At 47.8% G+C, this 57,671-nt stretch carries 40 protein-coding genes and 1 tRNA gene (2 of these 41 running past the window's edge); 23 read left to right on the top strand and 18 right to left on the bottom strand.

What is annotated here, in order from left to right; translation table 11 throughout:
• The 8 genes from nuoL to asnS form a co-directional block, all read right to left on the bottom strand.
• On the bottom strand, positions 1–1,120 hold the 5' portion of the coding sequence (gene nuoL / locus LZG72_RS05770; RefSeq protein WP_233868697.1) for an NADH-quinone oxidoreductase subunit L. The gene continues 833 nt to the left of window position 1, outside the view; 1,120 of the gene's 1,953 nt are visible here — the first part of the coding sequence; its start codon is at positions 1,118–1,120; its stop codon lies beyond the left edge, outside the window.
• Between the two features lie 60 nt (positions 1,121–1,180).
• On the bottom strand, positions 1,181–2,392 hold the full coding sequence (locus LZG72_RS05765; protein WP_233868694.1) for a serine hydrolase: 1,212 nt from the start codon (positions 2,390–2,392) through the stop codon (positions 1,181–1,183).
• A gap of 267 nt (positions 2,393–2,659) precedes the next feature.
• Positions 2,660–3,625, bottom strand: a complete 966-nt coding sequence (locus tag LZG72_RS05760) for a hypothetical protein (RefSeq protein WP_233868691.1) — start codon at positions 3,623–3,625, stop codon at positions 2,660–2,662.
• A 107-nt stretch (positions 3,626–3,732) separates the two neighbouring features.
• Entirely contained in the window at positions 3,733–4,476 is a 744-nt protein-coding gene (locus LZG72_RS05755; protein WP_233868688.1) for a hypothetical protein, read from the bottom strand.
• 647 nt (positions 4,477–5,123) lie between these two features.
• Complete coding sequence (locus tag LZG72_RS05750) at positions 5,124–5,507, bottom strand: hypothetical protein (RefSeq protein ID WP_233868685.1); 384 nt, start codon at positions 5,505–5,507, stop codon at positions 5,124–5,126.
• 557 nt (positions 5,508–6,064) lie between these two features.
• A complete protein-coding gene (locus LZG72_RS05745; protein ID WP_233868682.1) occupies positions 6,065–9,331 on the bottom strand; it encodes a DUF6443 domain-containing protein in 3,267 nt (1,088 codons plus the stop codon).
• Between the two features lie 29 nt (positions 9,332–9,360).
• Positions 9,361–13,062, bottom strand: a complete 3,702-nt coding sequence (locus tag LZG72_RS05740) for a T9SS type A sorting domain-containing protein (RefSeq protein WP_233868679.1) — start codon at positions 13,060–13,062, stop codon at positions 9,361–9,363.
• Between the two features lie 550 nt (positions 13,063–13,612).
• On the bottom strand, positions 13,613–15,049 hold the full coding sequence (asnS, locus tag LZG72_RS05735) for an asparagine--tRNA ligase (RefSeq protein ID WP_233868678.1): 1,437 nt from the start codon (positions 15,047–15,049) through the stop codon (positions 13,613–13,615).
• Positions 15,050–15,234: 185 nt separating this feature from the next.
• Here asnS and LZG72_RS05730 point away from each other — a divergent pair, with 185 nt between their 5' ends.
• From LZG72_RS05730 to LZG72_RS05715, 4 genes are all read left to right on the top strand, one after another.
• Complete coding sequence (locus LZG72_RS05730) at positions 15,235–15,873, top strand: hypothetical protein (protein WP_233868676.1); 639 nt, start codon at positions 15,235–15,237, stop codon at positions 15,871–15,873.
• A 21-nt stretch (positions 15,874–15,894) separates the two neighbouring features.
• Positions 15,895–16,674 (top strand): enoyl-CoA hydratase/isomerase family protein, encoded by a 780-nt coding sequence (locus LZG72_RS05725; protein ID WP_233868674.1) that lies wholly within the window; start codon positions 15,895–15,897, stop codon positions 16,672–16,674.
• Positions 16,675–16,763: 89 nt separating this feature from the next.
• Positions 16,764–16,837: transfer RNA gene (locus tag LZG72_RS05720), tRNA-Arg, on the top strand.
• A 207-nt stretch (positions 16,838–17,044) separates the two neighbouring features.
• On the top strand, positions 17,045–17,641 hold the full coding sequence (locus tag LZG72_RS05715; protein ID WP_233868673.1) for a hypothetical protein: 597 nt from the start codon (positions 17,045–17,047) through the stop codon (positions 17,639–17,641).
• A gap of 46 nt (positions 17,642–17,687) precedes the next feature.
• Here LZG72_RS05715 and LZG72_RS05710 read toward each other — a convergent pair whose 3' ends face one another.
• From LZG72_RS05710 to LZG72_RS05690, 5 genes are all read right to left on the bottom strand, one after another.
• Complete coding sequence (locus tag LZG72_RS05710; protein WP_233868671.1) at positions 17,688–18,113, bottom strand: hypothetical protein; 426 nt, start codon at positions 18,111–18,113, stop codon at positions 17,688–17,690.
• Between the two features lie 8 nt (positions 18,114–18,121).
• Complete coding sequence (locus LZG72_RS05705; protein ID WP_233868670.1) at positions 18,122–18,697, bottom strand: Panacea domain-containing protein; 576 nt, start codon at positions 18,695–18,697, stop codon at positions 18,122–18,124.
• Positions 18,698–18,762: 65 nt separating this feature from the next.
• Positions 18,763–19,182, bottom strand: coding sequence for a helix-turn-helix transcriptional regulator (locus LZG72_RS05700; protein ID WP_233868668.1), 420 nt, complete (start codon positions 19,180–19,182; stop codon positions 18,763–18,765).
• A 124-nt stretch (positions 19,183–19,306) separates the two neighbouring features.
• Positions 19,307–20,422, bottom strand: coding sequence for an acyltransferase (locus LZG72_RS05695; RefSeq protein WP_233868667.1), 1,116 nt, complete (start codon positions 20,420–20,422; stop codon positions 19,307–19,309).
• Positions 20,423–20,477: 55 nt separating this feature from the next.
• On the bottom strand, positions 20,478–21,188 hold the full coding sequence (locus tag LZG72_RS05690) for a FadR/GntR family transcriptional regulator (protein ID WP_233868664.1): 711 nt from the start codon (positions 21,186–21,188) through the stop codon (positions 20,478–20,480).
• Positions 21,189–21,393: 205 nt separating this feature from the next.
• Between LZG72_RS05690 and LZG72_RS05685 the strand changes: the two genes are divergently transcribed.
• From LZG72_RS05685 to LZG72_RS05600, 18 genes are all read left to right on the top strand, one after another.
• A complete protein-coding gene (locus tag LZG72_RS05685) occupies positions 21,394–24,705 on the top strand; it encodes a TonB-dependent receptor (RefSeq protein ID WP_233868661.1) in 3,312 nt (1,103 codons plus the stop codon).
• 16 nt (positions 24,706–24,721) lie between these two features.
• Positions 24,722–26,242, top strand: coding sequence for a SusD family outer membrane lipoprotein NanU (gene nanU, locus LZG72_RS05680; RefSeq protein ID WP_233868658.1), 1,521 nt, complete (start codon positions 24,722–24,724; stop codon positions 26,240–26,242).
• Between the two features lie 87 nt (positions 26,243–26,329).
• Positions 26,330–27,520 carry a sialidase family protein gene (locus LZG72_RS05675; protein ID WP_233868656.1) on the top strand — a complete coding sequence of 397 codons (1,191 nt, stop codon included), beginning with the start codon at positions 26,330–26,332 and terminating at the stop codon, positions 27,518–27,520.
• Positions 27,498–29,723: a sialidase family protein gene (locus LZG72_RS05670; RefSeq protein WP_233868654.1), complete on the top strand. Its 2,226-nt coding sequence runs from the start codon at positions 27,498–27,500 to the stop codon at positions 29,721–29,723. Before LZG72_RS05675 ends, LZG72_RS05670 begins: the two co-directional genes overlap by 23 nt.
• Positions 29,720–30,529 carry an SGNH/GDSL hydrolase family protein gene (locus LZG72_RS05665; RefSeq protein ID WP_233868652.1) on the top strand — a complete coding sequence of 270 codons (810 nt, stop codon included), beginning with the start codon at positions 29,720–29,722 and terminating at the stop codon, positions 30,527–30,529. The genes LZG72_RS05670 and LZG72_RS05665 overlap by 4 nt, the downstream gene beginning before the upstream one ends.
• Before the next feature lie 44 nt (positions 30,530–30,573).
• Positions 30,574–31,485: a succinylglutamate desuccinylase/aspartoacylase family protein gene (locus LZG72_RS05660; RefSeq protein ID WP_233868650.1), complete on the top strand. Its 912-nt coding sequence runs from the start codon at positions 30,574–30,576 to the stop codon at positions 31,483–31,485.
• 46 nt (positions 31,486–31,531) lie between these two features.
• The gene (locus tag LZG72_RS05655; protein ID WP_233868647.1) at positions 31,532–32,347 is read left to right on the top strand and encodes an SDR family NAD(P)-dependent oxidoreductase; all 816 of its coding nucleotides are present in this window, start codon (positions 31,532–31,534) and stop codon (positions 32,345–32,347) included.
• Positions 32,344–33,420, top strand: a complete 1,077-nt coding sequence (locus tag LZG72_RS05650; RefSeq protein WP_233868644.1) for a PLP-dependent lyase/thiolase — start codon at positions 32,344–32,346, stop codon at positions 33,418–33,420. Before LZG72_RS05655 ends, LZG72_RS05650 begins: the two co-directional genes overlap by 4 nt.
• A gap of 25 nt (positions 33,421–33,445) precedes the next feature.
• Positions 33,446–34,339 (top strand): dihydrodipicolinate synthase family protein, encoded by an 894-nt coding sequence (locus LZG72_RS05645; protein WP_233868642.1) that lies wholly within the window; start codon positions 33,446–33,448, stop codon positions 34,337–34,339.
• Positions 34,340–34,362: 23 nt separating this feature from the next.
• Complete coding sequence (locus LZG72_RS05640; RefSeq protein ID WP_233868638.1) at positions 34,363–35,010, top strand: RraA family protein; 648 nt, start codon at positions 34,363–34,365, stop codon at positions 35,008–35,010.
• The gene (locus LZG72_RS05635) at positions 35,007–35,390 is read left to right on the top strand and encodes a RidA family protein (RefSeq protein ID WP_233868635.1); all 384 of its coding nucleotides are present in this window, start codon (positions 35,007–35,009) and stop codon (positions 35,388–35,390) included. Before LZG72_RS05640 ends, LZG72_RS05635 begins: the two co-directional genes overlap by 4 nt.
• Entirely contained in the window at positions 35,387–36,841 is a 1,455-nt protein-coding gene (locus LZG72_RS05630; RefSeq protein ID WP_233868632.1) for a M81 family metallopeptidase, read from the top strand. The genes LZG72_RS05635 and LZG72_RS05630 overlap by 4 nt, the downstream gene beginning before the upstream one ends.
• Positions 36,834–37,667, top strand: a complete 834-nt coding sequence (locus LZG72_RS05625) for an SMP-30/gluconolactonase/LRE family protein (protein WP_233868630.1) — start codon at positions 36,834–36,836, stop codon at positions 37,665–37,667. Before LZG72_RS05630 ends, LZG72_RS05625 begins: the two co-directional genes overlap by 8 nt.
• Before the next feature lie 34 nt (positions 37,668–37,701).
• A complete protein-coding gene (locus tag LZG72_RS05620; RefSeq protein WP_233868627.1) occupies positions 37,702–38,772 on the top strand; it encodes a hypothetical protein in 1,071 nt (356 codons plus the stop codon).
• Between the two features lie 20 nt (positions 38,773–38,792).
• Positions 38,793–39,728, top strand: coding sequence for an aldo/keto reductase (locus tag LZG72_RS05615; protein ID WP_233868625.1), 936 nt, complete (start codon positions 38,793–38,795; stop codon positions 39,726–39,728).
• Positions 39,729–39,789: 61 nt separating this feature from the next.
• On the top strand, positions 39,790–40,581 hold the full coding sequence (locus LZG72_RS05610) for an SDR family NAD(P)-dependent oxidoreductase (RefSeq protein WP_233868621.1): 792 nt from the start codon (positions 39,790–39,792) through the stop codon (positions 40,579–40,581).
• Positions 40,582–40,600: 19 nt separating this feature from the next.
• Complete coding sequence (locus LZG72_RS05605) at positions 40,601–41,389, top strand: HpcH/HpaI aldolase/citrate lyase family protein (protein WP_233868618.1); 789 nt, start codon at positions 40,601–40,603, stop codon at positions 41,387–41,389.
• Between the two features lie 16 nt (positions 41,390–41,405).
• Positions 41,406–42,659: an MFS transporter gene (locus LZG72_RS05600; protein ID WP_233868615.1), complete on the top strand. Its 1,254-nt coding sequence runs from the start codon at positions 41,406–41,408 to the stop codon at positions 42,657–42,659.
• A gap of 43 nt (positions 42,660–42,702) precedes the next feature.
• On the opposite strand, the gene LZG72_RS05595 is transcribed toward LZG72_RS05600, so the two are convergent.
• From LZG72_RS05595 to LZG72_RS05575, 5 genes are read right to left on the bottom strand one after another with little or no spacing between them, the layout of a single operon-like run.
• Positions 42,703–43,140, bottom strand: a complete 438-nt coding sequence (locus LZG72_RS05595; RefSeq protein WP_233868612.1) for a hypothetical protein — start codon at positions 43,138–43,140, stop codon at positions 42,703–42,705.
• Positions 43,141–43,157: 17 nt separating this feature from the next.
• Positions 43,158–45,452, bottom strand: coding sequence for a fibronectin type III domain-containing protein (locus tag LZG72_RS05590; protein WP_233868609.1), 2,295 nt, complete (start codon positions 45,450–45,452; stop codon positions 43,158–43,160).
• A 28-nt stretch (positions 45,453–45,480) separates the two neighbouring features.
• On the bottom strand, positions 45,481–47,478 hold the full coding sequence (locus tag LZG72_RS05585) for a hypothetical protein (protein WP_233868606.1): 1,998 nt from the start codon (positions 47,476–47,478) through the stop codon (positions 45,481–45,483).
• Between the two features lie 13 nt (positions 47,479–47,491).
• Positions 47,492–55,096, bottom strand: coding sequence for a hypothetical protein (locus LZG72_RS05580; RefSeq protein WP_233868603.1), 7,605 nt, complete (start codon positions 55,094–55,096; stop codon positions 47,492–47,494).
• Positions 55,056–56,750, bottom strand: coding sequence for a hypothetical protein (locus LZG72_RS05575; RefSeq protein ID WP_233868600.1), 1,695 nt, complete (start codon positions 56,748–56,750; stop codon positions 55,056–55,058). Before LZG72_RS05575 ends, LZG72_RS05580 begins: the two co-directional genes overlap by 41 nt.
• Before the next feature lie 332 nt (positions 56,751–57,082).
• Here LZG72_RS05575 and LZG72_RS05570 point away from each other — a divergent pair, with 332 nt between their 5' ends.
• On the top strand, positions 57,083–57,671 hold the 5' portion of the coding sequence (locus LZG72_RS05570) for an RNA polymerase sigma factor (protein ID WP_233868899.1). The gene runs 2 nt beyond the window's last position; 589 of the gene's 591 nt are visible here — the first part of the coding sequence; its start codon is at positions 57,083–57,085; only part of the stop codon is in view: it crosses the right edge, with 1 base visible at position 57,671.

Raw genomic sequence — 57,671 nt, 5'->3', positions numbered from 1 at the left:
ATGCTTTTCGCAAGCCACCCATAGTGCGCATATCCTGCGGATCGAACGATTCATCGGCATGTGACGGCATTACTGCGTGGATTACGGATCCTGCGGAAAGGAATAGTCCGGCTTTGAAAAAAGCATGTGTTACCAGATGGAATAATGCGGTTTGCCAGCTTCCAAAACCCACCGCGATCACCATTAATCCCAGTTGCGACATGGTAGAATAGGCGAGTACGCGTTTGATATCCCAGGCGGTCATGGCTTTGAATGCGCCGATCAGCATGGTGATGGTCCCGATGATCAAGATCACCAGTTGGGCGTCGATCGTCAGTAAAAAGGCGATTCTTGCCAATAAAAAAATCCCGGCAGCAACCATGGTAGCAGCGTGAATGAGTGCCGAAACCGGGGTAGGACCTTCCATGGCGTCGGGCAACCATCCCGAAAGTGGAAATTGTGCCGATTTCCCCATGCAGCCCCCAAAAAGGCAAAGTCCAATTGCCGTCAAAATGCCCGTGTCCAAGTGGTTGACTTCTAATGCAAGTACCTCAAAGTCGGTAGAACCTATATAGTAAAACAGCATTAAAATACCGGTTAAAAACGCGGCGTCACCGATTCTGTTGAGTACAAACGCTTTTTGCGCAGCCCAAACAGCCCTGGGTTTGAAGTACCAGAAGCCAATCAGCAGGTAAGAAGAAAGCCCGACGAGTTCCCAGAAAATGTACATCACCAGCAAGCTCCCGGAAAGCACTATGCCGATCATCGAAAAAAGGAATAGCTGTATGAATGCGAAATAGCGATGGAGATTTTTGTCTCCATGCATGTAAGCTGTGGAGTATATTTGGACAAGTAATGCAACAAAATGCACGACAATCAGCATGACGAAGCTGAGGGTATCGAATCGGAAAGGGAGGTCTATGGAGGTGCTGCCGATTGTCAGCCAGTTGAAATGAACGACATGCAGCATACCGGGATCGGCATATTTTATACTAACAAAAAGTCCGGTGGCGGTAATGAGTGCGCCGGCCCAGCCAGCTAGTTTATTGAGATTTTTCCCGGCAAGCCAGAGGATCAGAAAAGCAAAAAAAGGCAAGCCCAACAGCACATATGCAGGTAAAATGTATGTGGAATCGGGCATGAGGTGCTGGAATTCGTTTATTCGGCAAATATCCTGAATTCGCTGCCGAATTCAAACAAGCTAGATGTCTTTCTCGATGTCCTCGATTTTGTCCGTTCCGTGGATCGCGGCGAGCAATTCTTTGAGATCGTAAGTTGATCGATTATAGGAATTTCCTAAAACAATGATCACGGCCTCATCTTCGGGGCAAACCCACAGCATGGTATTGTAACCTTTCCACCAGCCGCCATGGTAAATAAAACGGGGCGTATTGTCTTCTTTTGTATGCATTCGGAAGCCGTAGCCGTAATTTCGAATGCCTGCGCGCTCGAAACTTCTGGGTTTGAAAGCCTCATCCAGCAGTTTTTTGTCGAGTAACAGACCCTGGGTGAGCCCATTATAAAACCGGTAAATGTCGCCAGTTGTGGAGTACAGGCCTTTGTCGCCGACCACATCGTCGTAGTAATCCTTTTCCAACCGGCGGCCATATTGATGCCCGACAGTCCGGTTTACGGTAGCGGCGGATGTGGTATCCGTCACCAGAAATGTATTGAGCATGCCGAGCGGCGCAAAGATCTGGTCATTGAGATACTGGCCAAATGGCGCGCCGGTGACCTTTTCAACAATCGCGGCGAGCACACAGTAATTGGTATTGCAGTAATTGAATGACCTTCCGGGCCTGTTATATGGGGTTGGAGTAGGCACTACCTTGGCGTACCAGTCCAGAATATCCATGTTATCCGGATACTTTTTGCCGTGGCGAACACTATCATCAAACGAATAAATGTAATTGGGAAGCCCGCTGCGGTGGCTCAGCAGCATATCCACCTTCACACCATGATACGGAAATTCAGGAAAAAATCGCTGCACCGAATCGTCTAATGCAACACGTCCCTCCTGGATCAGTTTCAGAATTGCAATAGCCGTGAAAGGCTTTGAAAGAGACGCCAGCTGAAACCGCGAGGCGCTGGTAAGTGTATCTTTTTCTTTGATATGGGCAAAACCGAACGAATTCTGATACAATATCTGGCCTTTCTGGACGATCAACACATTTCCATTAAAACCTGCCCGTTTCTTTTTTCTGAAAATCTCCTCGATCTTGGAAATTTTGAGTGCCGTAAGCGCATCCGGGTTCTTGATAGCTACGGGATCAAGCTTTGAAATTGCTTTGCCGCGAACCACCTCCATTTCGGTTTCTGACTTGCTTTTTCTCACTAAACCCCATGAGATCACCAGAATAACCAGGATAGCAGCTGCCATCCACCACACTTTCGGCTGCACTTTTTTCAACATAGGCTTTGTGCCTTAATTTATTCTGAACGTTGGTAAAATAACGACGGTTTGTCGCTCGTATTTAAACTTACTCTATACAAATTAAACGCAGAATCATTTATGGAACTAGTATTTTAACATGTTCTTTGCGCCCATATTTTTGATATGTTATAACGTACAGCCCTGCTTTCAGCCTTTGTCGTGGGTATACGTTGACCCGGTTTTTGTCAATCGATTCAGCATGAAAGGGAATGGGGCGACCTGCCTCGTCTGTTAACTTCAGTAAGTTTAAATCGATATTTTGCCCCGAAATTGTAATTTTTTCAGGAGATGAAGGATTGGCTGAACTTGTAAAAAGTCGGCGTCATCCTGCATATTGGCATCAATTACTTTTGATAATGCGAAGCTTCCGTCCCGGTCTGTCATGCGCAGCCGGTAATAACTGACTCCCGCAATGGGGTTTTGGTCATCATATTCGTACCACGTTCTGCCAGCTGTTTCGCCGGACGCGTCCACTGTTCCGATCGCATGAAATTGTTTCAAATCGGGACTTCTTTCGATGACAAATTCTTTACTATTCTTTTCCCAGATCGTCTCCCAAGAAAGCTGCATTGCTTTTTCATTTTGTTTTGCTTTGAAATAAGTTAGCTCGATGGGTAAAATGATTGCTAATACCTGGCCATTGATGATGATCTCGTCGAACCAGAGCGTTCCGTAAATGCTGTCCGGATTGGAGCCGAATATTCGCAGGGAAAACGTGTTGTCGGTAAGGTTCGCAAAGTTGACGGGAATCGTGTAAGAGTTAAATTGATTGGGAGCAACAATCGTAAATGAACCGAGGTCGGCAGCAAAATTGTCCATACCCGACCGAACCCTAATCTGCCTGGCCCCCTCGCCGGACCGCCGGAGCCGGAATGAAATGGAGGAAATGTTGTATTTGAATGAATTGGCGGTGAATGTAAATTCCATGCAGCGTGCCGGCGAAAAACTCGGGGGCCAAGGTCGGGTGAGGTATCCCGCGACTATGGCATCGCCCGGACTATAAACGTTGGGTAATGTATATGTATTTGCCCCGCCCATTAGGCTTGCATTGGCCGGGGTAAAATTGGCATGACTGGACACGCCGGCCTGGGTGTAATCCATCGACCATTTAACCTGGAAATTTTCCTGGGCGAAGGTTTTGAATGTAAAAAGCAGCGCGGCGATCAACATCAACAAGCTGCCTCTGTGCGAAAATAGGTATTTCCTTTTCATTGTGGTTTTGATTTACGGTATCTACTTTACTTGATACGGTAATCAGTTGAAAAGGTAACGCGGGGGCAAACTTTATAGGAGACGAATTTAAACTTAAAACCTACAATTTAATCGCAGGACCATTTCATTTCAGAGAAACGCATGCCGTCATTTTTCACCAGATCGCCATCATATGTAATTTCATAGGAAATTTCCCAAGAGGGCTTCCCTGGGCTTTCGTGGCGGGTAGACAGTAGATTATTTTTTGAAAACATATATGGAATGGATTGATCAATCAAAAAGTATATTTGTTTCAATTTTTTCAAATAGTTAGGCTTGTTATCGTAGGTATGATACCTGGAAGCGACAAGCACGTACCTTGTATTAACGTCCTCGATATATGTCTCTTGCTTGGTGAGGTTATCACCACCGTCGAAAAAAAATCTATCAAGACGTAAAGGCTCGGAATTATGTTCTTTTCCGGTCGAATCCAGCAGTGAGTTTATGACTTGCATTGAATCGGGCAGGTCACTTTGGTTATAATATAACTTGCAGTTCATGATAGATTTCTTGCTAGGACCTCCGTTTATATCATACTGACGCCCATATTGTTTAAGCGTTTTCAAACGATTTCCTTCATAAGTATATTCAGCTAAAAGAGTATCTCCCAAAACCAAATTGCCCACAACGACCACTTTACTTAGGCATCTCTGGCTATCGTGATCATATCTCACTTCAGTATTACCAGGGCTAAAATAGTTTCCGCTAGTAAGCGTTTTTTCATTATCATATATCATGTAAATCGGGATGCTGCTAGTCACAAAAGAAGTAAGTCTGCATTTCTCAATTTGTTTGCTCGGGTCTGCATCCATTTTACATCCGAAGACGATCAACGCTAAATAGATGCGATTAGTGAGTGGTGTTATAATTGATTTTTCATGTGTGACTATTTATTTGTTATTATTTAGATATGGGAAAATTTGATTATGAAATCGAATAATTGACGCTATTCATAAACCTTGCCTTTACATTCAAACGGGAATACCAGAACCTTATCCTTTTTGTGGATGTAACATTTAAGTTCACCTTTGTGTTTGACTACGGTATCGCCTATCGATATTTTTTTGATAATGTCTTGAGCCCAAGTAAAATTCTGCCTTATAAAAGCTATTCATCTACCTGATTTTGTATCACGACCATCAAGTCTCATGCTATAAGCGTTATTCGAATTTCTATCAACAATTATGTCGACAAATTGCCTCCGGTATGATTCGGCAGCCTCCTCACAAGATGCCTCCCTATTACATGACAGCGCAATTCCTGAGATAAACAAACCAAGTGCTAGTTTTTGATAGCTTTTCATTTGTCGGTGATTTTAAGTTGATATGACCTTGTGAATGAGTGTGTCATTTATAACCAAGCGCAGATCCAAGTCCTAATCCAACGCCGTAGGTTTTGTATCAATAGGGATTCAAAGAAAGCGAGTGGTTATTAATAGCTGTTTGCGCCTTACTAAAACTCAACCTGCTCCAATTGTTTCACCGATATCTGCTCCATTAACAAAACTCAAGTCGGTATGTTTTTTAAGCAGGTTCACTCGCTCACTCATTGTAAACTGAAGCGAAAAATCAATCCCAGGCGGCGCCACACCAACTACAGTTCCAGCTGAAATAAAAGGAGCAATACCGCAGCTGTCCATAGCCACTCCGGCGCTAAACCCAGCTTCTCCAAAAATACCGCTGGCGGAGGCATTGACCTGCATTTCGTATGCGTCGGGAAGCCATGGGCTGAATTTGTCATAGTCTTGAAATACATCTGATCCAGTTGTTTCTGATAGCCGGGCCTGACCACACTTACTTCGTTTAAATTCACATTGTCCTGTTTCGAGTTGAATTTCTCTCAATTCTTTGCCAAATCATTTACATTGAATGAAGTATCTCCGGAAGGATCAATATCAAAAGCGGGTTATTTAATCCATAACCGTATGGAGACATACTTTGAAACAGATTGCCGCTTCATCTACCGCGTTCATTCTATCAATTTCCGGCATGTACATCCTCACTCCGTACTCCAGATATCCGCTTCCTACTGCAATTCTTTACCGACGAAGTGATAACAATTATATTGTTTCTGACGGCCGCAGTGACATTTGCTGGATCACCATTTATCCTTAGCTAAAATTGGTTCGGCACTTAAATTAAAAAGGATTGAATCTACTAATGGTTGAGAATATCAGAATTAAAAAAAAGATAGACAAGAGAATTCCTAGCAGCTTTTGTCTTCCTGATTTTAAGAAAAATACCATGAACAAAATATGACCGAATATTATTAATTCTAAGACATATAGAATATCCAATACGGTTAAACTTTGAGGAACATTAAACAATCCTGTTTTTGCTCCATAAAGCAAAACTCCATACGCTACTATTCCAATGATATTGAAAAGAATATGTTTCATGTCTACTTGTTCCAATTTTGAAAGTTAAAGGCTTTATAGATAAGTCGCTCTCCTGAAGAAAAGTTGTTTCTTGTCGTGCCATTGGTAATATTTCTCCAAATATCTTTTTTTTGGTTGTATGTTCCAGTCTGGATACCCACCCCTAGATAACGCATAGAACTTGGGTCATCGGAACCTAAAACTCTACCTAAGCTATTAAAATTTCCCTGCTTAATTAACAAGCTATTCCCGTCATTACTTCTTCCCATAATCATTTGTACATGGTGAGCTCTGCCGGTACTTTGTTTCACATTCAGAAGTATTGAACCCGTATTTGCATCCTTGGGATTGAGGGAAACGGTATTTTCGCTATTCTGGAAATCAGGGGCTCCGGAGGTTGCTTTTACGTCATGAGAAAAAGTACTATAGTCGGAGTATTCGTCTGATGCAGCATCAAAACTCTTGGATTCAGTTTCCCACTGGAATGGCAATTGATTATCTTTTGCAAAATCCATTGCCACGGAAAGCCCTAAATCATCACAAGTGCACTTATCTTTTCTGGCTTCATATTTCTGGATATAAGACGGCAGCTCTTTCGCAAACTGCTTCATGAACGTAGAAGTCCATTGGTTCGTTATTTTCCAGGCACTATCGCCATTCATATCAATGTTAATGATAGGGTTATTTAACGCATATTGGAAACCAGAAACGTTGGTATACTTTTCCGCAAATCGATCAACCGAGCCAAACCTTGCTACTTCAGGCATATACATTCTCGCCCCGTAATCCAAATATCCGCTTCCTACCTGCAATTCTTTACCATTATACAGTTGTCGGTTATTATCATTTCTTATAGCTGGTGTGACACCAGCCGGATCGGTACTAACGGAAAGTCCAAATGGATAATAATCCGTCTGCTGCTTGATTGCACCCTTCTGATCAAAAACAACCCGGACATTACCTAGGTGATCTTTTAAATAATATTCGAATTTGGCGGTGCCATTTTTCACCTTGGCTTGTCCCTCGGACAATGAGACGCGGTACAAAATGTTGTTTGCGCCAACTTGTCTATACTCGAATGGACCCTCATATTTCAACGTCAGTGTGTCAGAAACATATTTATGCTTAACCCCTGCTGCATCATAGTCATAAACTTGCGTTTTGCCGTTCATTGTCACCGTTTTGGGCAGATTCAGGTAGTTATAAGTAATAGTTGCGCTTCGGTTGCCGTCTGTGGTCACGTTGCCATTGTCGTCATAACCATAACTGCTGGCCCCGTTCTTAACGCCAAGATTACTGCCACTGCCATCGGTTAATGAGGTTAATCTATTGTCATTGGCTGAATAAGCATAGGTAAGATTGTCGACCGCCGCCCCAGCCCGGACAAGGGTTTTTAAATTACCATTTTTATCATAAGTGATCCCGGATTCGGTATTCAAATATCCATTCAGGCCAGTTGAACCGATGAAGCGGCTTGTCCCATCGTAGCTGAAAGAAAGTCCTTTTGTGAATGCGACATCATCTTTCTTCATCCATTGCATTTGACTAATATTCCCATTCGTGTAATTGTTGCCATTAGCATAAGTTAACCCGAATCCAAAGAATGCTTTGTCAGGACTACCCGCGTCCTTTTTGTAAACTGTTTTCCCGTCAGTTAACCAACCCCGGATATTGTACGTGTAGTCGGTACGTAGCAAGTACTTGTTGGCAACTACGTTATAAAACCATTTACTCTGCAAACTTCCCAATGAATTGTATCGATAGGAGACAGACAGCGCATCGACAATATCTATGGATGCGCTAACCTGTTCATAAACATCCAATAGGCGATCAGCATGATCATATATGAATGACCGGAAAACGCCATAACCATCGCTACCAGAATGCCAATGAATAGTTTCTTCTACATCTATTACCGGGGCAAGGTCATATTTATACACCGTCGTACTTCGTTCATGCCGCTCTACTCCTAGGTCGTAAAGGTCGCGGGTAGACTGAACAGGCCGGTATTCTGCATCGTAGTAGACAACATTGGTAAGAAAACCGTCCTGGGCCGCGTTGCCAGGGAGCATACGTACGCGCCCACCAGTAACCTGACCTTTCACGTTTGCGTTGAAAGAAGGCACTATTAAGTTATCGAACGCGAAATAAGAGGCTTTGGAAAATGCGTAATCGTCATAGAAGGTGATTGTAAGAATGTTGCTTTCGGCGGCAGTTTTGGGTGCGGTTTTATCCAATGTGTAACCGACGACTGCGGCGTTATTACGATCTTCATGATGCTGGGTGAGCGCATCAACGATTACCGACCAGTCGGTCCTGGTGGCAGAGGATGTGATTTCGCCTGTGAGCACTGGCCGATCAAGCGCATCGAATTTGGTAAATGCCCAGACACCCAGTTTCAATTGGTTGGCATCGCGGGACAGGGCCAGCCTGTCGTATTGATCGTAAACGTATTCGGTTTTACCTGCTCCCGGGACATTTTTGGCGACTATCCGGCCACGGTCATCATAATCATAGGTAAATGCACTGTTGGTAATGGACGGGTTGTCCTGATAATTTGGCTGTAACACGGCCCTCAACAAGCCGAGATCGTCATAAACGTAATAAGTAGAAAGCGTTGCCAGGCCAGAGGCGATAGTCTGTCGGCAGATCATCTGGCCCAGCATGTCTGTATATTCATTGGTGACGTTGCCTTGTTCGTCGGTAAATTCCACGCGGGTTAACGTACCTGTGGCATAGTAACCAATGAATGCAATGGTGTTGCCTGCCGGGGTATAGTCATATCGCTTTACCTCTGAAGCAGTATTGACCTTGTATTTAACTGTGGAATTTGCACTCTTATTTCCTGGTGCCCGCTGGTTCGCTGCCCTGCTTAATGGTGAGAGTTCGTAAATGGTTTCATTATATGGTCTCCCGAGATCCGCTGCCTGAAGGCCTGCGCTATTAGCGGTATACCAACTCACAGCCGCGGAAAGTGCATTGGGCTGATACGCCCCGTTCCCACCAGCAACGTACGGCAAATATTTCTTCACTATCCTCCCCGCGGCGTCATATTCAACTGGCTCAACGAAATCCTGTCCGGATGGGCTTTGACCAACCGTTACAGTTTGCACTGGCCTTCCGAGGCCATCGAAGTATTGAACCTGCGTAATAACTTTGCTGATGTCGTCCGAATTGGCACCCGACTGTTTGTACGTTTTTTTGATAACGTAATTACGTGTATTGGTTTGCTGAGCGAATGTCCCCAGGTACAATGTGCACAGTAATATCGCAATGAAATATTTTTTCATCTTTCTAAAAATAAGTGTGGAGGAAGAATTTATTGCTTGACGATCCGGTGAGTGCTCATGGTCCCGTCCGTGTAGCTGATCTGCAACAGGTAAAGCCCGGAAGCTAAATTTTGAATATCAATGTCGGGTTTCCATTTCGTTTGCAAAACCTGTTTTCCAGTTAAATCATACACTGAAACGCCGACTATTTTCCCAGGAAAATCGGTGCCGATGCTCAGATTTGAACTTACTGTGAGTGGATTAGGATAGAGTTTGACTTTGTTACCCCCATCGAAAGTCACGCTTTGAATACGGCTAAATGCAAATGTGCTATCCTGATCGACCATTTTTAGTCGGTATAAGTTTTCACCACTCACAGGATTTTTGTCGACGAAAGAATAAGCCTGTTCTTCCGAGCTTTCTCGATGGGAAGGCACATGCCCTATTGATTGCCATTGTTTACCATCTGCACTGCGCTGGATATCAAAATGATCGCTGTTTGTTTCTGTGGAAGTTGTCCAGGACAGATGTGACTGTTTCTCTTTTCCGGCTGCAAGAAACTCAATGAGTGTTACCGGCAAAGCAGATTCGGCAATGAGTACGAGCTGCGGCGCCGTTACTGCACCTGTTGGAGAGATAGACGCACAGTCGACCACTTGGCCAGCATTGTTATAGCAATAAGATACCCTAACCGGGCCACCAGCATTAGAGGTGCGCTGGGTTTTTAGACGGTTAAAATTGTCGTATTCATAAAAAATTACTTTTCCATTCGCGTCCTGGATGGTTTCAACCCCAATTGCTGGCTTGTAATTAAATAAGGAAGATTGGCTTATGGCGATACCGTCGGCGATCGTACTCTTCTTGAGCATATCTGCTTTCCCTGCGTCTGCCGGGCCGAAATACTCAAGCTTATTTACGGGTCCATTCTGCTTTTTAAAAGTTAGCAAATTACCCCTGGCATCGTAGGAAAGGAATTCAAGATCCGTGTTGAAAGATGCGGCACCGGCCAGCTTGGTCATGACTTTCTGCGGCTGGTAAGCGCCAGAGAAAAGATCATATACAATAGAAGTGGTTTTGATGGGAGTTGGTGCGGCTTCTGTACCCATGAACCTGAAAATTTCACGTACAGGTCCAATGATATTTTTTGCTGCCATGCCCACGCTAATCGCATCCGCAAGATTTGAGGGATATTTGTACCAGGTTTTGATCGTCCTGTTTTTGCTGTCGCTCTGACCGGTAATGTAAAGCTGCCCATTGGGCCAGTAAGTGAAGCTTTGAACCGAAGATGCCAGTGCGGCAGGATTATCCTGATCGTAATAGTATGTGGCTATCTCGGTCGGCAGAAACTTTCTGCAATCGATAATGTATGCGGTTCCCTCGTAGACAATATTAGCTGTGTTACAAAGTTCTGTATACTGCGTTTTAACTGATCGGGCCGTATAATCATCGATAGATCCGACCAAATTATAAAGGTGGGTTGTTTTCGAACCCATGTTACCATTTTGAAAGAAATGCTCTTCCGAAAGCGGCTTGCCACGCGTAAAGGCTTTATTGTTATACGGCTGATAGGGAGTTGTGCTCGGTTGCAGAAATCCGGAAGGGGCTTCGTCCCGATAACCATTGTCAAAATTGGAGAACTTATGGATGATCCAGCCCTCCGTGGAAGATCGCTCGATCACCTGCGAGTAACCTACGTGCGAGCCCATTGAGTTTTCGGAAGCTGGCAGGACCGATTGGGTTGAAAATATTTCTTCCTCCACAGTAACGCCTGCGGCCGCAGGAAGCGGCTTGTAATCCGGCCAATAATACTGGGCCTTTCCCCCAAGTACACCGCTGGACAATGCAGTGGCTGATGTATCGGGGTTTGCGGGATTAAAAGTGGCTAAATAGAAATATTTTTTTATGACGGTCGGGATCGATAACCCGGGATCAAATGAATGCACTTCCTTGATGCGGAGACCACCCGCTATTTGGTTGCTACCAAAAGAATCTTCCCCTTCCCAGCGCTTCAACTTTACTTCCTTTGAATATTTGTGCGGTTCGAAACGAAATTTGGTAACGCCACCCGTAGGATATTTGATCTGTATCAATGAACCTACACGCAAATGCCCTTCAATTTGGGCTGGGCTGCGTTGCGTGGTGCCGTAACTGGCAACATTCCCGAAATCGGCTGCGACGTTGATGAGCTTGCCATTATTGTAACCCCAGTGATCAGTATGGGATTTTCCATATCCCGGCAGTGTAAAGCCGTTTGAAAAATATGCAAATTCATAAGGCGGCAGCGTTGAGGCGTTGTAGCCGCTTTTTTCTTGCACTTTTAACAACATTAGCCTTTCTGTTCCTACATTGTTGTAAGTAAACTCAAACTCCTTAATGGTGCTACCAGAGCCATTTTGGACCTGTATCTTATCGAGCCTACGCCACTTTAATTTTCCTAGCAACTGCATGAGTGTAGGGTTTCCGCAGCCATTTGGGTAGTTGGCTGGACTAGGATAGTAACAGTCGTAGAGGAATGTTAAATAATCGAGTTTGGAATAGCCGTCAAGAATTTTCTTGCTTTCGTAGGTGGTGAAAATGTCGTTTGTATACCGAAGTTCACTGCTTTCAGACGATGTAAATGTTAATTTAAAATTATCAGCAGAGATTTCCTTTAAATAAATGGGTGAAATAAGTTTGCCAGTATATGGGCCGTATTGATTGAAGAGCGACGACCAGTTTTCACAACTAAACCAGTTTCCACCATTGACCCTTGACATTTTATTATAGACCGAGAAGTACATCTGGTTCACGAAATCACCTCGTTCGTATGTGAAATTGATCACTTGCCCGGTATGCCGAATGATGGATTTCAGATACCAGGCATTACATAGCCAATTATCTTTTCCCTGGTCGAAAAAATCAATACTATACTCCATATACGCCATATCACTTCCTCCGAAAATATATTGTGTGCCATATTCATCGGTCACTTTGAAACCTTGGAAGTGTTCCATGTATCGTCCCTGGTTCAAATTGGACCACACATTACCATCTTTAATACCGGAAGGTGCCGTAAATGGTGTGTATAAATGAACATTGGGTGTAGTAATATGCTCCACAATTACAGGCCGGTCGCATTGGATTTTCCAGGTACCATCGCTACCTCGATAGAATTTCCCTGACATACCGGGCGCGTTGAAAGTATATTCATCGGGTTCTGTGTCAATGACTGTCTGGTTTAATTGTGAGTAAGTGCTCGCGGCAATTTTAATTTCGGCAGGAGTAGCCCAATTGTTACCGTTGATGAACCAGCCAACATTCATGAAACCGATCTGCTCCTGAATCGCAGAGGCAGGAACAAATTCATCATATCCGTCTTTCACAATTCTGGTCACCGAATAATTGGTTGACATTCCAAAATTGAGACCGGTCCATCCAGGATGAACATCGGGCCGGACGCCAGTAGCATCATATTGAAGAGTTATGGGTATCTGAATATTTCCATCGCTGACAGAATGCAAGTCAATAGAGATATTTGCTTTGCCGGTGTAGGGTGACACTGCGATCTCAGTGTAGGAGCCCAATGTGGCAGCGTTAGGACTTTGAACTGTTTTTGGAGGTTGCGGAATGTGTTCTTGGGCAGATAATGAAAACATTGGCTGGCCAATTGATTTGACGCTGTCGACAGGGATCGTGATAATTTGTGCTGTACTGCTAGTTGCATAAGAGATAATCGAAAAAATAATGCAAGCTGAAAAAATTTTCGTTTTCATGAAAGGTATTGATTAAGACATAGTGATAGCTGCCAGCATGAAAATGCCGGAGGTGTATAATCATGAAATTGTGAATGTTAACCCGAACGCCTATTGATCGTGTACATGTTGGGCAGCGAAGGATCAATTTTGTAAAGTTCTTTTTTCATAGCATTATGGTTTACAGCCAGAGAACATGCCTGGCTGAGGTATAAAAAATTGGCGATGTGAACGCCGATCCCAACGGTACTTCTGGAACCGTTAGAAAAGCTATGAAGAACGTAGTAGTTTGAGTAAGTCCGTTTGACTGGACGGTGGCTGCCAAATGCGGCAAGCTCAAATTTTTATGAGATGGGAGCAGGTCCCTGCTGAACTAATTGATGGCAAGTTATAACTAAATGCATTGCCTGCAAATTTTTGTGCTATTTTTTAGAAAATCCCAAGCTTGTAGGTCGATAATCTAGTAAAAAAAGCTAAGTCTAAATGAAAAATATTTCTATCTCTCGTTTAGACTTAGCTTCTAAAAAAGTAATTGTTCTCAAACTGTTTTCCGCCGAAGAATTTTTTACCGTCAGAACTCCGCACTCTTCGGATACCTCGGAAAGGGGATCACGTCGCGGATGTTACTCATGCCCGTAACGAACAGCACCAAACGTTCAAATCCAAGTCCAAATCCGGAGTGTGGCGCGGTTCCGAATTTACGGGTTTCCAGATACCACCAAAGGTTTTGCGGATCAATGCCCACTTCGTGCACGCGGCCCAAAAGTTTTTCATAATCCTCCTCGCGCTGACTTCCGCCAATGATTTCGCCAATGCCCGGGAAAAGTACGTCCATAGCGCGGACCGTTTTTCCATCGTCATCCAGCTTCATATAAAACGATTTGATCTCTTTTGGATAGTTCGTCAGGATTACCGGCTTTTTGAAATGCTTTTCAACCAGATATCTTTCGTGTTCGCTCGAAAGATCGATTCCCCAGCCAACCGGATATTGGAATTTCTTCTCTTTATGTGGTTTTGATTTTAACAAAATATCAATGGCCTCGGTATAAGTCAGACGTTCGAATGGATTGTCTACCACAAAACTCAATTTTTCCAGCAATGGGATCTGACGTTCGTTTTGCGGCTTGTTTTTTTCTTCTTCGGCCAACCTGTTTTGCAGAAAATTCAGATCGTCTTTGCAGTTATCTAATGCATACGTAATGACATTTTTTACAAAATCCTCAGCCAGGTCCATGTTGTCTTCCAGCTCATAAAAAGCCATTTCCGGCTCAATCATCCAGAATTCTGCCAAATGGCGGGTTGTATTCGAATTCTCCGCCCGGAACGTTGGCCCGAATGTATAGATTTTCGAAAGTGCCATCGCACCTAGCTCGCCTTCCAGCTGGCCGGAAACCGTAAGGTTAGCTTCGCGACCAAAAAAGTCTTCTTTGAAATTAATTGCGCCTTCTTCTGTTCTTGGTAATTTGTTCAGATCCAGCGTAGTTACCCGGAACATTTCGCCCGCACCTTCCGCATCCGACGCAGTAATTACCGGAGTATGCAGGTAGAAAAATCCATTGTCATTATAATACTTGTGAACCGCGAAAGCCAATGCGTGGCGAATGCGCAGAATGGCGCTGAATGTATTGGTACGCGGACGCAAATGCGCGATTTCACGCAGAAATTCGAGCGAGTGTTTTTTAGGCTGCAAGGGATAAACGTCCGGATCGGCTGTTCCATAAACCTGAATGTCGCTGATTTTCACTTCAACAGCTTGTCCCGATCCTAATGATTCGATCAGCTGGCCTTCTATTTTAAGGCATGAGCCTGTAGTTACCTGACCCAAAAGTTCATCTGAAAACTGTCCCGGTTCCGCGACTGCCTGTATATTATGGATGGTAGAACCGTCGTTTAGCGCAATGAAAATTGCATTTTTGCTTTCCCTTTTGGTCCTCACCCAGCCTTTTAAGGTTACGGATTGGCTTTCAGGAGAAGTTTGTAGAATGTCTTTGATTTGCAACGGTCCCATTTTTCAATTCAGTATTTTAATGTCAGCAAGGAGTTTCATCCGATTTTTCGAACGAGGCGCAAAATTACAAATTACCTCTGAAAACATACCCGGAAACGGCAACTTACTTTTCGACAGTCAACGGGCTTTGAGCACGCATGTTTTCCATTAAATTTGTTCCCATTATCTGTTAAAAGCCATTGATTTTGAATAACCGACTTGCTTTCATACTGTCCGTAGTTTTTCACCCGCTGATCATCACTACTTACCTTTTTGCATTACTATTCGGGTTATCGCCGGACCTGGTCGGGGTTAGTGCGTTTGAATTGCCTGCGCTGGGGAGCCTGTTGCTGCTATTGTTCCTGAACACATTCATTGCCCCGGCGATCATCATTTATTATTTCCGGAAAATGGGCGTCATCAGCAGCCTCCATGCCGATAGTGCCGACGAACGCCGGTTACCATATCTGGCCTGCATCGTTGTATATGCACTCGCCACGTATCTGTTTGGCTGGCAATTGCAGCCGATCGGCGAACTTGCCCCTCAGATTTCTGTTATCCTGGGAAGCGTTACCGTGTCACAGGTACTGGTGGCGATGATCAGCTATTTCTGGAAAATCAGCGCGCACGCAACCGGCATCGGAGGCGCTCTGGGCATCCTTTCGGGCTTGTTAATGCGATTTGACGAAACCGTTTTGCTATTTCCGATCGTGATCACCATTTTGGTTGCGGGCTGGGTAATGAGTGCCAGACTCCAGATGAATGCGCATAACCCGGCACAAATCCTGGGCGGGTTGTTTTGTGGGGTGCTGGTAAGTAGTATGACCATTTATTTCTTCTTTTGATGCAACAAACACGTCGGCATCATGTATCAAAACCTCATTTACGAAACTACCCGGGGAGTGGCCCGCATCACGCTCAACCGTCCGCAGGTTTACCATGCATTAAACCCGGAACTGATCGTCGAGATCACGCAGGCTGTACTGGTCGCGCATGCCGATGATACCGTTCGTGTGGTTGTAATTACAGGATCTGGCGACAAAGCATTCTGCTCGGGCGCCGATTTGAAGGAAGCACTTGAAAGCAAAAAAACGGCAGCTGAGACCCTGGAAGAATATTATGAGCCGATGATCAACGCGATCCGTGAGATTCCAAAACCTGTTATTTGCCGATTAAATGGACTTGCTGTCGGTGCAGGTTGCTCGCTGGCGCTGGCTTGTGATATGATCATTGCCAGCGAAGATGCGTACCTGAGTTTACTTTTTGTACAAATAGGCTTAATGCCCGATGCCGGAGCAACCTTTTTTCTGCCGAGAAGAGTCGGAATGGCCCTGGCATTTGAGCTCGCCTCCACCGGCCGGAAAGTTTTCGCTGCAGAAGCAATGCAAATGGGCTTGATAAACAAATCAGTCCCGGCCACGGAACTGGATAACGAGATAGACAAATTGGTTAACTACTACCAATCCGCCCCGACGTTGGCCATTGGTACGATGAAGAAGGTATTGAACCAATCTTTCCAGTCAGATCTGGCGAGAATGCAGGAATTTGAGCGTATCAATCAGGATATTTTGTTTGAAAGCGACGATGCGCGGGAAGGAATTTCATCTTTTTTACAAAAGAAAAAGCCTGATTTTCAGGGGAAATGAGGCAATTAGGCACATTTTATTAATTTTTTGCCAATTCAGTCTTGTGCCAACAAAGCTCTTTACCTATCTTTGCACTCCGATTACGGAAAGGTTGCGTAGCTCAATTGGATAGAGCACCTGACTACGGATCAGGAGGTTTGGGGTTCGAATCCCTACGTGACCACAACTAAGGCGCCTTTCGCAAGATTGGCGCTTTTTTTGTTCAATTTCAATACATATCTACTCACTTTAACTGAAGCAGCCTGGAACTTAGTGGAAGTAATAAGACGCTCAGGCTTTATCTTCGCAACTTTTTTGGGGTAATGTTTTACAACAAACATTATAATTATCTTCATTGTTAGTATTATTCAATACCCTAACATTTGAATGTATGAAATTAATTTTATGGCTGTCGATCATATGTGCAGCGGTGCTAATTACCTATCCCATTTATCATTATGCTCAAACTTATGGCCTTTCTTTGCCCACCGACAGAGGTCATCTTGGAACGTTAGGCGATTTCATGAATGTTTGGGTAAGCGCAGCTAATCTACTGATATTGACCGCAGTGACGCTTTACATTTGGAAGCAGGGAGCAAAAGAAGACTTAGCTCGTGAGAGACCATTATTGATTCTTAAAGAAGGTTCCCTTAACAACGCTTGGGCTATACAAAACGTCGGTAAGGGAGCGGCGATCAATATTATAATGTCGTACAAAAAACCGGGCTCTCAAAAGTGGGAAATTCCTTTCATCAAACTTTTTTCATTAGCTGCGGGAGAGTCTTACGAGATTAAGAGCTTCTTCGAAGCTTCAAAAATAGGCCTTAAGTACACCGATATCTCGAAAAATGTTATTTCATCACTTACTGAATCCCACGACACTGAATTCCAAATAGGTACAAACATTTTTGGATCAGGAGTAAATCAATATGTCACAATGAGGGAGTGGGATAATGAGCCTCCAATACCTCCTTTTCGTGCTAGCTAGTAGACTCATACGGTAGATTTCAAATCGCCAATCAAATAACTCCTTGTTACAGAAACAGCTTCTTAATCCTCCGTTCCACCAATCGACTCTTCAAAATCCCATTAATAATCTGGTCGAAATGCCGGTCGCCCAATTGATCCTTGTACTTTATTTTCCCTTCCTCAAACATTTTCTTAAACTTGCTGAAGGGAATTGAAACTGGACTATTGCAATTAATGTAGGTATTCTTGCTAAATGGATTATCCGGCTCATTCTCGATAAAGACAATCGTGTCATAATCGAGGTTACGCTTTTTGACAAAATTCAATATTGTATCAAGCTTGGAAGTGCATACCGAAAACAACAGGATTTCTGTACCCTTGTCAAGCAATATATAATAATGCGGATCGGGATTGCCTTTGTAGTTAAGCGAAAAATAGAGGATACTTTTTTCCTTAAGTACCTGATAGAAGGCCTCAAAACTGACTTCCATCGGGGCAATTAAGCAGAGTATTCCAGGAAAATTTCTCTGGATTCATTTAGGAATTCTTCGCTGTCGTTGAACAGGCCAATCTTATCACTGACATTCACGAAGAAATCATCCATGATGATTTCATACCTGCCTTTTTCAGCATTTTCAAAATTTGCTTTGTAGCGAATCCATTCAGGAAAGTTGTGGGACAGTTCTGATAGAGCGAAATGATCGAAATGATTATACTTTTCCCAAATCAGAGCCATCACTTCTATATCTGTTTCAGAAAAAACATCCAAGTCGGCTTCCCCCGTAACTGAATAATTATATTGGCTGGATGTTAAATATTTAGCGCTGTTTTGGATTTCATCTTTGTCAAAGGAGACGCCGGAGCCTTTCAACAAATCAAATGTACAGGAAGCTACCGGGCCATTTTTCATTGCGAAATACTGGTCTCCTGTGATTGTCCGGCCATATTGCCTTAAATGATATCGATCAGAGAGCCAAATCAGTTTCAGCGCTTTCATTTTGTTCAGGCTGCCGCCACCAAGATTGCCGAAGCGAACAAGGGCTTGAAGTGCTTTATCAGTTCTAAATCTTTCCATAGCTGTGCCAGGTGGTATGTGTATAATGAGTGCAAAAGTAATAAATATGGACTTTAAAGTATACCCTACTTAGAGCCAATCAACCGCTCCAACCTCCCAACCATCTCATCCTTCTCCTTCAACATCCGCTCATACAAAGCAATCTTCTCCTCATGAAGTTGAATAATCTTTTCCATCGGATGTAGATTGAAGGTGCCAAAGTTGAAAGAGTTTTCAACTTTATCGAATGTGTTTGAGATAATGTTCACAGCTTGTTGCTCATCAAAATTCCGAATCGCCTCAGCCGGAATTTTAAGTATCGCCGAAACCTGTTCCAAAATGTCAGAATCGATCTTTTCCCTTTGTTCAAGAAGAGAAACCTTCTGCTGATTCCAGTCTTCGCCGAGCTCAAACGCAAGGAAATCCTGCTTGATTCCCAGCATTTCTCGGAAGCGTTTCAGGTTGCGGCCTTCGTGGATTTTGGGGTTCGAGGTAGTGGGTGTCATGCGGAGCGGTTTTGGTTAAAAAGGCAATTTATATAAATCCGGCGGGAAGTTTCCGGATAATTTACAGGCATTGCGATGTAAGTTACCGGGGCGGATGTAGTGTGGCGTAGACTTTTCCTTTTCGCTACTTCAGCTTTTTTCGCAACCAGGCTCTCACAGGTTCATCATACAATTTTAAACTCACGTAAGCCAGCACCATAGCACCCGAAAACGTGAGTAGTGCGTATGGCCAGGCCTGCCCTAATGTGATGCCTTTGTGATTGCTTACCCAGGCCACGTAAAAATAGACAAGCACATAATGCGTCATGTACAAAGGATAAGAAAGATCGCCGAGGAACTTGCAAATTTTTTCTTCCGCCTGACTACGCACCACACCACCGGCACCGATATAAATAATGAGTGGAAAGACGATGATGATGCAAAAAGCTTCGTACAAACCATTCATCCAAAGATGCTCCGCGCCGCCGATTCTTGGCATAACCAAAACAGCCGCAACCAACACGCTGCACCATAAGAAAGCATTTTTGATATGGACAGGCCGTGCTACCCGCGATAAAAGCAAACCGGCAAAAAATGGAAATATCGTGCGCGTGATCCCGACGCGCATGTGTTCGGCATTCAATGTCCAGCCGCCGGTAACGTCTCCGTTGGTGCTGGTCAAAGCCAAATGCAAAAGCACTGCGCCTGCCAATGCTACAAAAACTGCCAATGCCTTGTTTGATAATTTTCTTATACCCAGCGCATAGAGAATATTGGCGATATATTCGAAAAATAATGACCAGCCGACACTATTGAGCGGGTGCATTTCGAACCAGCCGCGTATATCCATTGAAAGTGGGACCGGCAGAAGCGTCCATCCGATCAGCATCACGACGATCAGCTTCCAAACAGGAACGGTATGAATGAGCGGCCATATCGCTGAATCGGTAAAGTAAAAGCCTATGGCGCCGAGCGTCATGCCCAATACAACGAGTGGTTGCAGCCGCTCGAACCGGCGCCGAAGAAAGCCGCCGATGGTCAATTTGTCCCATCTGTCGTCGTACGCATAACCAATTACAAAGCCGGATAACAGAAAGAAAAAATCAACTGCCAGATAACCGTGATTTACAACATTGGTAAGGCGGCTGCTGGCGAGCGGTTCGGTGAGGTGAAAGAACACCACGATAATGGCTGCCACGCCGCGAAGTCCATCTAAAATTTGATAATGCGGCTTTGTGCCAAGTTTGTTTTTGTTGTTCATTAACAGCAAAATAACAAACAATGGCTTAGGTAGGGAATAAATTGAATGTAATTATCTACTTCGCCTGCACCTGCGAAATGTTACTGGTATGGTAATAAGGCGAAAGGTGTTTATACATCGCTTTTCTGAAATCGTCGGCGGTACCGTTTTTCAGGACTTCGATCAGGTCATGATGGGTAACCGGATCAGGTATTTCAACGTGCATTCGAAATCGCTCAGAAAAAACATGGTTAAAAACCGGGATCAGTAAATTCTGGAAACGCGCAAAAGTATCATTACCAGCCATTTCATAGAGTTTTCCGTGAAAGGCCACTTCTTCCTCGATTGTCAGTGCCTCATTATTCTGCTGCCTGGCTACGATTTCTTCCAGTTCCTGAACCTGTGCTTTGGTTTTTCGGGCAAATAAAAACTCTGAAACGCCCATTTCCAGGATAAGCCGCATTTCAAATATATCCTTTAGATTGTCCTTGCTGAGAATCATTGGGTTAAGTACTTTCTCGATCCCTGCAAGCAGGTCGGGCTGCGCCATGACCATCCCTCTTCTCGGCCTCGCTTCAACCATCCCCAGCATCCGAAGTCTGCTGAGCGCCTCTCTGACTACATTCCGGCTCACATTCAGCTGAGTAGCCATGTCCATTTCGTTCGGAAGCGGGTCGCCCGGTTTGAACTTGTTGTCCTCAAAATATTGGCGAAGCGAGTTTTCAACTCTGTCGGTCATGGAGAGATTACTGACCGGAGTAAGCAATGTGGTGTTGGTTTTACGCATATGTGTATCAAGCCTTTTCGGCTGCCAAAGTTAGTGTTTTTCAACACTCGGTTTATTTTTTAAAGGGCACAAAAAAATAATATCACAAATCAACTTGCAATTAAATATTGCTATTATATTTGTCCTACAAATAAAAATAAGAATAAAATTTGGCAAAGCTTATATATAATGGACCTCCTAAATGGCAAAACAAACAAAAGTAAAAATGAAACACATGTACTTTCTAAATTGGAAGATTAATGTAATCCTTGTTTTTGCACTCTTTCTCAACATTGCAGCTTCCGCGCAAGAGCGTTTGATTCAGGGAAAGGTAACAGCGGCGACCGGTGAAATCGGGATTCCTGGCGTAACCGTGGTCGTAAAAGGGACGCAGGCAGGCAGTATCACGAATGCCGAAGGAGAGTATGAAATTAATGCGTCAGCCGGACAGGTGTTGATCTTTAGTTTTCTTGGATACAAATCCAAAGAAGTGACGGTAGGTTCAGAAACCAGGCTGAATGTCGTACTTGACGACGATGTAACCATGCTCAATGAGGTTGTGGCGGTCGGTTATGGGTCTCAATCGCGCCAAACGGTCACGACTTCTGTGGCCAAGCTGGATACGAAAGTTCTTAAAAATGTGGCGTTGTCAAACGCAGCGTCTTCTTTGCAGGGGACAATTTCCGGCCTTCGTGTCATCAATACTTCGGGCCAGCCCGGAAGTGCGCCAACGATCCTTCTCCGGGGAGGTGCTTCTATTAACAGCCCCGGCTCACCGCTTGTCGTGGTCGATGGGATTGTGCGTACATTCAATGACGTTAACCCGTCGGACATTGAATCCGTGGAGGTGCTTAAAGATGCGGCTTCAACTGCGATTTATGGGGCGAGGGCCAATAATGGGGTAATTCTCGTGACTACTAAAAAGGGGAAGGCGGGATTTTCGGAGATCCAGTATAAGGTACGGACTGGTATAAATTACCTCCGCACAGCCTATGACTATGTAGATGCACGGGACTTTTTATATTACAACCGACTTGGCGTGAGGCGGACCAATACGGCGCGCTCGCAAGGTGGTGTAGCACCGTTGGTTCCTGATAATCAGACTGGTTTTGGTACCAATTTGCCTAATATTTACTCCACCTTAAAAATTGGCAATGCGAACCGTGGGCAATTTCAGTCCCTTCTCGGACAGGGTTATGGCTGGCTGATCGATCCCTTCAATGATGTGGATACGTTGATGTACAAAGACTATGGCAATGAGCTGAGAGATGCGGCTTTCAAAAATCCGGCGATGACACAGGATCATTATCTGAGTTTTACCGGCGGAAACGAGAAGGCCAAATTTGCCTCCAGTGTGGGTTATTATAAAGAGGATGGCTTGGTTGTCGGCACCAAATACGAGCGTTTTTCGGGGTCATTAAGTGGATCTTATCTGATCAAACCCAATTTTGAGGTAACTTCTGCAGTAGCGTTTACCCTATCCAAATTACAGCCTATTTATCAGGAGCCGGCCAATATTTTTTACCGGGTGCAAAGTTTGTGGCCTACGTTCAAGCCGTTTGATGATAAAGGCAACCCGAACCCTAATAATGGCGTCGCAAATGGTAACCCTCTCTACTATTTGAATCAGTATGTGAGAAAGAACGAAGCTCGCAAAACGACACTCAACGTCGGGGCACGGTGGGAGATCATCAAGGATCTCGAATTGAGAGCTCAGGTGAACGTCTACTACACAGACGACCTCAATGAATCTTTTAATAAATCCATTCAGTACCAGACTACCACGGTTCCGGATGTGACGCGGGCGGCGTCTGCGAGATATCAGAGAATGTTACAACAGCAACATAACCTGACGCTTGGATATGTGAAAAATTTAAATGGGCATAATATCAGCCTGCTGGCGGGAGGTGAGTATTTCGACGTGTCTAACTTCGATTTTTCGGCAGGGGGAACCAAAGCAGCGACAGATTTTATATACACCCTGAATGCAGTTACTGAAAGAACGGCTACCAGCACAACATGGGCCCAGCAGCGGATATTATCAGGCTTTGGTCGTTTGAACTACGATTTTGATGGTAAATACCTGCTTTCTGCGGTAATGCGCTATGACGGTATTTCAAGATTGGCGAAAGGCAATCGCTGGGCTTCCTTTCCGGGAGTGTCTGTGGGCTGGAACATGCACCGCGAGGCGTTTTTCCAGGATCTTGGATTTGACCAATACATTTCCTCCTTTAAACCGAGAGCGAGCTACGGAGTGAATGGAAACGTTGCGGGTGTAGGAGAGTATGAAGTGCAGGGCGGCTACGGCATTCAAACGCTTTACGGCGCACAGGCCGGCTTCCTGAATACTGCAATGGTGAACACCAATCTTAGATGGGAGCGTTCGGCTTCTGTTAACCTGGGCGCTGATATCGGCATTCTCAAAAACAGGGCGACGATTTCGTTCGATTATTTTAATCGCACCACCAGCGACCTGCTGACCAACCTTAACCTACCAAGCTACACCGGTTTCAGCAGCATTCGTACCAATCTGGGTAGTCTCCGTAACCGTGGATTTGAATTGGATGTCAACGCGAACGTGCTTCGCCTGGCCAATGGCCTGACCTGGGATTTGGGCATAAACACCTCTTTCGTAAAAAACCGCATTTTGAAACTGCCTAACAATGGCAATGAACGTAACAGGCAAGGTGGTTACGAAGTGTATGATCCGGCGCAGGGTAAGAATGTATGGGTTGGAGGTATCCAGGAAGGCGGGACACTCGGCGATATGTTTGGCTTCAAGCAAGAACGCATCTTGCGCGACTGGGACGATGTAAACCAATCGGTACCTGGCCGCTACGATGCCATAGCTGAGTTATATGGGCCAAAAGCCTACGCTGATCTTGCCAACAAAACCGGAAAGTACCCGATTGAGCCTGGCGACGTATTGTGGGCGGACCTCGACAACAACGGCATTATCAACATGCTTGACCGCGTGAAAGTGGGAAATATGTTCCCGAAATGGACAGGAGGTATGACTTCTACGCTTTCCTATAAAAACGTCAGCCTGTCGGCCCGGTTCGATTATGCGCTTGGACATACGATCTACAACGATGTATACGCCCGTATTCTGGGTCAGATGCAGGGTACGTTCAATGTCATTACGGACGTGAAGAAAATGTGGAGCGAGGAAAATATGGATACCGATCTGCCTAAATTCTACTATGGCGATCAGGTGATCAAAAAGAACATTACCCGCTCCAACAACGCAGGCACTGCCGTAGATAACAACAGTTCCCGGTTCTATGAAAAAGGCGATTACCTCGCACTCAGAGAGCTTACACTGGCATATACACTTCCAAAAGCCTGGACTTCCAAGGTTAAAATGTCAAACGTCCGGGTTAATGTGACAGGGCAAAACCTGAGCTATTTCACCCGTTACACCGGGACGAGTCCCGAGCCGGGAGTCGTAGGAAACAGCCCGCAGATGGCAGGCCTGGATGCAGGGCGTTATCCTTTGCCGAGAACACTCCTTTTTGGTCTGGAAGTATCATTTTAAATGCAATCGAAGAATCATGAAAAAGATATCATTTCCTATTTTACTGAGCATTCTGCTGTCGCTGGCTACATCCTGCAGCAAAACCGAGCTTGATCTTTCACCCATCAGCAGCATTACGGACGATAATTTCTGGAAGTCACCGGAGCAATGGGAATCGTTTGTGATCGGTATACACTCCCGTTTGCGCATTCATACGTACAATTTATTTGTGCTCGGCGGCATGCGGGCCGATGAGTTTGGAGAAACTTCCTTTGGTGGAGAGTCAACCAATAACCGGGAGCGACTTTGGCTCAATACCATAAACATCAGCAATCCGGGCGTGAACGAGTACGGTGGTTTTTACAGCAACATTAACCAAATCAACCTGCTTATCGAGAAGACCGAACAAACCACTCTGTTGCCTGAGGCGAGCAAAGCATACTATCTTGGACAGGGTTATGGAATGCGGGCATTTTATTATTTTCATCTGCTGCGCACCTGGGGCGATGTAATTATTCACGAAACAGCAACTTCCACGTTTGATATCAGTACGCTGGCAAAAGCGGCGTCACCTGCCGCGGATGTAATGGCACTCATCAAGTCGGATCTGAGTAAATCAGAGGCTGCTTTCGGGACGAATTATACCATCAAACTGAATAAGGCTGTCTGGTCGAAAAGTGCTACGCTGATGCTCAAAGCAGAGACATATCTATGGTCTGCGAAACGGCTGAACGGCGGTGCCGCGGATGCTGCGATCGCCAAAAAAGCACTCACGGATATCCAGCAGAATGTACCGGCATTGGGACTGCTGCCGAACTTCAGGGATATTTTCGGCTATGCCAATAAAGGAAATAAGGAAATCATATTCGCTGTACGCAATGAGCTGAACGAATATGTTTTTATGGGGGGTGAGTTTGCACCTTTTTTACCTCAGATCAACTACATCGGGAATTATTATGACTCCCTGTCGAAAGCGAAAATTGATGTTCAGAAAGATCTGGTAGGCGGCACGGGCGGATTTCAGGCCCCGATCAAGAAAAGCACCTACAGAAGTTTCTCCAGCGAAGACTCGCGCAAATACGCGTCGATCCAGGGAGCTTTTTCACTGGTGAATGGGCAGTACGTTCTTGCTGGCTGCTACCTGGCCAAATATCAGGGAATTATCAATGCCGGCAGCCGCGTGATGGTGGACGACTATCCGATATACCGCTATGCGGACCTGCTGCTAATGCTCGCAGAAGCCAAAACGGTACTTGGAGAAGATCCGGCTACGGAAATTAACCTGGTGAGACAACGCGCCTATGGCAACAACTACAAGCCTGCCGTGCACGGTTTTCCGAATCAGCCCGGCGACAAGGTACTGCCGGAGATGATTTTGAAAGAAAGGTATTTCGAGTTTATCGGAGAAGGAAAGCGCTGGTATGACCTGTTGCGTTTTGGAAAAGAGTATGTATTTAAATACACAACGGTTACTGAGGAATACAAACTCCTGTGGCCGGTAGATCTCAACACGCTTACCAACAACAAAGCACTCAAGCAAACCCCCGGCTATCTTTAGTTAAATAAGACAACTCCGGTATCCAAATCCGGAGTTGTTGAAAAGATTTTTAAGACGCTGAATATTCCTAAACCCTTATAATTTGATATGAACGGCATAAAATCAATGGTCTTGTTTAAATGGCTTACGACTCTGCGACTCAGTTTTAGCAGCGTCGGAGTTTTGGTCGTAATGATGATTTCCAGCCTCCCATCGCAAGGCCAATCCGTTCCCGGCCCGCAGGTTGCATTACAAATATTGCCAGGCACAGATAACCCCCGCAACAGCGAGGGCGACTTTGTGACATTGAAAGACGGCCGCATTCTTTTCGTGTACACGCATTTCACGGGAAAATCTTCGAGCGATTTTGGCAACTCACACCTGGCTGCACGCTACTCCTCGGACGGCGGCAGTACCTGGACGGAGAAAGACGAAATTGTAGTACAAAACGAAGGCGCAATGAACGTTATGTCGGTGTCGCTGCTCCGGTTGAAAAACGGCAGGATAGCCTTGTTTTATGCCCGCAAAAATTCCATTAATGACTGCATTCCCTATTTACGGATATCCGAAGATGAAGGAAAAACCTGGAAAGAACCGGTGGCGTGCATTACCGACCGTCCCGGATATTACGTCCTGAACAATGCCCGGGTCATTCAATTGCCATCGGGCAGGCTGCTGGTACCCGTGGCGCTGCACACCACCGATGTAAAAGGAGTTTCACCGGAGAAACATGAGTCGAGTTTCAATAACTACGGCCAGTTGTTTTGCTATTACTCGGATGACGATGGCAAATCCTGGAAAAGAAGCGCACAGGTCAAAGTGCCGGATGCCGTAATGGCCCAGGAGCCGGGGTTGCTCCAAATGAAAGACGGTTCCGTCATGATGTATATCCGCACGGATCGCGGAATGCAGTATGCCTCTTATTCCAAAGACAAAGGAAAAACATGGCAAATGGCCGTTCCCTACAACCTTCCCTCACCTTTATCCCCTGCTACCATTGTCCGTGATCCGGCTACAAAACAGTTGGTCGCGATCTGGAACAACTTCGGTGTGCTGGGCCTTGGTTACGGCAAAAGAACACCTTTCAACATTGCTGTATCAGCCGACGAAGGCCAGAGCTGGAAGCAGGTCAAAACAATTCACGACGATCCGGACGGGCATTATTGCTACACCGCAGCACGGTTTAATTCAGAGGGCGACCTTTTGCTAAGCTATTGTGCCGGTTTTCGCTCAAAGGGTACCGGTCTTTCCATTACAAATCTGACAAAAATCAACCATGGGTGGCTTTTTTCTAAATAAACGTTTTGTGGTTTCCTGCCTGATGGCAGCGGCCACGCAGGTTTTCTCGGTTGCGCACAGCCAAAACAGCGACCTCGCCGGAGAAACCGTACTGACCCTGGCGGCCAGCGCCGAAAGCCCGCGCAATACCGAAGGTGCGATGACTACGCTGAAAGACGGGCGTGTACTGTTGGTTTACTCTCGTTTTGAGGGGACCGCCAGTGATCACGCACCGGCGCAGTTAATGGGCAGATTTTCTTCCGATGGCGGCAAAACCTGGACGAAAGAAGACCATCTGGTACTTGACAAGGAGGGTGATATGAACGTCATGTCCGTTTCCTTACTTCGCCTGAAAAACGGGACACTGGCTTTGTTTTACGCCCGTAAAAATTCCCTGGACGATTGCATTCCGCAGGTCCGCTTTTCCACGGATGAGGCTAAAACCTGGTCTGCGCCAAGGTCTGTAATCACCGACGAAAAAGGCTATTTTGTTTTGAACAACGACCGGGTGATACAAATCGGGAACGGAAGGCTGATCGCACCGGTATCCCTTCACAAAACGGCTTCCACCAAGTGGAGCAATAAAGGGAGGCTAAGTTGCTATTTCTCCGACGACAACGGACAATCCTGGAAAAGCGGAAAGATCGTACCCACGCCCGATTCGGTGATCACGCAGGAACCGGGTGTTGTTGAACTGGCCGACGGCCGGATCATGATGATCATCCGGGCCAGTGGCGGACGTCAGTACCAGACCTTTTCGGACGATCGTGGTGCGAGCTGGGCTATGGCGACTCAATCGGGCCTGCATTCGCCTGTTGCACCTGCCTCTGTGAAACGCTTTCCGGGAACAGCCGACCTGATCGCAGTACATAATAACAATGGTTTATCGGGCCCCGGTTATTTTAAATCCAAACGTTCCCCGCTGACCATTTCAGCCTCTCGGGACAATGGAAAGTCCTGGGTTGCGCTCACAAACATCGAAACCGATCCAAACGAAGAATACGCCTATACCTCCATTCATTTCGAAGGAGACCACGTGTTGTTTTCCTATTATGTGAACCCCGAAGGCAATAACGCCAAAGGATTGAGTCTGAAAGTAAAAAGATACAGTCTCCCGGCCCTCAATGAGCGGTTTGCAAAGCAATGGGCCGCCATTGCACTAAAAAAGGAAACGGATAGGGACAAAAACCTGCCCATCGCATTACAACTTAACCCAGGCAGTGACAACCCGCGCAACAGTGAGGGAGATTTTGTGACGCTGAAAGATGGCAGATTACTCTTTGTGTACAGTCGCTACACGGGCGGCTCATCCAGTGACCATGCACCCGCATACCTGGCCGGCCGGTACTCCTCCGATCAGGGCAAGACGTGGACAAAAGACGACCACATCGTCGTGGAACGAGAAGGAGACATGAATGTGATGTCGGTTTCCATGCTTCGGCTCAAAAACGGACGGATTGCTCTCTGGTATCTCAAGAAAAACTCAGAAACAGATTGCAAGCCACTCCTTCGCCTTTCTTCCGACGAAGGAAAAACATGGTCATCGCCGATTGCCTGCATTACCGACCAGGAAGGATATTTTGTACTCAACAACAGCCGGGTTATACAACTCAAAAACGGAAGATTGATCATGGCGGTGGCGCGGCACGGGGACGACAATGGAAAATGGAGCAATCAGGCAACCTTGTTCAGTTATTATTCGGACGACAACGGACAAACCTGGAAATCGGGCAAGGCTGTGCCGAATGATACCAAAATCATTACTCAGGAACCTGGTCTGGTCGAGCTCAAAGACGGACGTCTTCTGATGATCATCCGGGCAAGTGGTGGCAAACAGCAAATGTCGTTTTCGAGTGATAAAGGTCAAACCTGGTCACACATTCAGGAGACCAGTATTGACTCGCCCATGTCACCGGCTACCATTGTCAGAATGCCTAAAACGGGCGATTTGCTGATGATTTGGAACAATAACCCAAAAAGGGAAAGCGAATGGCACGGCGGAGTGCGCACACCATTGACAGTCGCAATTTCCAAAGACGACGGCGCTACCTGGACAAACGTGAAAAACATTGAAACAGACCCGGATGGGTGGTACTGCTATACCGCAGCACATTTTACCAAAAACGAGGTGTTGCTGGGATATTGCGCGGGCAGCCAGTCCGCAAAAACACATTTGTCTGTTCTGAGAGTGACCCGTATCAACCAGAAATGGCTTTACCAATGAACGATCAGCAGAAGCATACTCTGCCGCGGCGACTATTTTTGAGGACGTTAGGTGCCGTTTTGCCTGTTGGTGTTACTACCCTGGCTTACGGCGGCGGGACGGGTTTGCATGCACAGACCGTTGTTGATGCGCAGGATTTGGAGCGCATCAATGAGATTCTCCGCGATTCAAAACCACATATCTGGGTATTCACAGGCGATAGCATCACGCACGGGGCGAAGCATACGGCCGGGAGACGTTCATATCCGGAAATATTTGAGGAACGATTGCGATGGGAACTCACGAGGACACGCGACTGGGTGATCAATACAGGAATCAGCTCGCAAACCACCGCCAGCATCCTGCAGGATTTTCAATGGCGGGTGTCCCGCTTTGAACCTTCCGTGGTCTCCATCATGATCGGTACCAACGACTGCTCGAAGCCAGACATCACTCCTGCTGTTTTTGAAAAAAACCTTACATCGATCATTGAGCAGATCAGGGCGCTGAATGCGGTGCCGGTTTTACATACCCCAAATCCCATTATCCTAAACCTTTCGCCGGAACGGAAAACGCTTCCCGACTACGTAACTGTGATCCGGCAGGTGGCTGATTCCAGGAAGGTGCTGCTGGTTGACAATTATGAGTATTGGGAAAAAAGACAAAGCAAATTCCTGAATGACATTTACCGGCAATGGCTCAACGACAGGCTCCACCCGAACTACGTGGGACATCAGCAGATCGCACGATTACTATTTAAGACGTTGAATATATTCGATGCCGAGGCACCTACCTGCGGAGGCGAATATTTTGAAGGACAGCATTGAGAGAGCAGCAAATCGGAAAATGAATCTACTGAAAATCAATAAAAGTGAAAACAGTTATTGAAGGCTTACAGAAAGGACCGCACGTACTGATTACAGCAGGCGTGCATGGGGATGAGTATGAGCCTATTCTGACGGCAGCCCGGCTTGGCCAATTTCTCAAAGGTAAATTGATCACCGGCAAAGTAACGATTGTCCCGCTGGTCAACCGGCTGGCTTATGAAAACGCAAGCCGCTTTGGCCCCGACGGACTGGACCTGGCGAGGATCTGCCCGGGCGATCCGAATGGAAGTTCATCCGGGCAGGCGGCTGCGACGATCAGTGAACTTATCCGCGAGGCTGATTATCTGGTGGATATGCACACCGGCGGCGTCATGTACGACATCTTTCCGTTGGTGGGTTACATGCTGCATGAGAACCGCGATGTTCTGGAGAAACAACGCCAGATGGCCATATCATTTCCGGTCCCTGTGATCTGGGGTACCGAACCGGGTCCGGATGGCCGGACCTTGTCCGTTGCCCGGGACGCTGGGGTTCCGGCAGTATATCTTGAATACGGCGGAGGTACGGGCATTCGCGAGGCTGTGATCGAAAATTATATGGAAGGATGCATTAATCTGCTACGCAACCTGGACATGCTGGACGGTGCCGCAAGCGAGCTGCCGCTACACGAACGTTACTGGGTGGAAGATTCCCGGATTAACAGCGGATACCTGCAAGGAATGATGCCTTCTCCGGCGGACGGCATTTTTCAGGCAGAAGTAAAGGTTGGAGATCAGGTTGTCGCCGGTCAATGCTGGGGGACGATACATGATCCGTTAACCGGCGATTCGACAAAAGTAATGGCCGATGTAGATGGGCTTGCTTTTTTGATGAGGAACCTCGTGAAGGTAAAAGTCGGAGATGCATTGGGTGGAATTTTACCCATTACAAATCCTGGAAAGATTACGCTGACATAGCCATTTTAATCCAAAATAACCAAAAGATAACCTTTACACTTCTTTGATGGAAGAACTAAAAAAAGTAGCCGTTATCACGGGAGCAGCAGGAGGGATCGGAAGTGCGACCGCCCGAATACTGGGCGAACTGGGTTACGCGCTGATGCTCTCGGATATTGAAACCCGAGGATTAGAGACATTACAAAAAGAGCTTAATGCTGCTGGCATTACAGCCGCACCTTTTCCAGGGGACCTCAACAGTGAAGCATACCGTGAATCACTGATTATTGAGACAATCGCACGGTTCGGCAGGATTGATGTGCTGCTCAACAATGCAGCCTGGCGGGTAGCCGGTTCGCTCCGGACGCTGGATCTGGCAACCTGGGAAAAGACAATCGGCGTCTGCCTGACCGCCCCGGTTTTTCTAAGTAAGGCTACGGCAGCTGAAATGGAAAAACAGCAGATACCCGGGATCATTATCAATGTGTCCAGTGTAATGGCCGGAAGGCCGTCGGGAATTGCAGCTGCTTACATCGCCTCCAAAGGTGCGCTGGAAAGCCTCACCAAAGAAATGGCGATTACCTATGGACGCAACGGGATCCGGGTTATTTGCATTGCCCCGGGCTATATCCGTACCGAATTAAGCAACGATTATAAAAACCAGGAAGGCGAGAATATCAGTGACCAGCTCATCGAACAGCTCACGGATTTTATACCGCTCGGACGAGGCGGCGATGCCGTGGAAGTTGGCCGCACCATCGCCTGGCTTTGTTCCGATGCCGCATCCTACATCACCGGGACGACGATCACAGTCGATGGCGGGTTTCAGCCAAATTTCAATCCTTACTCAGTCAAAAAAATACAATTTCCGGAAGAATTTTGAACGCGAACCTAGTCTCAAACGACCCATTGCAATCGGCTCCGCAGCCCAGTCGCATTAGCCTGGGAGAAGGAAATACACCTTTGGTAAGATCCCGTAACATCGGGCCGGCGCTGGGGTTGTCGAACCTCTATTTCAAGCTGGAAAACCTGAATCCGACCGGCTCCTATAAAGACCGTTTCGCGGCGGCACTGGTGAGTGAAATGGTCAGTAACCGGCAAACGCGGTGCATTGCAACGTCGAGCGGAAACACAGGTGCAGCTTTGGCAGCTTATTGTGCCGCGGCGCAAATCAAATGCATCATTGTGGTGGTCGATGGTGCTCCATTGCCCAAGCTCAAACAAATGCAGCTATATGGGGCCGAATTGCTGATGATCGACGGCTTCGGTACTTCTGCAGAGGTGACAGGTCGCGTGATGGACCATCTTGAAAAACTGACCAGGGAACTTCATCTTCCCTTACCGATCAGCGCCTATCGTTTCTGCGCGTCGGGAATGGCCGGAGTGGAGAGTATTTCGCATGAAATTCTCGACGTACTTGAAGGTAGTGCCGAAATCTTTGTACCTGCCGGCGGCGGCGGACTTACCCTGGCTGTGGCGCGCGGAGTACTTACTAAAAAAAAGCAATCAAAAGTCCATTGCATTCAGCCCGAAGGAAATGACACCATTGCTTCTTCACTCCGGACCGGAGTACCGGCAAAGAGTGTCGGGCATTCAACGACGCGTATCAGCGGACTTCAGGTGGCCAATGTACTCGACGGCAATGACACGATCGCTGCCTGCAAAGCCCTGCGTGGAACCGGCCAAACCGTTTCCGACGAAACAATACTCCGCTGGCACAAAGAACTTGCTTTCCGCGAGGGGATCTTCTGCGAACCTGCCGGCGCGGTGGCGCTCGCAGGTGTTGAAAAAGCCATTTTGAATGGAGAAATCGATCCAAGCGCGAACATTGTCTGCCTCATCACCGGCAGCGGTTTCAAGGATATGGCCACTGTGGAGTCTGGCTTCTCCCTCCCGCCCGTAGCTCCTGCAGGTATGGATAACTCATTTATAAAACTTTCCGAATTACTATCCTGATCAATTAAATTTTAAGTAATACCAAATGACAAATCATACATTCAAAGGTGTGTGGCCCGCGCTGCTTACACCTGTTCACTCCGACGGACAGCCCAATGAATCCGAACTGGAAAAGCTGATTGAACTCCTCATCAGCCAGGAAATGGACGGATTATATCTTCTGGGCTCCACGGGACAGGGATTCTTGTTCAGCGAGGAAGAACGGAAATTCATTACACAAAGAACGGTGCAGATCGTCAACGGACGCTTGCCGGTGATGGTACAGGTAGGCGCCATGAATACCGAGGAGTCCATTCGGCTGGCAAAGCATGCAGCGGATAACGGTGCCGACGGCATTTCTTCAGTAGGCCCCATTTATTACGCCGGCGGCAGCGAAATGGCATTTACACATTATCGCCGCATCGCCGAAGCAACGGATCTCCCATTCTTTCCTTACCAGATCGGTGGAGCTGCCAACCGGGACGTAATCCTGAGACTATTGGATTTACCTCAGGTTAAAGGCATGAAACTGACAACCGATAAATTACTGGAAATCGGATCTATCAGTAACCTTTCGGCGGGCAAATGGCAGCTGTTCAGCGGGGCCGATGAACTGATGTGTCAGGCTGCTATCTGCGGTACTGCAGGAGCGATCGGTTCTTTTTATAATATGTTTGGCCCGACCTGCAAGTACATCCGGAGCAGTTTCCTGGAAGGACATGTATTAGAAGCCCAGGATTTTATGCTTCAGTTCCAGGGACTGATTGAAAAAATCCTGCCATGCATCTGGACATTCATCGTTCGGGGAATGGAGCTGAAATACGGTATCCGTATCGGTACGCCAAAGCCTCCGTTGCTGGCCCCGGAAATGCCCTGGACCGATGAAGAGGTGATCGCCATGATGGATGCGATCGATAGTTTCGGGCTCAAAGAAGCGTAGTACGTCATTAATTTTGATTCAACATGCTCGATTTTAATAGTTTAAAAGAAGAATTGTATTCCGCTGTTGTGGCGGATGTTTTGGATGCCATGGGTTATACCAGACAGGCCACGCGCATTCCATTTAATCCCTTTACCGGCGTTGAAAAGCTGATGGGACGATGCAAAACCACGCTTTGGGCAGACATGTTCCACAAGGATGAAAACCCGTATGAGCTGGAATTGAAAGCGGTGGACTCATGTCAGCCTGGTGATGTACTCATTGCCGCCGCACAAGGTTCCGATCGCTCCGGGATATTTGGCGAATTGCTGGCTACGGCGGCTGGGAACAGCGGCTGTGTCGGAACCATTGTGCATGGCGCGGTGAGGGATATAGCCAAAATGCGGGAGATGAAATTTCCCGTTTTCGCCACCGGCCGCAATCCCTACGACAGCCAGAACCGCCAGCGGGTCATCGACATTGACATACCCGTTGAAATTGACGGCGTGATTTTCAATCCCGGAGACATTGTACTCGCCGACGTGGACGGTATAGTAGTCATTCCCCAGGCAATTGAGGAGCAGGTAATCCAGGCAGCGAAGGAGAAAGTATCGGCAGAAAACCGCACCCGCGATGCCATTAAGAACGGAATGAAAGCAATGGAAGCATATCAAACATTTGGAGTATTATGAGCGCAAAAAAAGTAATAAAAGGAGGTAATATCCCCGTCAGTTCTTTACCGTTTTCTCCGGCCATTATATCAGGAGGACATGTATTTGTTTCCGGCCAGGCATCGACCGACGATCAGGGAAATATTGTGAATGATACGTTTGCAGGTGAATGCAGACGGTCTTTTGACAACCTCAAACGCATTGTAGAAGCAGCCGGGGCGACGCTGAATGATGCCGTCCAGGTACGTAACTACGTAGGAAAGCAGGAATATCTGGCGGAGTTCAATGCCATTTACAAAGAATATTTTCAGGAGCCATATCCGGCCAGAACTACGCTCATCGGATGTCTCGGGGAGTTACTGAAATTTGAGGTGGATGCCGTTTTCCTTCTTCCGGAATGATCAGAAAGAGAATTGCTCTGCTGGGCATTTATCATGAAACAAACACCTTTGCACCCGAGGCAACCGACCTCGGGGCATTTCACAACGGTTTTTGGCTGGAACAGGAACAGATCCTGGCCGAATACGGAGGCGGTAACCACGAAATCAGCGGGATGGCTGAGGTTATCGGACAAATCGGTGCGCTTTCTCTTGTTCCGGTTTTTTACGCATACGCCACTCCCGGCGGAATGGTCACAAATGAAGCATTGGAAACCCTGCTTTCCAGGATGTTTGAGCTTCTGGAAGCATCCGGGCCATTTGTCGGCATCCTCGTCGCTCCGCACGGGGCAGGAGTAAGCGAGCTGCACCCGGACATGGACGGCTACTGGCTGCATGAACTCCGGAGCCGCGTCGGATCGGAAATTCCGGTTATCGGAACCCTTGATCCGCATGCCAATGTGAGCTCGCTGATGGCCTCCGGAACCACCGCTTTGTTTCCCTATCAGACCAACCCGCATCTCGACCAGGCAGAAGCAGGCCGAAAGGCCGCCAGACTGATGGTGTCGATCCTTTTGGACGGAAAGCAATATGAGCAGACCTTGCTTCAGTTGCCGATGGCGATCAGCATCGAACAGCAGAATACTTCTGAAGATCCTTGCCGGAGCTTACTGAAATATGCTGAGGAGCTGCGCGGCGCATTCAACCTGCAGTCCGTCAGCCTGCTGCTGGGATTTCCTTATGCGGATGTGGCCGAAATGGGATCTGCTTTTTTATTGATTTATGAAAAAGGCAATACTGATGTAATTAAGGCCACTGAGAAATTACTGGACTATGTGAATGCCCGCCTCGAGACATTCAATGGCGCCAAAACAGATATTTATACTTTGATCCCCCAGCTCCCCGGGCTTGAAAAACCGGTGTTGCTGCTTGACATGGGCGACAATGTCGGCGGCGGAGGTACCGCTGCAAGTACGCACCTGCTGGAGGCATTTGATGAAGCCCGTCTGTCGAGGATGTTTATATGCATTTATGATCCCCGGGCGGTGAAAACTTTGGAACAAAACCCAGCACTCCCTTTTTCACTTCGTGTGGGAGAGAGTGGATACGAGGTTTCCGTAGTGAGCAGCAGGTTGATTGACGGGCATTTTTCCGAATCAACCCCAAAGCACGGCGGTTTTGTCAATTTTGATATGGGACAATCGGCGATCGTAGCGACTGCAAGCGGACAAACGATTATGCTTACGTCTTTGCGTACGGTTCCTTATAGTTTGCAGCAATTGCTATCCAAAGGATTAAAGCCCGACGATTTTGATTACATCGTTGCCAAAGGTGTGAATGCGCCCATTGCAGCTTATCAGGAGGTTTGTAAAAACATTTGTAAAATAGATACTCCCGGAACCACAGGCGCGGATATGACCCGTTTTGACTTCCTGAACCGGCGTATTCCGCTTTTTCCATTTGAATATGATTGAATACCAGGTACGAAAGCTGGCTGATCTTGCATTCTATTCCGAAGGCCCCGCAGTAAGGTCCGCGGAAGAATGGTTTGTTACAACACTTTCGGGGCAGCAGATTTTGCGCGTGTGGCCCGATGGGGAAACGGCTGTTTGGGCTCAGGGCGATTGTCCAAATGGACAGATTATCGTCAGCAACGGGCAACATTGGCTTTGTGAATCCTGGTCAGGCAGGATTGCTTCTTACCAGCCTGACGGAACATTTTCCGGATTAATCATCGATGGTACCTGTGGTGGAATACCGGTGCAAACGCCTAATGATCTGCTGGTCGACAGCCGCGGTAATCTGTATTTTACAGATTCGGTCCGTGCCGAGGGAAAGGTTTTCTTTCACGGTAGCGACGGTAATGAAAAATGCATCATTACCGACATCGATTATGCGAATGGCATCGCATTGAATCCCGATGAAACCCGGTTGTATGTGGCGGAGAGTTATTCAAATCGTGTTCGGGTCTACGATCTGGAAGCACCGGGAGAGCCGGCCGAAACTTATACCTGCATTGATCTTCCCGCTCATCCCAGCGGTGACCTGGCCTGCAATCTGCCCGATGGACTTGCCACGGATCGTGAGGGAAGACTTTGGGTAGCACATTACGGGATGCAGGCCATTCAGGTCATCGCCCCGGATGGGAAGTGGCTATTTTCCATTGATACAGAACTCCCATTGACAAGCAATCTGGCTTTCATCTCCGATGAACCTTTCCGGAAGCAACTGCTTGTGACGGGAGGATATGGAGAGCCCGGGCCCGGAGCAGTGATGTTGGTTACCGTTTTATTTGAATAAAAGTCGTTTTCATTCACTGTTAACAGATTGAGGTATGCGTTTTCCCAGACTTTTATTCTCCGTTTATTTTTTCCTGACACTTATTTTTTCTGATGATATGATGGCTCAAACGACCCCATTAACCTGGTCGTCATTTCCGTCCCTTCCCGACAGCCGCGGCTTTGCTGCCATGTATGCGGGCGTTTCGCATGGCACTTTGCTGGCGATGGGCGGAGCGAATTTCCCAGACAAGTTTCCCTGGGAAGGTGGCACAAAGAAATGGTACGATCACATTTATGCATTTTCAAATGGGAAGTGGCAATTATTGACTGAAAAGTTGCCGCAGGCAGCGGGATATGGAGTCACCGTGAGCTATAAAGATCAGGTGATCCTCGTCGGCGGGTGCACCTCGGACAGCCATCTTTCTTCGGTATTTAGTTATGAATGGATCAATAACAAGTTAGTAAAGAAGGATTTACCCGCATTGCCCGAATCTCTTGCCTATATGGCAGGAAGCTTGCTCGGGGATTGTCTGGTGATTATGGGAGGGACAAGTTCTCCGACAGATTCGCCATTGGCCCGGGCATTGCTGCTGGATCTGGCCCGGCCGGAGAAAGGCTGGCAGCGGATCAATGCGTGGCCCGGCCCGGAGCGGACGCTGCCTGCGAGCGGGGTTTTCGGAGGTCGTATCTTCCTGATGGGAGGTGAGACGACCGGCCTCAATGCATTCGGTGAAAAGTTCAGGGATATCCTGCTGGATAATTATGAATTAAAACTGAATTATGCCGACGAAAAATGGAATGCGATCTGGAAGAAAATGGCACCGATTCCCCGAGGCGTGTCTGCGGCGGGTACGCTTCCGCAAATACGTCCGGACCGGATGCTCATCTGGGGCGGGGTGGATGCTGTCACCGCCCAGTACCGCACTCCCCGGACACACCCGGGTATCGGCCGCTCGATGCTGTACTATTACCCCGCAAATGATACCTGGGAATACATTGCGGAGCAACCGGATTTCCAGGCACGCGTCACGCTTGCCGTTGTGCCTTACAAATCATCCTGGCTGTACATCAGCGGAGAAGTGAAACCTGGAATTCGTACCCCGACTATTGTAGAAGTGCGATAGGGGCTGATTTTTAATGCATTATGAATTATACATCTTTCAATCAATACAAAGTTTCGAAGTTGGCGCTCGGCACGGTCCAGCTTGGAATGGATTATGGGATTGCCAATCGCCAGGGTGCGCCAAGCGTTGCAGATGCGCATGCCTTGCTCGCGGCATCGGTCAGGAATGGAATCAATAGTTTTGATACCTCCCCCACCTACGGATCTTCCGAGGATGTACTTGGAGGCTATTTAGCCGGAGTGGAAAAGGAAGATCTTTTTATCGTATCCAAATTCAAGTACGATGCCGATCGGGCGGTTGATCTGGAAAAAGTATGGAAAGAAGTCCGGCTGATCGTCGGACAATCGCTTGAACGGCTTGGTATTGGGAAGCTGCCGTTGGTATTATATCACAAAGGAGCCGCTGAGTCCATAGAGCAGGTGAAGGAAGTTGTGCCGGAATTGCTCAACCGGCTGAAGCACGAAAACCTCATTGCGCACGGGGGCATTTCATTGTATTATTCCTCCGAGGCGGATCATCTTTTGGATGACGATGCTTTTGAAGCATTACAAATTCCTCTTAATGTGCTCGATCAGGCCATTATAGCAAACGGAACGCTTCGAAGTCTTCATGAAAAGGGAAAATTGATCATGATCCGAAGTGTGTTTTTGCAGGGACTTTTCTGGAAAGATCCGGGAGGTTTAACCGGAAAACTGAGCGCCGCCGCGCCCTTTTTGAACAGGCTCAACGAGCTTGCTGCCGACTCTGATTTATCGGTAGCTGAACTTGCATTCAGCTTTATCCGTGATCTCGATGCAGTAGATAGTCTGGTGATCGGTGCCGAAAACATCGGGCAGGTGGAAGCAAATTTAAGGCTGCTGAATGCGCCGATCCTTTCTGCGGAACTCAGGGCTGAACTTTTAAAACTGAGCATCAATGTGCCGATTGAAGTGATCACACCGGCCTTGTGGAACTAAAAAACATTGGGATTGCATCGCAGACTGAAGCAACGAGATTAACATTAACCAAAAAATTGATATGAGTGACTTATTCGATCTTTCCGGCAAAGTAGCTGTGGTGACGGGAGGTACAGGGTTGTTTGGCGCCCCGATCTCATCTGCACTTGCCAGCGCCGGAGCCGAAGTCGTGATCGCGTCCCGGAACGCCGAAAACTGCCGGGAATATGCCAGAACTCTCACGGACCAGGGCCTGAAAGCAAGCGGCTGGGAGCTGGATCTGGCCTCGGAAAATTCCATTGCGGAGTTCGTGCAAGGCGTCACCGCGCAATTTGGAAAGATCGACATTCTGGTGAACAACGCTGTTTCACGCCAGGGATTCAGTGATCTCGAAAATATGAATGGGGCCGATTGGGAAGCGGCCCAGCGTGTTAATTCCACCGGACTGATGCTGATCACAAAAGAAGTGGTAAAAGGAATGCGTGAGCGGAGTAGCGGAAACATCATCAACATAGGGTCCATTCAGGGTGTAGTAGGCCCGCATTTTCCGGTTTACGGAGAAACAGGCATGACAAGCCCGGTCAATTACACGTATGACAAATGGGGTATGGTGGGTTTTACCAAATGGCTGGCCAATTACTACGGCGGGCATAACATCAGGGCCAATTGCATTAGTCCGGGAGGATATGGCCCCGGTGTGGAAAGGATGGAGGGAAAAGAGGAATTTATTGCCAATTATAAACGACTTACTCCACTCGGCCGGTTTGCCAGTGACCGCGATATACAAGGTCCCGTGGTTTTTCTGGCGTCGGAAGCATCCGCTTTCGTTACGGGGCATAACCTCGTCGTGGATGGTGGGTGGACAAGCTGGTAAATGTTTAAAATTCAATGGAATGCATGTGGAAAAGGATGATTTGGTAATGAAGCTTTCGGCAGGTGCCACGGTTTACGGCACCTGCCTCACCAACTTGTCGTCCCGCTGGTTGCGAACGGTTTCAGGGGCAGAGCTGGATTTTGTATTTCTGGATACGGAACATATTCCTTCGGACCGCGCGAGCTTGTCCGAGGCCTGCTGGCTTCTGCGGTATATGGGTATCACACCCATCGTGCGCATCGCGAATCCCGATCCTTTTCTCGCGGTGCAGGCTCTCGATGCCGGGGCGATCGGTATCGTGGTACCTTACATTGAAACCGTCGCTCAGCTCACCGCGCTGACAGGGGCGATCAAGTACAGACCTTTGAAAGGGGAATTGCTGGAAGCTGCATTGGCCGATACTACTTCCATTTCCCAACATACCTCGAAATACCTGAACGAGTACAATGCGGGCCACTTGCTGATCGCAAACATCGAAAGCAAACCAGCGCTCGAAAGGCTCGATGAGTTGCTGGCTCAGCCAGGCCTGGATGGGGTTTTCATCGGCCCCCACGATCTGTCGGTCAGCCTGGACGTTGCGGAACAATACGATCATCCTGATTTTGAGGAAGCTGTCCGGCGCATCGTCAGAAGTACGCGCAAAGCGGGGAAGCATGTTGGGATTCAGTTTTGGATGGGGCCCGAAATTCAAAGCCGTTGGGTCGGAGAAGGCGTCGATATGGTCATTCACAGCAATGATATGAGCCTTTTCAGCCAAAAATTGGAAAGTGATATCCATGCAATCCGTCAGCGCGCTCTTTATTTATAGTTTATAAAAATCTGCTATGTCACTAATTTCCATTGAAAAAGGGTCGCGACGATATGCGTGGCTGATTGTTGGTTTGCTCAGTGTCGTGGGTTGCCTGAATTACCTGGACCGCATGATGATTACGACCATGCGGTTCTCCATTGTGGACTCCATACCCATGACCGACGCCCAGTTTGGCTTGCTTACCTCTTTATTTCTCTGGATATATGGATTTCTGAGCCCGATGGGAGGTTTTCTGGCCGATCGGTTTAAGCGCTCGTGGGTGATCATCGGAAGTTTGTTCGTGTGGTCGCTCGTAACTTTGCTCACATCCTATGTCACTACCTACGAAGGATTACTGCTGACACGGGCATTGATGGGGATCAGCGAAGCATGTTACATTCCGGCTGGACTGGCGCTGATCATGGATTACCACAAAGGAGCGACACGTTCTCTGGCAAACGGAATCCATATGGCGGGAATCATGATTGGCCAGAGCCTGGGTTTCGTGGGCGGCTGGCTCGCCGAAACACATAGCTGGAACTACGCTTTCCTTGCATTCGGGTTGTTTGGTATCGTTTATGCTTTGATACTTACCGTACTCCTCCGTGAAGCTCCGAAGGACGTGGTACAGGCGGAAATCCATTCGGAAATGACGTCTCCCGATGTTGGTGTGGATTTGAGAGGAGCAATCCGAGCATTGTTCTTTAACCGTCAGTACATTACTACTTTGCTATTTTGGGGCACGGGCGGGATTGTGGTATGGCTCGTCACGGGTTGGTTGCCCACTTATTTTAAAGAACATTTTAACCTCAGTCAAAGTATGGCGGGAGTGTATTCAACCGGATACATCTATACGGCTGCATTACTGGGGGTGCTCACCGGAGGGTTTTTGGCCGATCGCTGGGCAAAACGCAATCCTCGTGCCAGAATGCTCGTACCGGCAATCGGCTTACTGATTGCCGCGCCGGCTATCTTTTTTGCGAGCCTGGCGGATACGCTCGCATTCGCTTTGCCCGGTTTCGTGGCTTTTGGTTTCTTCCGCGTTTTTCTGGATGCCAATATGATGCCTATGCTAACCCAGATCGTGGATCGCAGGCTGATTGCCACCGCTTACGGGATTCTCAACTTTATTTCCTGCCTGGTTGGAGGTGTAAGTCTTTATGCCGGAGGCTGGCTGCGGGATATGAACGTCGACGTCGGACTTCTTTTCAGAATTTCTTCCGTATGCATGGTGGTTATGGCTGCATTGCTTTATACGCTGAAACCAAAGCCGGATAAATTGGTGTAAAAGTTGATTGCCAACAGGCTTGGCGTACGTTTTACGGTATGATTTACTCCGGCACCAGTACATACTCATTCACTGCATTACCTGTCTTCCGGCTTTCCGTTGTCCTTTTTAATTCCAATTGCGAATCCTTGGGCGGGCTTGTCACATAGAATTCGACATTGCCGCTTGTAAGGCTGGGTGGTGGCGTCAGATTTTCCAGGATCAGCCGGTTGTTGTCCGTAGAAAGTGACCAGGTTCCGATGAGTTTTCTTCCGTCCAGATCTGTGAATTTTACCTGATCTGTTGCGGTCAGATCCAGCCGGAACAAGGTATAGCTGGGACGAATGTTGGTCGTGCTGCCTTCTGAATAAACCAGCGTGCCGTTTTCTTTCACGGTTTTGGCTTTCCATATTTTGCCCACATGAATTGGTTCAACCTTCTTTGGCTGGCAGGCAGCTGCGATGATCGTCAGACAAATCAGCCACGGTAAATGCGTTTTCATAAACTGGTTTTTATCGGTTAAAACAAAGCGATTTTTTGTTTGATGATTTTCTTTTCGGTTTCAATTACTACAATGTAAATGCCTGCTGACAAGCCTGATAAGTCGGTTTGACAGGAGCCGGAAGTTTGGAAATCCATTTGTTTCTGGCCACGGATGTTACACAGATTTACACGAATGTTGGCTGCGCGGGGCAATTCAATGACTAACGTGCGATTTACGCAGTAGATACTTTCCTGTCTGCCGACCGGCTCCACCGCCGTGATAATGGAGGCCGCAAAAATCGGGGCTACGTTGCTATACCCCGAACTTCCGGCTGCATTGATGGCTTTGATCCGGTAGTAGTAATCCGCCACATCCAGTATTTCCCGATCTGCAAATTGAATAACCGACGCGGCCTGCCGGCCGATTTGCTTGAAGTCTGCATTGGGTTTGGTCGAACGTTCAATGATCACCTCGGTCGCGTTGGCCGAAAGTTTCGACCATCTCAATTGTATCAAATCAAAATCCACCGGAACAGCTGTGAGGTTGGTGGGCGCATCCGGGATCGGGGCTTTTGCAGTGGTTGCGTCCGCTACATTGCTGTACGGCGAATTCCCAATCGCATTCACCGCCCGGATGCGGAAGTAATATTTGGTTTCAGCATTCAGACCTTTACTTTCATAGGTTTTCACATTCGCCCCCAGATCAGCAATTTTATTGAATGTCGTCCCATTGGTCGACCGCTCGATTTGGAAACCGGTTTCATTACCCGACACATCTTCCCACGCCAGGTTAATCTGCTCATAATTTACGGTGGTAGCGCTCAGCCTGGCCGGTGCATTTGGCACAACATCCAAAGTAGTAGCGTCTGCGATATTGGAAAATATCGATGGACCCGATCCATTGACCGACCGCACGCGGTACCAGTATTTGGTCGCGGGCTGCAGTCCGGTATTTTCGTAGGTGGTCGTATTCGCGTTTATGTCAGTGATTTTGGAAAAGCTCGTTCCGTCCGTCGAACGCTCCAGTTCAAACTTCGCCTCATTGGTCGCCTGGTCTTTCCAGGTAAGGTTGATCTGGCTGCTGGAAACCGTTTGGGCGGTCAGGTTTGCTGGAGCGCCGGGCGGGACGTCGAATGTGGTCGCTTCGGCGACATTTGAAAATCCCGAGCTCCCGATCGCATTTTTGGCCAGGATCCGGTACCAGTATTTGGTCAGTGTCGAAAGCCCGGTATTCGAATAGCTCGTGGCATTTTCGGGTAAGTCCGCCAGTTTGCTGAATGCATTTCCATCCAATGATCGCTGTAATTCAAAGCCCGTTTCATTGCCGGAGATATCTGCCCACGTGAGGTCGATCTGCGTATTGGAAACGGGCTGCGCACTCAGCCTTTGGGGTGCATTCGGAGCGACGTCCGGCGTGGTAGCATCCGCGACATTGGAATAATCCGAAGTTCCTCCGCCATTTTTTGCCAAAACGCGGTACCAGTATTTTGTTTTGGGATTGACACCATTATCCTGATAAGAAGTCGCATTCTCGCCCGCGTCGCCGATTTTGGAAAAGTTAGTCCCGTTCTCAGACCTTTCAATCTCAAAACCCGTTTCGTTGGTCGCATTGTCTGTCCAGGAAAGGTTGATCTGCCGTGCATTTGCGACGTTTGCCGAAAGTCCGGAAGGAGCCGTGGGTTTAGGAACCGACCTGCTCACGCAACCCTCGTTCGAGTAACCCGATTCTCCACCGGCACCGACTGCTTTTACCCGGTAACAGTAGCTGTTGCCCGCCGTCGTGGTGCCATCGTTGTAGCTGAGCGACCTGCTGTACGGAACCCTCGTAAGTAAGTTGAAACCACCTCCATTGTCCGAGCGTTCCAGCAGAAAAGTGGTGCCGTCGCTGTTATTTCCCTGCCAGGTAATGGCCATACCCCGACCGGAAATGTAAAAAGCTTCCAGATTGCTCGGGTTTGCAGGCGGGGCGGATGGTGTGGTCACCCTTACTTCATTTAACGTGCCGCCGCAAGATTTGTCGCAGGTGGCTTGCACCCGGTAAATGTAATTTCGGTTTTCCTGAACGGTTTTGTCCTGATAGGAAAAGGTGGTGCCGGACAGATTACCGGAGATCGCAGCAAAGTTCTGCCCCGGCCCGTCTTCTTTTCTTTCCACTATAAAAACCTCAACCGAAGCGGGAAGCCGGTCCCAGGAAAGATCCACCTGTTTATACGACACCACATTTGCCCGAAGCATGGGACGCTGGGCGAGGCCGGTTTTTGGGAAAAGCAGCACATTGCCGATGCAAAGCACAAAAAGTAAAATGGTATGAAAGAATGTTCGATTTTTCATTGTTCAGGATGCCAGATTGTAGCCAGATTTATTTCCAATCAACTTTTACCGGATTGGTTGCGACGCTCTCCCGGTTACCGGCGTCGACGGTCACGACATGATAGTAGTAACCGACGCCAGGTGCCGCATCCCGGTCGATGAATGCATTTTGCGTTCCCAGTGCAGCCGTGATCAATCTTGGTTTTTCGGTTTTTTCAGTGAAGCGATAAACCAGGAATTTTTCGGGCTTTTTCAATGGCGCATCCCAGCTTACGAGCACGCCTTTATTCGTGGAAGCGACATTCAGTCCGTGTACGGGAAGCACCGCGTCGAGTGGTTTGTAGTATTCAAAATCGGTGCTGAACCCGCTCAGTTTTTGATTTAATCCAAAAGCTTTGATCCGGTAGCTGTAACGGATGCCTTGTTTTACTGTGCTGTCGGTGTAGTAGTTTCGCGCATTATCCTCATTTTCCTGGCGGTAAATTTCTTTGTAAGCTTTATCGTCAGCGGCTTTTCTTTCAATCATATATCCGAGAATGTAGGGATCAATGGATCGCATATTTTCCCAGACGAGCAATGCATTTTCATCCTGATAGATCATTTCGGGATTAATGGGCGTGGCGAGACGGTCGGGGAAACGCGGTTCCGAATATAGTATCTCGCTCATCGGTCCCATATTGTAGCTGGTGTTTACTGCCACAACCGCCCACCGGTAACCCGTTCCCGTCGCAAGCCTTTTTGCCGGAACCTGGAATTTTAAATCCTTCCCAGCCAGAATAATATCCGAATAACGCTGCATTGAATCCGTCTGCCCGGCGGCGAAATAGATGTAGTAACCATGTGTGTCGAAATCGGCGGCCTGCCAGCGGAATGTGAGCGAGTCTCCGGATTCTTTCAGCTGAAAATGCGTGGGCGATACCAATGCGGGGCGATTGGCTTTGAGCATTCCCGAAACTTTCACCGACTCGGCCGAGGTTCCATACGTTCCGTTCAGCCTCACCTGATAATAGTAACCCGCAACCGGTTCCACCTGGTTGTCGTAATAAACCGTATCCGTCGCCGCAGCAATGCCGATTTTCCTGAAACTTACATCAAACTTCTCACTGCGCCAGATTTCCACCGACCGGAGATCTTTGGTAGTAGAAAGCTTCCAGCTCACTGCAATGGCATTTTCTTCTTCTTTTGAAACTGTTTTGATCTCATAAATAATGGGCGTTTCATCCTGCGGGCGGAGGTTGGCAATGGTTAGCATATCGGATGCATTGCTTTCGTTTCCCAAAAAATCTTTGAGATAAATCACATACGAATAGAGCATTTTCCGGCGCACATTCTGATCGGTAACAACCAGAAAAAGCGAGTCTTTTTTTCCTTTCCTGAAACCCCATCCTGCGCCGCATTCAGCAAAATCCGTCTGGCCGTAAGTAGCCCGAAGTACCCGCGCCCCGGCAATGTAGGGATTGGGTTTTTTAAGTAAATATTGAATGGTAACCACCCGGCCGTCGGCATGATGGCTGATGGCCGTGGCTGTTGTAGCCAGTTTGGAACCCGGAACTGAAACCGTACCCGGATTGTGAAAAACACCTTCCCGCGATCCCAGCGCACGAACGCGATAGTCATAACGCTTGCCCTGCACCACCTCCGTATCCAGAAACCCCAGCCCAAACGCTTCCAGATATTGCGGGTTTGTGGCATAGGCGCCGAGCGAATCCGCGTGCGCGGCATTGCGATAGCGTGTGTACAGCAGGTTTGTCAGTGAGTCATTCGGTATTTCGTATAATGGATTTTTGTCGGCAAGCAAGGTGAGCCGCGCAATGAGATCGGTCGCGCTGGCCGGGCCTTTGTCTGTGGTGCATACGGGTTTCCAATCCGGTTTGGCAGTTGTTTTGCCAATTTCCAGTCTTTCCACCACGTATTGCGGGCCGTGCAACAGCTTGTCGATCTGGATAAATACGCCGTACGGACCAGCAGCGGCCTGCGGTTTCTGCGCGTGCAATGCAGCCGGGGAAAGGCAAATGAGCACCAGGAATTTGTACAATAGAGTTTTCATATCAAAGTTTGGATCATTGACCTGCTACAAGGCAGCCGCTATCACATTTTGTAAAACTGCATTCGGGGGTAATGGACAAGCCGGGGCTTGATCCGATCTTATAGTTGGCAGTGCCATTTAATTTGAGACAGAAATCGGCCGATGTGCCGGTTGCAAGCCCGCTTATGTCTTCGGTTAAGGTCACCGAAAATCCGGCGCTGAGGCGTGAGTTCATCGCGACCGTGACGCTTTTCGCTCCCGGGTCGACGGTCAGTGTGCCGTCCACACCGCCATTGACATGGACTTCGCCGCCCGCGCTCAGCGAGAGCACACTTCCATACGCATAAGCATGTGCGCCGATGCCCAATCCTGTGCCTGTCGTAAATGCGCCATTGCTGTAATTACTGAACACATAACCGTCCACAAAGGCGTCCATTCCCACTTTATAGCCACCCACGCCGGGTAAGGAAAGTTCGTAATTGAAGGATTTGATCAATGGGACAGGCACTTCGCCTATTGCGTAAATGCCTTTGAAACCGTCGAACGAGCATGGCAACGCTTTGCGATGGCTGTTTGCAAAAAGCACCTGCTGCGCCTCTTCGAGATCATTGCTGTTGTAAACTCCCAGCATTAACCCGGCCCGCATCGTCACCGGCACGATCAACGGTACATCCTGCAATTCACCCGTAGCCGCGAGATAAAATCCATTTCCATCGAGCCGCACCTGCGCCATTCCGTTCATGAAAGTCATGGTAGGCGGAACGGGAATGTTCGAAAGCTGCATGGAACCTGTGAGTCGTTTTTTCTCGTGATCATAAACGAGGCTCAGTCCGCCGAGTCCGGTTTCAATGCCGTCGAGTCTGATCTTCTGACCTTCCGCTTTGATCTCGCCATAGGCAGTAAACGCAAGCCGGTTTTTCTCTTCCTCGCCCAGCATTTTGGAAAAACCCTGCGGTAATCCCGAGAATTTGAGCAAATCCCATTGCTTGTTGCTCACGGACTGGTGGAGAAACACTTTACTAAGACCTGAGTTGCCGCCAAGCCCCACTTTCAGTCGTTTGAAATCACCGCTCTCAGTATAATCCATTTCATCTTTTGCGGGATCAGTGAGGTCGGAGAGGCTTGTGCCCCATTTTGCCAAAGCAGCGGGATTGGTAAGATCTACATTGCGGCCGTGGGTAATGTGCGTTTCATTTTTATTATGTACCAATAATACATTGTCCAGTTTCAGCTTATCGGGTTCTTCCACGTATCCGCGCATGGCTATCACGCCATCTCCGAAGAAAATGGCAGTCGACTGGCTTTTGTCGGGGGCAACATACTGGCCCGCTTCGAAGTTGAGATACCCTTTGGTTTGCAGCTTGTATCCGCCCGGGACAATGGTTTTCAGTTTTACAGTACCCTGCGGTTTGGAATAAATAAATCGCATCGACACATCCTGCGGCGCATTCGGGATGGCGTTGGACATACCCGCATCGAATGCAAAGTAATCGGGACCGGTTTCAATGGTCGTGGGGCGAACGTTGATGATATTGAAAAACTTGAAAGACTTGCTGCCCGAGCCAAATGATACCACATCCTCGCCATTATCGAGGAGCGACAATGTAGCAAACCGCAATTCATCGGTTAGTCCGGGTACTGAGTTGGCAGGGAGCACGGCCGCCGTGGACGAACCCTCATTCGGAACGACTACAACCGCCCAGTGTCCTGCCATATCCGATCCCGTTTGCGGATCAAACCCAAAATGCGCGGTCCCTTTCAGATTCAGATTCGCTACGCCGGCTAATTCGAAATTGTTTTTCGGCTCTACGATCAGGCTATAAAAATCGCTGCGAAGGTTGAATTCCGTGATGGGGATATCCACCTTACCCGTTTTTACAACCCCTGATTTGGAATAAAAACCACCTTTTTTGTAATCCAGCTTCCAGTCGCGGATCTCCACGCTCCATTTGCCTGCCAGCGGGAAAGTGAGCGGCGTTTCGCCGGTTTTTACATCCACCGTATTGTTTTTCAAAACCAGGTCGCCGATCGTCACTTCCAGTTCTTTCGGCTGCGCATTTTTCACAATGCAGGTCATCACGGGATTGAGGTGGATTTCATCGCCGATCAACCGCGAACCTTCCAGCTTGCTGACGGCGTCGAAAGCCAGCAACCTCAGTTTCATAGGAGTTCCATTCGATTTGGATATCCCGAAGTTTGTCCATTTAATGTTGCTTTTCGCTGCGTCGAATGCGGTTACCGTCGGCTTGTTCGAAGGCTGCCCGGAAACTTCGGGATCGTATAGATAGAACTGACCTTTATCATAATATAGCAGGTTGGATGAAAAGTTGAACGAGTTGTCGAGCACCTGCGCTTTGGCCATGATCCTGCCCGTTGACGTACCTGGCGTTCTCACGATTTTCAGCTTGAAAAATAGCCCTTCCGGCGATGATAGTTCAATGTTGTATCTGGCCTTTTTAATATCTACCTCCGGCGAAGTATGGTATACCAGGTTTTTGAGCACGTTTGTTTCCAGCTCCACAACGTCGTTTGCAGGTATGCCCGCGGACGGATTTTGAGGATCGGCCTTGAAAACCACATTCTCAAAACGCACCCGGACATTTTTATCCACAATCGCGAATGGCCCCATTCCGGTGTCTGACAAGTCAATTTCTCCCGTCACTGCCATGGTTTTCGGGTCAATTTTTTCGACGACCACCGGGAAACCCCATAAAGATGCGATTTTGAATTTATCAAAAGCGGTTACCGTCAGTTTCAGCGACTGACCGGCTTGCTGTGGCATTAACAGTTTGCTGCTCGTGCCCACATAGGTTGTGCCGGCAGGCAATGGCGGATTCGACACATTTTTTGGGTCAAAAATCGCTTCGATGTCGATGGAGAAGCCGTCCAGGGTTTTGGCTACATCCATTGAAAAAGCACCGTCTTTACCGGTTACCGTACTGTATTTCACGGGAGCATTGCCGCCGGACGCGACATACACTTCGGCTCCTTCCAATGGGATTTCATTTCCTTTTCCTGCATTTAGTACTACAACTCCTTTCACCGTCCGCGCGGGTTGAAGGTCCACGATCCTGGTTTCCGCCAGCTTACTTTCCTTATTGGTAATGGCGACCGTCCTGGTGACATAGCCCGGCGCTGCGATTTCTACGTAAAGGTTATCAATGGAGACATTTTTAAACCGCGTTTCCACGATACCATCCGCTTTACTGGCCCCAAACTCAAAGCCATTCGATTTTTTGCCAAATAACCGCACGTATGCGCCAGGAACCGCTTTGTTCGTTTTTTCTTCTACCAGCTTGAATGTAATGCGGTGGTCGCGTTCGTAAATGTTGATGTCACCCGCATTGATCGTAAACCGGTTTGAATTGAGAACAGGTTTCGGAAGCTGCATCTTAATGCTTCTTTTTTCTTCGAAATAGCTGATGTTAACGGGGAAGATTTTGAGCGTGGATGAGGTAGAAGGTGTTTTGAGTGCAAATTTCCAGGTCCCGTCCTCGAATTTGGTCTTCACCATATTTCCATCGTCCGCCTGCGCATAAGCTTCCAGCGATGGGTCCGCACTGCCGAACAACGCTTTGGCATCCTGCGTCTGCACCGGTTTGGAACTTGCTTTATCGCCTGCCGCATTCTTGCCAATGGTTGCTGATGTTTTGGTAGTCGCGTCTTTTAAGTCAATAGTCGCATTGCCCGTCATAGCTACGGTCGACTTCTGAATGGCGTCAATATCGATCGCTCTGCCGGTAATGACCGTATTCGGCTCCATTAAGACGCGGTCGTAATAACTGTTTTGGCCTAATAACACATCGCCGATGTTGATTAGATGTTCATTCTTGGCGATGTTCATCCAGGAGACATACACATACCCCTCTGCTTTAATGCGCACGGTTGCATTGGTGCCGGGTTTTAGCTGAAAAGGTTTCAGAATCCAGCCTTCTTCATCCGTCGTCATCATCATACTCGTGATCTGCCCTGCCGGCGACCCGTTTGGGATGTAATTAAGGGTAACGATCGCATTCCTGATACCCTGGGTCGGGTTCGATTTATCCACAACGCGCACATTCACAATCGGATCGCCGGGTTTGAGGTGACGTACGACGGGGTCTGATTCAAATGTCTTGTACTGATCAGCGAACACGGGTTCGTAGCCTCCATTATTCGGGAGCAATACCTTATCGTTCACTTTCACGTCGTGCAGCTTCTCGCCCAGCCAGTAGTTGTCAACCGTCTTGCAACCTACGAGGCGGCTCACCCAACGGTACTCAGGCGAGTGCTGGGTGACACTCTTTTTCTGGTACTCTTCATCGCTGAAAGTGCCATAGGGTGTGTAGGTGGTGGGATAATTGGGGTTGTCCAGGTGTAAAAGGTCCCAAACGGTCTTGCAATCGATCTTCGTGGCGCCATACTGGGTTTTGTGGGCTGTTTCCGAACGCTGTTTTTCCTCCTCGGTTGCATACGGGGAAAACGTTGCTCCCCAGGTTTCACTGACCGTAATCCGTTTCACCGAAACCAGCTTGTAGTTATTCAAACCGTCCACCGAAGCTTCTGTCGAGAGGAAATAAGCATCCGGTTCGCCATTTGCCATGACCATTCTCGGGAATCTGGCGATACCGTCTGCATTCGTTTCCTGGGTTGAGATCACGGTATATTTCTGCATTTTAAATGTCACAGCCGATTTTGCGCCTGCCCCTTCATCCTCAGGCGGGCGGCGATTGGTGCCGGGTACTTTTTCCGTGTCTTTGGCCCGGCGCAATACCGACACTCTGATTCCGGACAGGTTGTTTTTAATACCCGCCTTTTGTTCGTTAACCAGCGAAATTCCCGTAGTATCCGACTTGGCTTGCGTAATGAGCGTGTAACTTTTAGCCACTGCGGTCACAGGCCCGAAGTCGTAGGAACCCTGCGGCTTCATTACCTGGTCATTTTGCAGGCCAAAAGTTTCGGTCGGACTTGCGTAGTAGGGATTGTCTACCACTACCCGGATGCCGCGGATATAAACCGTAGACGGCATCTTGAATTCTCCGGAACCCGTTGCTTCCGTAGCAGGAAGCGCCCCCAGCTCCATGGGTTTGGTCATTTTCACGGTGAATGTGAAAGAACCGTCCGAGCCTGTAACTTTTGTATCGAGCGTCTGGCTGAAATCGTGATGGAATTCGGCAAATTCGGCATAACCGCCATAGCTGGTGCCAAACGTGGTTTTGTCGGAGCCGGCAGCCTTGTATACTACCTGCAAATGCACCTGCGTGTTGGGCAATGCTTTTACCTGCGCACCTTCCTTGCCCGCGTCCGCAAACTTGTAAGTCAGCTTGCCTTTGAAGGTCATGGTCGGCGCCTCTGTAGTTTGAATGTTGTACGTGTATTTTTCAACCCGCGCCGGAGATATAGGCAGTTTTTCATACGGTTTTATAAACACGACCGGATCGGCATCTTCGAGTTCGAGGTCACAATCGGGGCAATAGATCTGGTAGGAATCGTAGGACGATCCTCCATATACGAGGTTGGAGAATGTGGCGCCATATTCCGTATCCTTACTTTTCAAGGCGACCATGCTGATGAACTGGAAACCCTTTTTTGCCAGCCCGTTCATTACCTGCAATCGAAGTGATTCTTCACCCTGTTTTGGATTTTCTGATCCGGAAAGCACGTCCGCATTCGAATTGGTTTTAGTACCAAAACCGCCGACGGGCTGAAAACCGCTGTTCGTGCCGGCTTGCACCGTTGTAGTCACCGGCCCGGACGACTGGTATCCCGATCCTTCAAATGGGAGCCGGTATTTGTCATAATCTTTGGCAATTCCTGGTTTTCTGTAAAGTACGAGGTGTTTTCCTGCCAGGTTTACGCCCGGTGTGCCTGGCCAGTTTTTGTACGATATCTTAGCTGTCACATCCAGATCATATCCGGTAGCCAGCCACGTAATGCCCTGAACCTCATAGCCTTTTTGCTCGGCGCTGGATATCTGGAATGTGTTGTCGTTGTTGGTTTGATAATATCCTGGTTCCGCAAGTGGCTGGATGAATGGATGTACGGGGTCGATCACAAACCGCGTTAGCACAGTCGAATCGCCCAGGCCTTGAACGGAAGTTTTCAGGATTTTTATGGTATAGTTGCCCGAAGCGTCGGATTTTCCGTAGGCTACCGTTGTCCGGAACCTGTTCGGAAAAATTTTCATGAGCACGACACGCGTGTCAGGCAGCGGGTGCGCCGCGCCACTTTCTCCCGGGAACCGGTAGGCGAGTAATCCTCTGATGGTGAGGCTATCCGCTTCATTTCCTTTGTCTTTTTCAATCAATGCAAAAGATCCTGGTTTAGAGATCAATGCAGCATCTCCGAGTTGTGCGCGTTTCCTTCTCACATCCGACATTCCCTGCAATTCAACCTGAACCTGGTAGTTTTTTCCCGGCGGCATGTTCGCTGGCAATTCCGATTTTTCCAGGGTAAGTTTTTCTTCCCGAACCATCCGGTCGAGTACAATGGTGCCCGATTCGCGTTTCTCGTTCGTTTTGATCACGACCCGATAGCTTAGTTCGCCGAACTGTTCTACGATGGATTTTCTAGATTGCGCCTCAAATGCTTTTCGGAGTATTTTTTCAAATTCTTCATCCAGTTTCCACGAAATCTCCAACGGATTGTTGCTGCCGACTTCCACGGTCGCATTCCGTTTACCGGCAGGTTTGGTGATGGAAATATATTCAAGATCAATGCCGATAGGAGTCTGGATTCCGTAGGTAAATGCCTGCACCGGACTTTTGCCGTCGTTCATGAAACTCAATCTTTGTCCGATTGGCTTTGCCTGCACGCGCCACGCGTACCTTTTCCCTTTTTGCAGCGGCGGATGCTGCGGACTATATAAAAATGTAGTTGTTCTGAGATGATTCACTTCCACGCCCGATCTCGGCAGCACCATCGCATCGATGTATACGTTCGGGTCCACATTGGTTTCGGGCAATTCCACGATGCGAATGCTGTATTCGACTTGATTCGGCAGGATACCTACCGGCGCCGACCACGTGAAAAGTTGTGTTTGTGGCGTTTTGACAGTGATTTCTTCCTCGGCCATCGGAGAGATCAAGATCGGCGGTTCCACAATGCGGATGGGGATTAATCCGCTGCAACCCATAGGGAATTCGGCGGATAATGGCCGGGTGGTCGCATTGTCAAATGCCTGGACACAAAGCTGGTAGTTACCTTCGGGAAGCGGCAGTCCGCGGTAAAGCAGGTCTTTGTTCATTCCCTCCACTTCAATCTGATTGAGATCAAAAAGACCTTCCAGCTCGGCGCGGGTAATGAGCCTGTTTACATCGGCGGGTCGTAATTCGAGCGGGCGCAACGGACGATAATTCATGGAAGTGCGGATCACGACGCCATTATCACCTTCCAGCTTTCCCAGCAGACGTACCGACATTGCGCGGCCCGACAGATTTGAAATAAAAACCTGAACGCGGTTGCCCGTGCCCGGATAATCCTGGATATACGGACTATATGGCGGCAAAACGTTGGTGGTAATGCGCACCTGGTTTTGAGCCAGCCCGGAATGGAATGCGATACTCAGGAACAGAAACAGCCCGATCCAAATGCGCCGTCCGGTAAAGTTGCCAGATGATTTAAAATGAAATTCCATAGCCGATATTTCCTCTGAATTCATTGAATTTTTCCGTTTGAATGCCCGTGTTCGAATTGAGATAATTGAACATAATGTTCAGGCTTTGCCTTTTTGCGAGTTGATAACCCGCATTCGCCGAGGCGGTTAATACTTTTCCTGTTTCGCCAAATTGCTGGTTGACCAGGTAAGAAAAGTTGAATGAAGTGTTAAGTTTCTTTTTCAAAAAGCTATAATTCGCTCCGAGCGTCGGGCCGTAGAACTTTACTTTCTGATCGGTACTGCCCGGTAAGGTTTGCGGCAGGCTCGTCTGGGTGTAAGACAGCATCAGGTTCGCCCCGAAGCCACTTTGGCTAGCCTGTAAGAAATAGCCGAGGTTTGCATTCTGGCTATTGTTTTCGGTTTGAATGGCCGTGTTCGCATTTAGGTCCGACAGTTGCTGGTGTGAGCCGGTGAGGGTGAAAATGTGGGAGAAATCTTTGTTAAAAATGGAGTATCGCACATTCGCCGTGGCGGATAAATTGTTTTGTGCAATGCGCAATGTATCGATCAGCGGCCGGATTCCGGCGCGCTGGCTCAGTCCGTAATTGGATAGGGAAACGTCGAATCCCATGGTAGGGTCGGGGTTTATGGAAACCATCATGGAGCCCACCGAGCGGCCAGTGCGTGTATTTTTATTTTGGGCCAAATTATCAAACTGCTTTCCATAACTGCCCGCCAGCCGCGCTTTTCCTTTGAGCAAATTCAATGAAACATTGCCCGTATAACTCTGAATATCACTTTGGAAATAATAGGCACCCATGGTCTGGAAATTGGGATCAATGCGTTTGTAGAGGAATTTGACGGAACCCCATTTGCTTTGGTAGCCTAATGCGGCCTGTGTCGCCTGCGTAAGCTGAGTCGAAAGCCGGGGCGTGATTAACTTGCCCACCAGCCGGTACAGTGGATTTTTTCCTTCCGCCTGAACCTCCGACGCAGCCAGATCCCGCGTGTAGGAACTCGCCGCCAGATCTGCCTCCACCAGTATATGTTTGATAAAAAGCAGACGTGAAGTAAGGCCGATCACCATGTTTTCGGCTGGCGTGGTATTCCTTTCGGGAGACAAATTCATGCGGTCGATGGAGTTGGTATCGTCGCGCGCCCGGAGCATCACAAGATCCACATAGTTGCCGGGCTTCCCATAACCCACTTTCACCGCATAACCGGTTCGTTTGAAAGAAGGAATGACATCGGGATCAGAAATTGTTGAGGAAATCGCTTTGTTAAAACGGCCATAAACCGCGCCGATCCGCAGTTTTCCGGGATTAAGCTCCACGCCTCCGCCCAAAAATGTGTGGCCTGCGAGCGTGAATGGCGAAAACGACACATTGCGGTAACCAGCATGCGCGGTGGCCCATTTATAGGTAGGACTAACCCCGAACTGGTTGAACGGCTGCCTGAAACTGGCCCCCTGATTGCCCAGCACAGCCGAAAATGGCAAGGAAACGCCACCCGGAAGAGTTAAGGTAACGGCGCCGCTCAGACCGAACGGGTTGGGCTGGTTACGCCCCGCAATGCCGCTGGACGTGTACAAACCCGCATAGGCATTGAGCCCTCCCGAAAGTTGCACCTGCTTGTTTTTTTGACCGCCATCTTGCGCACGTAAATGGGCACAGCAGCAGAACCAGAGGCAGATCAGTAACAAACCCGAGCGTCGCATTTGCAAAAGAGGTTTTATGTTGAGTCAATACGGTTACAGACCTAACCGATTTTTCCGAAAGGTATTTGTGCGGTCTTCATCGCGCTTTTTAAAATCGATGAACGACGTTCAATAATCGATGAAGGAATCAGATTGTAGATCGGTAGCTGCTGACGAAATTTGTGTGGTCGGCAAACCGACATTGAAAATCGTTGTCATTTAGTAACCGATTTGCGGAATAATGTTAATACGATATAATTTTCTGTCAAAATCCGCAACTTTTAGCCGAAAAGATGTTAGATTTTATAGGATTAGTAATATTTTAGCCTGTCAAACTTTTTCGTGTTTTTTTGGTGTATTCTACTAATTCAAGTGCTGACAAGCTATTGTGGCAAGCCTTCAAGCTTGGTGATGAGGATGCATATACAAGGTTATACCAAAAGTATGTGCGGGTGCTTTTCAGTTATGGAAAGAAAATCCTGACCGACGATTCCCGGGTTGAGGATATTGTACAGGACCTGTTTATTGACCTCTGGCAGTCACGTGCACGGCTCGCAGATGTGGAAAATCCAAGATTCTATCTTTTCAGCGTGCTCCGGAGACGGATTCTGAAATCCCTTTCCAAAGAACCGGCGATATTACAGGATTGGGAATTTACCGACGAAGAAATTCTTCCGGTATCGCTTCCGGAGGAATTCTACATCATTGAGGCTGAGGGGATTGAAAAGCAAAAGCATCATCTGGATACCTGGCTTAAAAGTCTTCCGGTGAGGCAGTATGAGGTACTGATGCTACGTTATTACCAGGATTTCAGCTACCAGGAAATCGCCGCCATTCTTTCCATTAATGAACAATCGGTCCGTAACCTCATTACCCGGGCACTGGAAAAACTCCGCCAGCTCACCGTTCAAATGCTGATTGTACTTATCTTATCTTTTTTTT

Origin of the sequence: Dyadobacter sp. CY323, from assembly GCF_021390245.1 — a bacterium.
Classification (GTDB): domain Bacteria; phylum Bacteroidota; class Bacteroidia; order Cytophagales; family Spirosomataceae; genus Dyadobacter.
This window is presented reverse-complemented; position numbering and strand designations above follow the sequence as displayed.

What these genes read in the sequence shown, in the direction of transcription:
- LZG72_RS05765 (WP_233868694.1), bottom strand. Translation starts at nt 2,392, where the DNA reads ATGTTGAAAAAAGTGCAGCCGAAAGTGTGGTGGATGGCAGCTGCTATC.
- LZG72_RS05760 (WP_233868691.1), bottom strand. Translation starts at nt 3,625, where the DNA reads ATGAAAAGGAAATACCTATTTTCGCACAGAGGCAGCTTGTTGATGTTG.
- LZG72_RS05755 (WP_233868688.1), bottom strand. Translation starts at nt 4,476, where the DNA reads ATGGATGCAGACCCGAGCAAACAAATTGAGAAATGCAGACTTACTTCT.
- LZG72_RS05745 (WP_233868682.1), bottom strand. Translation starts at nt 9,331, where the DNA reads ATGAAAAAATATTTCATTGCGATATTACTGTGCACATTGTACCTGGGG.
- LZG72_RS05740 (WP_233868679.1), bottom strand. Translation starts at nt 13,062, where the DNA reads ATGAAAACGAAAATTTTTTCAGCTTGCATTATTTTTTCGATTATCTCT.
- asnS (WP_233868678.1), bottom strand. Translation starts at nt 15,049, where the DNA reads ATGGGACCGTTGCAAATCAAAGACATTCTACAAACTTCTCCTGAAAGC.
- LZG72_RS05725 (WP_233868674.1), top strand. Translation starts at nt 15,895, where the DNA reads ATGTATCAAAACCTCATTTACGAAACTACCCGGGGAGTGGCCCGCATC.
- LZG72_RS05715 (WP_233868673.1), top strand. Translation starts at nt 17,045, where the DNA reads ATGAAATTAATTTTATGGCTGTCGATCATATGTGCAGCGGTGCTAATT.
- LZG72_RS05710 (WP_233868671.1), bottom strand. Translation starts at nt 18,113, where the DNA reads ATGGAAGTCAGTTTTGAGGCCTTCTATCAGGTACTTAAGGAAAAAAGT.
- LZG72_RS05705 (WP_233868670.1), bottom strand. Translation starts at nt 18,697, where the DNA reads ATGGAAAGATTTAGAACTGATAAAGCACTTCAAGCCCTTGTTCGCTTC.
- LZG72_RS05700 (WP_233868668.1), bottom strand. Translation starts at nt 19,182, where the DNA reads ATGACACCCACTACCTCGAACCCCAAAATCCACGAAGGCCGCAACCTG.
- LZG72_RS05695 (WP_233868667.1), bottom strand. Translation starts at nt 20,422, where the DNA reads ATGAACAACAAAAACAAACTTGGCACAAAGCCGCATTATCAAATTTTA.
- LZG72_RS05690 (WP_233868664.1), bottom strand. Translation starts at nt 21,188, where the DNA reads ATGCGTAAAACCAACACCACATTGCTTACTCCGGTCAGTAATCTCTCC.
- LZG72_RS05685 (WP_233868661.1), top strand. Translation starts at nt 21,394, where the DNA reads ATGAAACACATGTACTTTCTAAATTGGAAGATTAATGTAATCCTTGTT.
- nanU (WP_233868658.1), top strand. Translation starts at nt 24,722, where the DNA reads ATGAAAAAGATATCATTTCCTATTTTACTGAGCATTCTGCTGTCGCTG.
- LZG72_RS05675 (WP_233868656.1), top strand. Translation starts at nt 26,330, where the DNA reads ATGAACGGCATAAAATCAATGGTCTTGTTTAAATGGCTTACGACTCTG.
- LZG72_RS05670 (WP_233868654.1), top strand. Translation starts at nt 27,498, where the DNA reads ATGGGTGGCTTTTTTCTAAATAAACGTTTTGTGGTTTCCTGCCTGATG.
- LZG72_RS05665 (WP_233868652.1), top strand. Translation starts at nt 29,720, where the DNA reads ATGAACGATCAGCAGAAGCATACTCTGCCGCGGCGACTATTTTTGAGG.
- LZG72_RS05655 (WP_233868647.1), top strand. Translation starts at nt 31,532, where the DNA reads ATGGAAGAACTAAAAAAAGTAGCCGTTATCACGGGAGCAGCAGGAGGG.
- LZG72_RS05645 (WP_233868642.1), top strand. Translation starts at nt 33,446, where the DNA reads ATGACAAATCATACATTCAAAGGTGTGTGGCCCGCGCTGCTTACACCT.
- LZG72_RS05640 (WP_233868638.1), top strand. Translation starts at nt 34,363, where the DNA reads ATGCTCGATTTTAATAGTTTAAAAGAAGAATTGTATTCCGCTGTTGTG.
- LZG72_RS05635 (WP_233868635.1), top strand. Translation starts at nt 35,007, where the DNA reads ATGAGCGCAAAAAAAGTAATAAAAGGAGGTAATATCCCCGTCAGTTCT.
- LZG72_RS05630 (WP_233868632.1), top strand. Translation starts at nt 35,387, where the DNA reads ATGATCAGAAAGAGAATTGCTCTGCTGGGCATTTATCATGAAACAAAC.
- LZG72_RS05625 (WP_233868630.1), top strand. Translation starts at nt 36,834, where the DNA reads ATGATTGAATACCAGGTACGAAAGCTGGCTGATCTTGCATTCTATTCC.
- LZG72_RS05620 (WP_233868627.1), top strand. Translation starts at nt 37,702, where the DNA reads ATGCGTTTTCCCAGACTTTTATTCTCCGTTTATTTTTTCCTGACACTT.
- LZG72_RS05615 (WP_233868625.1), top strand. Translation starts at nt 38,793, where the DNA reads ATGAATTATACATCTTTCAATCAATACAAAGTTTCGAAGTTGGCGCTC.
- LZG72_RS05610 (WP_233868621.1), top strand. Translation starts at nt 39,790, where the DNA reads ATGAGTGACTTATTCGATCTTTCCGGCAAAGTAGCTGTGGTGACGGGA.
- LZG72_RS05605 (WP_233868618.1), top strand. Translation starts at nt 40,601, where the DNA reads ATGCATGTGGAAAAGGATGATTTGGTAATGAAGCTTTCGGCAGGTGCC.
- LZG72_RS05600 (WP_233868615.1), top strand. Translation starts at nt 41,406, where the DNA reads ATGTCACTAATTTCCATTGAAAAAGGGTCGCGACGATATGCGTGGCTG.
- LZG72_RS05595 (WP_233868612.1), bottom strand. Translation starts at nt 43,140, where the DNA reads ATGAAAACGCATTTACCGTGGCTGATTTGTCTGACGATCATCGCAGCT.
- LZG72_RS05590 (WP_233868609.1), bottom strand. Translation starts at nt 45,452, where the DNA reads ATGAAAAATCGAACATTCTTTCATACCATTTTACTTTTTGTGCTTTGC.
- LZG72_RS05585 (WP_233868606.1), bottom strand. Translation starts at nt 47,478, where the DNA reads ATGAAAACTCTATTGTACAAATTCCTGGTGCTCATTTGCCTTTCCCCG.
- LZG72_RS05580 (WP_233868603.1), bottom strand. Translation starts at nt 55,096, where the DNA reads ATGAATTCAGAGGAAATATCGGCTATGGAATTTCATTTTAAATCATCT.
- LZG72_RS05575 (WP_233868600.1), bottom strand. Translation starts at nt 56,750, where the DNA reads ATGCGACGCTCGGGTTTGTTACTGATCTGCCTCTGGTTCTGCTGCTGT.